At 34.0% G+C, this 57,671-nt stretch carries 43 protein-coding genes, 1 other RNA gene and 1 other annotated feature (1 of these 45 running past the window's edge); of the genes, 35 read left to right on the plus strand and 9 right to left on the minus strand.

Going from position 1 to position 57,671, the window contains the following annotated elements; genetic code table 11:
• Nucleotides 1-179: 179 nt before the first annotated feature.
• Nucleotides 180-381 (plus strand) — a binding site (T-box leader).
• 472 nt (nt 382-853) lie between these two features.
• The 3 genes from hisS to trxA all read left to right on the plus strand — a co-directional run bounded on the left by hisS (nt 854) and on the right by trxA (nt 4,380).
• Entirely contained in the window at nt 854-2,170 is a 1,317-nt protein-coding gene (gene hisS / locus GMA06_RS01585; protein WP_163561469.1) for a histidine--tRNA ligase, read from the plus strand.
• Between the two features lie 9 nt (nt 2,171-2,179).
• On the plus strand, nt 2,180-3,937 hold the full coding sequence (aspS, locus tag GMA06_RS01590; RefSeq protein ID WP_163561470.1) for an aspartate--tRNA ligase: 1,758 nt from the start codon (nt 2,180-2,182) through the stop codon (nt 3,935-3,937).
• A gap of 131 nt (nt 3,938-4,068) precedes the next feature.
• Complete coding sequence (trxA, locus tag GMA06_RS01595) at nt 4,069-4,380, plus strand: thioredoxin (RefSeq protein WP_163561471.1); 312 nt, start codon at nt 4,069-4,071, stop codon at nt 4,378-4,380.
• 114 nt (nt 4,381-4,494) lie between these two features.
• Here trxA and GMA06_RS01600 read toward each other — a convergent pair whose 3' ends face one another.
• Nucleotides 4,495-5,994: a carboxypeptidase M32 gene (locus GMA06_RS01600; protein WP_163561472.1), complete on the minus strand. Its 1,500-nt coding sequence runs from the start codon at nt 5,992-5,994 to the stop codon at nt 4,495-4,497.
• A gap of 136 nt (nt 5,995-6,130) precedes the next feature.
• Between GMA06_RS01600 and GMA06_RS01605 the strand changes: the two genes are divergently transcribed.
• Nucleotides 6,131-6,661 (plus strand): thermonuclease family protein, encoded by a 531-nt coding sequence (locus GMA06_RS01605; RefSeq protein ID WP_163545612.1) that lies wholly within the window; start codon nt 6,131-6,133, stop codon nt 6,659-6,661.
• 20 nt (nt 6,662-6,681) lie between these two features.
• Entirely contained in the window at nt 6,682-6,969 is a 288-nt protein-coding gene (locus GMA06_RS01610; RefSeq protein ID WP_163545613.1) for a heavy metal-binding domain-containing protein, read from the plus strand.
• 26 nt (nt 6,970-6,995) lie between these two features.
• On the opposite strand, the gene GMA06_RS01615 is transcribed toward GMA06_RS01610, so the two are convergent.
• The 3 genes from GMA06_RS01615 to gpsB form a co-directional block, all read right to left on the minus strand.
• A complete protein-coding gene (locus tag GMA06_RS01615; protein WP_163561473.1) occupies nt 6,996-8,141 on the minus strand; it encodes a class I SAM-dependent RNA methyltransferase in 1,146 nt (381 codons plus the stop codon).
• Nucleotides 8,142-8,220: 79 nt separating this feature from the next.
• Nucleotides 8,221-8,588: RNase P RNA component class B (gene rnpB, locus GMA06_RS01620), an RNA gene on the minus strand.
• A 12-nt stretch (nt 8,589-8,600) separates the two neighbouring features.
• Nucleotides 8,601-8,921, minus strand: coding sequence for a cell division regulator GpsB (gpsB, locus tag GMA06_RS01625; RefSeq protein ID WP_163545615.1), 321 nt, complete (start codon nt 8,919-8,921; stop codon nt 8,601-8,603).
• A 359-nt stretch (nt 8,922-9,280) separates the two neighbouring features.
• Here gpsB and ruvB point away from each other — a divergent pair, with 359 nt between their 5' ends.
• Together ruvB and queA are read left to right on the plus strand one after the other, a co-directional pair.
• Entirely contained in the window at nt 9,281-10,297 is a 1,017-nt protein-coding gene (ruvB, locus tag GMA06_RS01630) for a Holliday junction branch migration DNA helicase RuvB (RefSeq protein WP_163545616.1), read from the plus strand.
• 9 nt (nt 10,298-10,306) lie between these two features.
• Nucleotides 10,307-11,347 (plus strand): tRNA preQ1(34) S-adenosylmethionine ribosyltransferase-isomerase QueA, encoded by a 1,041-nt coding sequence (queA, locus tag GMA06_RS01635; RefSeq protein WP_163561474.1) that lies wholly within the window; start codon nt 10,307-10,309, stop codon nt 11,345-11,347.
• Between the two features lie 110 nt (nt 11,348-11,457).
• Here queA and yaaA read toward each other — a convergent pair whose 3' ends face one another.
• Nucleotides 11,458-12,171 (minus strand): peroxide stress protein YaaA, encoded by a 714-nt coding sequence (gene yaaA, locus GMA06_RS01640; protein ID WP_163561475.1) that lies wholly within the window; start codon nt 12,169-12,171, stop codon nt 11,458-11,460.
• Nucleotides 12,172-12,311: 140 nt separating this feature from the next.
• On the opposite strand from yaaA, the gene gndA reads away from it, so the two are divergent.
• The 4 genes from gndA (at nt 12,312) to pulA (ending at nt 17,834) form a co-directional block, all read left to right on the plus strand.
• Entirely contained in the window at nt 12,312-13,745 is a 1,434-nt protein-coding gene (gene gndA / locus GMA06_RS01645) for an NADP-dependent phosphogluconate dehydrogenase (RefSeq protein ID WP_163546103.1), read from the plus strand.
• Between the two features lie 311 nt (nt 13,746-14,056).
• On the plus strand, nt 14,057-14,668 hold the full coding sequence (locus tag GMA06_RS01650; RefSeq protein ID WP_163561476.1) for a class I SAM-dependent methyltransferase: 612 nt from the start codon (nt 14,057-14,059) through the stop codon (nt 14,666-14,668).
• Between the two features lie 113 nt (nt 14,669-14,781).
• Nucleotides 14,782-15,735 (plus strand): class 1b ribonucleoside-diphosphate reductase subunit beta, encoded by a 954-nt coding sequence (gene nrdF / locus GMA06_RS01655; RefSeq protein ID WP_163546101.1) that lies wholly within the window; start codon nt 14,782-14,784, stop codon nt 15,733-15,735.
• 95 nt (nt 15,736-15,830) lie between these two features.
• A complete protein-coding gene (gene pulA / locus GMA06_RS01660; protein WP_163561477.1) occupies nt 15,831-17,834 on the plus strand; it encodes a type I pullulanase in 2,004 nt (667 codons plus the stop codon).
• Between the two features lie 38 nt (nt 17,835-17,872).
• Here pulA and GMA06_RS01665 read toward each other — a convergent pair whose 3' ends face one another.
• Nucleotides 17,873-18,454 (minus strand): hypothetical protein, encoded by a 582-nt coding sequence (locus tag GMA06_RS01665; RefSeq protein ID WP_163546099.1) that lies wholly within the window; start codon nt 18,452-18,454, stop codon nt 17,873-17,875.
• Nucleotides 18,455-18,795: 341 nt separating this feature from the next.
• Here GMA06_RS01665 and glgB point away from each other — a divergent pair, with 341 nt between their 5' ends.
• Genes glgB through GMA06_RS01690 form a run of 5 tightly spaced genes read left to right on the plus strand, consistent with a single transcriptional unit; the run spans nt 18,796 to nt 26,762 of the window.
• A complete protein-coding gene (gene glgB, locus GMA06_RS01670; RefSeq protein ID WP_240328822.1) occupies nt 18,796-20,736 on the plus strand; it encodes a 1,4-alpha-glucan branching protein GlgB in 1,941 nt (646 codons plus the stop codon).
• Nucleotides 20,733-21,863, plus strand: coding sequence for a glucose-1-phosphate adenylyltransferase (locus tag GMA06_RS01675; protein ID WP_163561478.1), 1,131 nt, complete (start codon nt 20,733-20,735; stop codon nt 21,861-21,863). Before glgB ends, GMA06_RS01675 begins: the two co-directional genes overlap by 4 nt.
• Nucleotides 21,863-22,912, plus strand: coding sequence for a glucose-1-phosphate adenylyltransferase subunit GlgD (locus GMA06_RS01680; protein ID WP_163561479.1), 1,050 nt, complete (start codon nt 21,863-21,865; stop codon nt 22,910-22,912). The genes GMA06_RS01675 and GMA06_RS01680 overlap by 1 nt, the downstream gene beginning before the upstream one ends.
• Nucleotides 22,913-22,921: 9 nt before the next feature.
• Nucleotides 22,922-24,349, plus strand: coding sequence for a glycogen synthase GlgA (gene glgA / locus GMA06_RS01685; RefSeq protein ID WP_163561480.1), 1,428 nt, complete (start codon nt 22,922-22,924; stop codon nt 24,347-24,349).
• A gap of 13 nt (nt 24,350-24,362) precedes the next feature.
• Nucleotides 24,363-26,762 (plus strand): glycogen/starch/alpha-glucan phosphorylase, encoded by a 2,400-nt coding sequence (locus tag GMA06_RS01690; protein WP_163561481.1) that lies wholly within the window; start codon nt 24,363-24,365, stop codon nt 26,760-26,762.
• A gap of 192 nt (nt 26,763-26,954) precedes the next feature.
• Here the strand turns inward: GMA06_RS01690 and def are convergent, their stop codons facing one another.
• Nucleotides 26,955-27,515 (minus strand): peptide deformylase, encoded by a 561-nt coding sequence (def, locus tag GMA06_RS01695; RefSeq protein WP_163561482.1) that lies wholly within the window; start codon nt 27,513-27,515, stop codon nt 26,955-26,957.
• A gap of 148 nt (nt 27,516-27,663) precedes the next feature.
• On the opposite strand from def, the gene uvrB reads away from it, so the two are divergent.
• The 16 genes from uvrB to GMA06_RS01775 all read left to right on the plus strand — a co-directional run bounded on the left by uvrB (nt 27,664) and on the right by GMA06_RS01775 (nt 55,776).
• Complete coding sequence (uvrB, locus tag GMA06_RS01700) at nt 27,664-29,646, plus strand: excinuclease ABC subunit UvrB (RefSeq protein WP_163561483.1); 1,983 nt, start codon at nt 27,664-27,666, stop codon at nt 29,644-29,646.
• Nucleotides 29,643-30,290: a YitT family protein gene (locus tag GMA06_RS01705; RefSeq protein WP_163561484.1), complete on the plus strand. Its 648-nt coding sequence runs from the start codon at nt 29,643-29,645 to the stop codon at nt 30,288-30,290. The genes uvrB and GMA06_RS01705 overlap by 4 nt, the downstream gene beginning before the upstream one ends.
• 95 nt (nt 30,291-30,385) lie before the next feature.
• The gene (gene nrdH / locus GMA06_RS01710; RefSeq protein WP_163546091.1) at nt 30,386-30,616 is read left to right on the plus strand and encodes a glutaredoxin-like protein NrdH; all 231 of its coding nucleotides are present in this window, start codon (nt 30,386-30,388) and stop codon (nt 30,614-30,616) included.
• Nucleotides 30,617-30,810: 194 nt separating this feature from the next.
• Nucleotides 30,811-36,483: an endo-alpha-N-acetylgalactosaminidase family protein gene (locus GMA06_RS01715; RefSeq protein WP_163561485.1), complete on the plus strand. Its 5,673-nt coding sequence runs from the start codon at nt 30,811-30,813 to the stop codon at nt 36,481-36,483.
• 518 nt (nt 36,484-37,001) lie between these two features.
• On the plus strand, nt 37,002-41,429 hold the full coding sequence (locus tag GMA06_RS01720; protein ID WP_163561486.1) for a beta-N-acetylglucosaminidase domain-containing protein: 4,428 nt from the start codon (nt 37,002-37,004) through the stop codon (nt 41,427-41,429).
• A 13-nt stretch (nt 41,430-41,442) separates the two neighbouring features.
• Nucleotides 41,443-46,266 (plus strand): discoidin domain-containing protein, encoded by a 4,824-nt coding sequence (locus tag GMA06_RS01725; protein WP_163561487.1) that lies wholly within the window; start codon nt 41,443-41,445, stop codon nt 46,264-46,266.
• A gap of 145 nt (nt 46,267-46,411) precedes the next feature.
• Nucleotides 46,412-46,822, plus strand: a complete 411-nt coding sequence (locus tag GMA06_RS01730) for an OsmC family protein (RefSeq protein WP_163561488.1) — start codon at nt 46,412-46,414, stop codon at nt 46,820-46,822.
• 124 nt (nt 46,823-46,946) lie between these two features.
• Nucleotides 46,947-47,273: a hypothetical protein gene (locus GMA06_RS01735; protein WP_163546086.1), complete on the plus strand. Its 327-nt coding sequence runs from the start codon at nt 46,947-46,949 to the stop codon at nt 47,271-47,273.
• Nucleotides 47,260-49,176 carry a V-type ATP synthase subunit I gene (locus GMA06_RS01740; RefSeq protein ID WP_163561489.1) on the plus strand — a complete coding sequence of 639 codons (1,917 nt, stop codon included), beginning with the start codon at nt 47,260-47,262 and terminating at the stop codon, nt 49,174-49,176. Before GMA06_RS01735 ends, GMA06_RS01740 begins: the two co-directional genes overlap by 14 nt.
• Nucleotide 49,177: 1 nt before the next feature.
• A complete protein-coding gene (locus GMA06_RS01745; RefSeq protein WP_163546084.1) occupies nt 49,178-49,648 on the plus strand; it encodes a V-type ATP synthase subunit K in 471 nt (156 codons plus the stop codon).
• A gap of 14 nt (nt 49,649-49,662) precedes the next feature.
• Nucleotides 49,663-50,223, plus strand: a complete 561-nt coding sequence (locus GMA06_RS01750; RefSeq protein ID WP_163561490.1) for a hypothetical protein — start codon at nt 49,663-49,665, stop codon at nt 50,221-50,223.
• A gap of 16 nt (nt 50,224-50,239) precedes the next feature.
• Nucleotides 50,240-51,226 (plus strand): V-type ATPase subunit, encoded by a 987-nt coding sequence (locus GMA06_RS01755; RefSeq protein WP_163546082.1) that lies wholly within the window; start codon nt 50,240-50,242, stop codon nt 51,224-51,226.
• Entirely contained in the window at nt 51,216-51,527 is a 312-nt protein-coding gene (locus tag GMA06_RS01760) for a V-type ATP synthase subunit F (protein WP_163546081.1), read from the plus strand. The genes GMA06_RS01755 and GMA06_RS01760 overlap by 11 nt, the downstream gene beginning before the upstream one ends.
• A gap of 467 nt (nt 51,528-51,994) precedes the next feature.
• Entirely contained in the window at nt 51,995-53,779 is a 1,785-nt protein-coding gene (locus GMA06_RS01765) for a V-type ATP synthase subunit A (protein ID WP_163546080.1), read from the plus strand.
• Nucleotides 53,772-55,145 carry a V-type ATP synthase subunit B gene (locus tag GMA06_RS01770; protein WP_163561491.1) on the plus strand — a complete coding sequence of 458 codons (1,374 nt, stop codon included), beginning with the start codon at nt 53,772-53,774 and terminating at the stop codon, nt 55,143-55,145. Before GMA06_RS01765 ends, GMA06_RS01770 begins: the two co-directional genes overlap by 8 nt.
• Nucleotides 55,146-55,149: 4 nt before the next feature.
• A complete protein-coding gene (locus GMA06_RS01775) occupies nt 55,150-55,776 on the plus strand; it encodes a V-type ATP synthase subunit D (protein WP_163546078.1) in 627 nt (208 codons plus the stop codon).
• A 54-nt stretch (nt 55,777-55,830) separates the two neighbouring features.
• Here GMA06_RS01775 and GMA06_RS01780 read toward each other — a convergent pair whose 3' ends face one another.
• Together GMA06_RS01780 and GMA06_RS01785 are read right to left on the minus strand one after the other, a co-directional pair.
• On the minus strand, nt 55,831-56,106 hold the full coding sequence (locus GMA06_RS01780; protein ID WP_163561492.1) for a type II toxin-antitoxin system RelE/ParE family toxin: 276 nt from the start codon (nt 56,104-56,106) through the stop codon (nt 55,831-55,833).
• A complete protein-coding gene (locus GMA06_RS01785) occupies nt 56,106-56,330 on the minus strand; it encodes a DUF6290 family protein (protein ID WP_163561493.1) in 225 nt (74 codons plus the stop codon). Before GMA06_RS01785 ends, GMA06_RS01780 begins: the two co-directional genes overlap by 1 nt.
• 180 nt (nt 56,331-56,510) lie before the next feature.
• On the opposite strand from GMA06_RS01785, the gene gmk reads away from it, so the two are divergent.
• The 3 genes from gmk to obgE all read left to right on the plus strand — a co-directional run.
• Complete coding sequence (gmk, locus tag GMA06_RS01790) at nt 56,511-57,116, plus strand: guanylate kinase (RefSeq protein ID WP_163546075.1); 606 nt, start codon at nt 56,511-56,513, stop codon at nt 57,114-57,116.
• 17 nt (nt 57,117-57,133) lie between these two features.
• Nucleotides 57,134-57,349, plus strand: coding sequence for a DNA-directed RNA polymerase subunit omega (gene rpoZ, locus GMA06_RS01795; RefSeq protein ID WP_163561494.1), 216 nt, complete (start codon nt 57,134-57,136; stop codon nt 57,347-57,349).
• 111 nt (nt 57,350-57,460) lie between these two features.
• On the plus strand, nt 57,461-57,671 hold the 5' portion of the coding sequence (gene obgE, locus GMA06_RS01800) for a GTPase ObgE (RefSeq protein WP_163561495.1). It continues 1,097 nt past the right edge of the window; the window shows 211 of its 1,308 coding nt (coding positions 1-211); the start codon lies at nt 57,461-57,463; its stop codon lies beyond the right edge, outside the window.

The raw sequence follows: 57,671 nt of genomic DNA on the forward strand, positions 1-57,671 counted from the left end.
GTTTCCCGTCAAGGCACACTTTGTTTTTCGCCTTGACTAGAAAACCTTTGTTTTTATTGTTTGGTTATTAACCCCGCAAAAGAGAAAGTAATTATCTGTTTTTTTGCACTTTACTTTACAATTGGAGAAGAAATAATTTGACAAGAATAGCCAATATGCTATATACTTTTGTCATACATTAAAAATTTATGAAAGAAACAAGTAGTTTTATAGTTTATATTTTAAGAGATGCTTTGGTTGGTGCAAAAAGCAAGTGGCTATAAAATCAAGACATTCTGGAAATTGGTAATGCAAAGTTACTACGGATAGCGTCCGTTATACGCTCGAGAAAAGCACATGCTTTTAAATAAAGGTGGTACCACGTTTTCTAACGTCCTTACTAGTTCAACTAGTAAGGACGTTTTTATTACAGCCGTAGGAGCAAAGCGACGTACAGATGTAATATGGGACGGAACGAGGCATTAATGTATTTCGATAGAAATACGCCCGCCGAGAGAGTACCAATCCTTGAAAAAGCCGTAGGAGCAAAGCGACGTACGTTGAGTAAGGAAACTACGGAGCGAAGCTCCCTAGTACGACATTCGTAGCCAGCAAGCTGTAACGACTGTCGCATATGGGACGGAACGAGGCAACAATGTATTTCGATAGAAATACGCCCGCCGAGAGAGTACCAATCCTTGAAAAAGCCGTAGGAGCAAAGCGACGTACGTTAAGTAAGGAAACTACGGAGCGAAGCTCCCTAGTACGACATTCGTAGCCAGCAAGCTATAACGACTGGCACAATAGACAATCTATTGTAAGTCAGTACACTATTTATATTTGTAAAGTAGAAAAGAAAGGAAGTAGATAAAATATGATACAAAAACCAAAAGGAACGGCAGATTTATTACCAGTTAATAATCCTTTGTGGCACTATTTAGAAGAAACAACACGTATTTTAATGTCTGATTATCAATTTTCTGAAATGAGAACACCATTATTTGAAAATTATGAGTTATTTGCTAGAAGTTCTGGAGAAACGAGTGATATTGTATCAAAAGAAATGTATGATTTTTACGATAAGGGAGATAGACACATCGCACTACGTCCAGAGGGGACAGCACCGGTTGTGCGTGCTTATATTGAAAATAAATTATATGGGAATGAGCATGCAAAACCATTAAAAGTGTTCTATATGGCACCGATGTTTCGATATGAACGTCCACAGGGTGGACGTATGCGTCAATTTCATCAAATTGGGACTGAAGTTTTTGGAAGTACCAATCCAGCAACAGATGTCGAAACGATTGCATTGGCGTGGGATTTATTTAAAGAATTGGGTATTCAAGATGTGAAATTGGTTATCAATTCTTTAGGTAAAACGGAGGATAGACAACGCTATCGTCAAGCGTTAATTGATTATTTAACACCGTTAAAAGATCAATTAAGTCATGATTCACAAACTCGCTTAGAAAAAAATCCATTACGTATTTTAGATAGCAAAGACGAAAAAGATAAAGCTATTGTAGCAAATGCTCCAAGTATTTTAGACTTTTTATCTCCAGAAGCACAAGAGCATTTTGATAAAGTACAAGCTCTACTCAATGGTCTAAATATTCCGTTTGAAATTGATGCAAATATGGTACGTGGATTGGACTACTATCAAGATACAATTTTTGAAATGATGACAAATTCAGCTGTTTTTGGAGCACAAACAACCATTTGTGGAGGCGGTCGTTATGACGGATTAGTAGAAGCTCTAGGTGGTCCACAAACATCAAGTTTTGGCTTTGGTATTGGCATGGAGCGTCTTGTATTGTTGATGGAAAGTCAAAAAGTTGAGGTACCCAACTTACAAGAATTAGATATTTTTGTGATTGGTATGGGAGAAGAAACATCTGTTGAAACATTGAAATTAACACAAGCGGCAAGACAAGCAGGATATTCAGCAGATAGAGATTATTTAGATAGAAAATTTAAAGCACAGTTTAAACTTGCAGATAAATTAGGTGCAAAAGTTGTTCTTATTGTTGGAGAAGAAGAATTACAAAAAGGAACAGCAAAACTTAAAGTGTTTAAAACAGGTAAAGAAGTAGAAGTACCATTGACTGATTTATACGATAATTTTGAAACAGTGTATCGTATGAATACAATGGATACGTCGGTTTTAGATGAATATTTTAATCAATAGGAGAGGTATATGAGAACAAATTATTGTGGCATGATAACAGAAAAGTACGTCAACCAAACAGTAACCGTACAAGGTTGGGTTGCTAGACGTAGAGATTTTGGTGGTCTATTATTTATCCATTTACGTGATAGAGAGGGGATTGTACAAGTTGTGTTTAATGCTGAAACACAACCAGAGATATTTAAACTTGCAGAAAAATTACGTTCAGAATATGTTGTGGAAATTACAGGAGAAGTTGTTTTACGTGAAGAACAACAAATCAACGATAAAATGAATACCGGTAAAATTGATATACATGCACATGCTCTAACAATTTTATCAACAGCAACAACACCGGCTATTCCAGTAGAGGACGGCTATAACACATCAGATGAATTACGAATGCAATATCGTTATTTAGATTTACGCCGTACAAGTATGTTGCATAATTTACGTTTACGTCATCAAGTGACAAAATCTATTCGTGAGTCATTGGATAATGCAGGATTTATTGATGTTGAAACACCGTATTTAACAAAATCAACACCAGAAGGAGCAAGAGATTATCTTGTACCATCTCGTGTGAATAGCGGTTCATTTTATGCGTTACCGCAATCTCCTCAGTTGTTTAAACAGCTATTGATGGGTGCAGGATTAGATAAATATTATCAAATTGCACGTTGTTTCCGTGATGAAGATTTAAGGGGAGATAGACAACCAGAGTTTACACAAGTCGACTTAGAAACAAGCTTTTTATCAGCAGAGGAGATTCAACAAACTGTTGAAAATATGTTGCAAAAAGTGATGAAAGATACATTGAATATTGATGTAACAACATCATTTCCACGTATGTCGTATGCAGAGGCAATGAACAGATACGGAAATGACAAACCGGATACACGCTTTGCATTAGAATTGATTGATATTGCTTCAGTTGCTCAAAAAGTTGAGTTTGGTGTTTTCCAAAATGCCCTAGCAAATGGAGGACAAGTAAAAGCATTGAACTTAAAAGGTCAAGCAAGTGCCTATTCACGTAAAGACGTTGATAAATTGGGTGAGTTTGTTGCAAGATATGGAGCAAAAGGCTTGGCATGGACAAAAGTTGAAAATGGTGAATTTACAGGTGGTATTGCCAAATTTATCAATGATGTAAAAGAGGAATTATTATCTGTTGTGAATGGAGAAGACGGTGACATTTTATTCTTCTGTGCTGATAAACCGAGTGTGGTGGCACAATCATTAAGTGAATTACGTTTGAAATTAGGACGTGACCATGATTTGATTGATACATCAGCGTTTCATTTCTTGTGGATCGTGGATTGGCCTTTATTGGAATACGATGAAGATAATCAACGTTATGTTGCGATGCATCATCCATTTACAAGACCAAAAGCAAGTGATATGGATAAATTGATAACAAATCCTGCAGATGTGATGGCAGAGGCGTATGATATTGTTTTGAATGGATACGAAATTGGCGGTGGCTCATTGCGTATTTATACACGGGAAATGCAAGAAAAAATGTTTGATGTATTAGGATTTACAAAAGAAGAAGCAGAACAACAATTTGGTTTCTTATTGGGAGCTTTAGATTCAGGATTTCCTCCTCATGGTGGATTGGCACTTGGCTTGGACAGATTGGTTATGTTATTGGCAAAAGAGAATAATATTCGTGAAGTAATTGCTTTCCCTAAAAATGGTAAAGCGATTGATCCAATGACAGAGGCACCAAGTGAAGTAAGTACAGCTCAATTACAAGAATTATCGCTATCTATTTTAGAAAAATAATATTGTGAAAATCATGTTGATAAACGTATTTGTCAACATGATTTTTTTATTTTTGACGTAAGCATTTTTATTTACCAACTATTTTGATTGTGGTATGCTAATAAAAAATAAGAAAAGAAAGAGTGAAAAAAATGGTTTTATCATTAACAGATGCAACATTTGAAAAAGAAACAGAAAAAGGTCTTGTTTTAGTTGATTTTTGGGCAACATGGTGTGGTCCTTGTCGTATGCAAGCACCAATTATTGATGCTTTAGATGAAGAATTGGGTGATAAAGTAACATTTGCAAAAATGGATATTGACGAAAATCCAGAAACAGCAAAAGAATTACGTATTATGAGTATTCCAACACTTCTCATCAAAAAAGACGGTGTGATTGTTGACCAACTTGTTGGTTTACATCAAAAAGGACACTTAGAAGAAATTTTAGAAAAATATATGTAAGATATATAACCCCCCGTTAAGCACCTTATGTGCTTAGCGGGGGGTTAATAAATTGATAAAATAAGAAATACCGATATAAATACGGTTAACTGGATTTCTAATATAAAATCTTATTTAAATATCATATACATCAAAATAAATCTCACGTTGTCTATCCAATAAATATTTTGATGATAGTGGTTCACCAGTTGCATTTAAAATCAATTCATTTGGTTTTTTAGATGAACCGTATTGATGAATGTGATGCGTTAACCATTCTCGAATTGGTAAATAAACATCTTGTTTAAAGACGTCTTTCATACATAAATCTTTTTCCATTGCATGACGTAATTGTGCAGCGTACATGTATCCTAAAGCATAGGACGGGAAGTAACCGAATAGTCCACCGCTCCAATGAACGTCCTGTAAGACACCTTCTAAATCATCTTTTGGTATAATACCTAGATACTCTTCGTATTTTTCATTCCATACACGTGGCAATTCACTCACAGGAAGATTGTCATTAAACAACATTTTTTCAATTTCATAGCGAATAATAATGTGTAGAGGATAAGTTAATGTATCGGCTTCAATGCGAATAAAGGAAGATTGTGAATGATGTAGTCCTTTATAGAAAGTATCAAAGTCAATATCATCAAAAGTTCCCTCTGTAATGCTTTGGAATAGAGAATAGTTTTCTCTCCAAAAATCTTTGTCGCTACCAATCATCATTTCATAAAAGAGAGATTGTGATTCGTGTATTCCTGTACTCGTTCCATTAGTTAGTGGTGTATAGTCGAATTTAGCATCAATATTTTGTTCATAAATGCCATGTCCAGCTTCGTGGATAACACCAAATACAGCCATTTTAAAATCATGTTCGTTCCAACGTGTTGTGATGCGAACATCATTTCTGTTTAATTCTTGCATAAATGGGTGCGTTGTATCATCTAAACGTCCTTTGTTGAAATCATATCCAATTTTACGAGCAATTTCTCGAACAAATTTATCTTGTTGGTATTTTGGTACATGACGTGTTAAAAAGTCTGTTCTAGGTGGTGTTCCTTTTTCTTCTAATGTTTTACGAATATCAATTAAACCATTTCTTAATTCTGAAAATAAAATGTCTAATTTTTCAGTTGTCATACCTGGCTCGTGTTTATTTAATAAAACGTCATAAGGTGTTTTTTCATCTTTTTGCCATAGTGGAATAAATGAACGAATCATAGAGATACATTGTTCTAATACTGGTTCAAAGCGTTTAAAATCTTTGGCAAGACGTCCTTGATGCCAAGCATCTTCTGCTTTTGTGATGAGTTTTGCATATTCTGTATATTGTTCAACAGGAATCTTGTTGTTCAATTCATAATTTTCTTTGACTTTTTCAAAGAGTAACAAACCGTCTTTAGATAATTCATCTGTATGTTCTTCAAAATAAGTTAAGAATGACACTAGTTTTTCTGATATACTCATTTCAAAGGCTTTACCCGATATATAACCTTTAACCTCTGATCGAAATGATGTTGCTTCTTTTGGCATACCAGTGGATGTATCCCAGCCAAGTAATGATAATACTTCATTTAATAGGGCAATTTCCTTTAAATAATCACGAAATTCTTTTTCTTTTTGGTGCATACGTTATCTCCTTTTCTTTTTATGTTTATTATAGCGTAATTTAGACAGTGAATAAAGTCATTGATAATGATGTTCAAAATAAGAAGAGTAGTTTATAATAAGAGTGTCTTTATTGTAAACAAAGGAGAATATAATCATGAAATTAAAACAATTATGGTTTATCATGCTCGCATTTTTTTGTGTTGGTTGCCAAGTACAAACAAGCACACCAATACAAAACCAAGAACAAGTAACCTTAAAACGAGTGGTAGACGGAGATACTGTTATTTTCAATATTGATGGAAAAGAAACAAAAGTGCGTGTATTATTAGTCGATACGCCTGAAAGTGTAAAGCCAGATACACCGATTTATCCTTTTGGGAAAGAGGCGAGTGAACGAACAAAAGAATTGTTAAAAAAAGCCAAAATTATTTCTTTGGAATATGAAGAAACAGGCAAAAAAGAAGATAAGTACGACAGAGCGTTAGCGTATGTCTTTGTCGACGGGAAATTATTAGAAGAAATTCTTGTTGAAGAGGGTTTAGCACGAGTTGCTTTTTATAAAGGACAAGAAAAATATTTATCATTATTGAAAACAAAGCAAGAAGCGGCTAAGAAAAAGAAAATAGGAATATGGTCTATTGAGGGTTATGTAACAGAAAGAGGATATGTGTTAGATACAAAATAAAAAGAAAAGGGGGCGTATATATGATGTTGCTGACGACAACCGAACACGTAGTAGGATATACCATTCAAAAGTATTGTGATGTTGTATTTGGAGAAATGATGGGATTTGTTGAAGGCTTAGTCGATGTGGCAATGGACGAAACAGAATTATCAGATATTCGAGAAGCCGCGTATTTGGAAATGTGTATGAAAGCTAGTGATCTTGATGCGAATGGTATTATTGGTATTCGTGTCCATTATCAATTATTAGCGTGTGGAAAAGTGTTTGTGTCGTGCTGTGGCACGGCTGTGAAAATCGAAAAGGCTTAAAATCCTCGGATTTTAAGCCTTTTAAGCTATTGTTCCGTATTTTTTTTTGGTCTTAAACCCCAAAATTGAAAATAGTCTGTACGAATAGCTCCATTATATAATTTACGTTTTTTAGTTGCTTGTTGACCATAGTAAGTTTCGAAAGCTAAATCACTTGTTAAAATATACTTACTCCAAGTTGGTATGTGTGCATACGTTTGTCCCATTTGTTGATACAAGTGATGTACTTTATCTTCATCTAACAATCTATCACCATAAGGAGGATTTGAAATTAAAATACCGAACTCTTTTTTTGTTTTGAAATCTGATAATTGCATTTGTTTAAACTGAATATGCTCTGACACACCTGCTTTTTCAGCATTTCGTTTGGCAATCTCAATCATTGAGCCGTCAATATCAGTACCTGTAATATCAAGTGTGACATCTTTTTTGATTTGATTTTTGGCATCTTGTCGAACTTGTTCAAAAATATCATTATCAAAAATATCCCATGTTTCACACGCAAAATGACGATTTAATCCAGGAGCAATATTCAATCCTATTAGGGCTGCTTCAATCGGAATAGTACCTGATCCACATGTTGGGTCGTATAAAGGTCTGTCAGGGAACCATGTTGTTAATTGGATTAGTGCAGCTGCCATGTTTTCTTTTAAAGGGGCACCACCTTTTTCAGTACGATACCCACGTTTAAATAAACTAGATCCGGTTGTGTCTAATGTTAATGTGACGACATCTTTTAAAACAGATACTTCAATAGGGTAGACAGCACCTGTTTCGGCTAGTTTTGTTTTGCGATGATAGTAGTTAGAAAGTCTTGTAACAATCGCTTTTTTTGTAATAGATTGACAGCTAGGTACATGATGAAGTGTTGATTTAACAGATTTTCCAGAAACAGGAAAATTAGCGTCTAAAGGTAACATATCTTCCCAAGGAAGTGCTTTTGTTTTTTCAAATAATTCATCAAATGTACGTGCTTTAAATGTTCCAAAAATAATTTTAATACGGTCAGCCGTACGTAGCCATAGATTTGTTTTGGCAATATCATAAGCTGTTCCTTCAAATAGCACTTTACCATTTTCAACTTGGCAAGTGTATCCCATATCTTTTAATTCTTTACCAACGAGTGCTTCAATACCAGCCGCACACGTCGCCATCAATTTGAATGTTTTCATGACATATTATCTCCATAATAATACAGTGCTAAAAAGATTTAGCACTGTGCGTAATGTTTATATAACCTGAATTGTAAACTTCTATAAGCCATGTTCTGTACTATTTATCTGTCAGGAGCAGAGTAAATAGCGATTATTATCTGTCTGTGTATCATTGATACACCTCTTTTTTCGTTGTTATTCCTATAAAGAGTGCCCCTACCATACGTTTGGGTTGCTCGCTCGAGGGGTTTACCGCGTTCCACCAATCTGTTTCCAGTATTGCTTCGTCACTGTGGCACTTTCAAGAATACTTTGACATAGCCTAAGCCTTAGCCATTTTTTCTGCCGTCAACTAATAGTTGCCTTAGCTTATTGTTTCGCTAAGCACGAACACTACAAGCATTTCAGCTTGTGCGAGCATGGACTTTCCTCAGCTTAGATACTAAACCGCAATAATCCGAAGTCTACAAAGACATCTTATTGAACATTGTCCAATTTTGAACCAAAAACGTGTTTTTCTAAGTTTGATATACGTCTTAAAATATCGTAGTTTGTTGTGCCGGCACTTGATGTTTGAGGTTTTGCATCAGAACCACCATTTTTTTCTGATAATTCGCCAATTTTGTTGATTAAGCGAATATTTTCTTGTTTTAATTTTGCTAGTTCTGTTTCAAACATGTCGTAATCTTGCATGATTAAATCTAAAAATTCATCTACTTCAACAGTGTTGTATCCTCTCATGCTTGTTTTAAATGCTTGATCATAAATATCTTGTGGGGTTAAGTTTCTTTTTGCCATATCGTTCATCCTTTCAGTATCGTACCTTTCTATTTTACAATGAATATGTTTTTTTTTAAAGTCAAAAACAACAATTCATTAAAAAAATTGTGTTTTATAATGAAACATTTGTTTCAATAGTGTGTATCAAGGAAAAAATGTATTTAAAATAGAATAATATCAATAGTTTACTGATTTACGGTTTATCATTTGATAATGACGATGAAAAAAGATAAATTCAAAGAAATACTCGTTAAATCATGAATTGCAAAAAAGTCAGCATATAGATTTGTTATCTATATTATTTTAGACAACAATACTTTACTACAAGTCCAAAAAATGATACTTTAGTGTAGAGTAAAAATGAAAAGGAGATTGCTATGTCATTTGATGAAGAACGTTTTATGTCTAGTCATGTTAGAACAGAACAAGAAGAACAAGCAGAGATGTCTTTACGTCCAAAAACATTAGCACAGTATATTGGGCAAGACCGTGTAAAGCATGAGCTAGCAATTTATATAAAAGCTGCAAAAGAACGTCAAGAAGCATTAGACCACGTTTTATTATATGGTCCTCCAGGATTAGGAAAAACAACAATGGCAATGGTCATTGCGAATGAAATCGGTGTAGGCATTCGTACAACGAGTGGTCCGGCAATCGAAAGACCGGGTGATTTAGTTGCTTTATTAAGTGATTTAAATCCGGGTGATATTTTGTTTATTGATGAAATTCATCGTTTGCCACGACAAGTGGAAGAAATGTTATATTCTGCTATGGAAGATTTTTATATTGATATTATTTCTGGTCAAGGAGCTACGGCACAGCCCATTCATTTTCCATTGCCACCGTTCACACTCGTTGGTGCAACAACAAAAGCAGGTTCTTTATCAGCACCATTAAGAGATAGATTTGGTATCGTTTCTCACATGGAATATTATGATGTAGAAGCTCTTTCTGAAATTGTCAAACGTTCGGCATCTATTTTTGATATGGAGATTGATGAGGCAGGAGCGTATGAAATTGGGTTACGTTCACGTGGGACACCGCGTATTGCCAATCGTTTATTAAAACGTGTTCGAGATTACACACAAGTTTTTGGACAAGGTGTGATAACAAAGGAATTATCGGATAAAGCATTATCCTTATTACGTGTTGATGAAAAAGGTTTAGATCATGTGGATAGAAATTTATTAGAAACGATGATACAACTTTACAATGGTGGCCCAGTCGGACTAAGTACAATCGCCGCAAACATTAGTGAAGATACCGATACAATAGAAGATATGTATGAACCGTACTTACTTCAAATGGGCTTTTTACAAAGAACCCCAAGAGGTAGGGTTGTGACTGAATATGCCTATAAGCATTTAGGTATTGCATATAAAAAAGATGAATAGGAGAGTAAAATGTTAACGACAAAAGACTTTGATTTTGATTTGCCGGAGGAGCTGATTGCACAGACACCTTTAAAAGAACGGAGTAAATCAAGATTACTTGCCTTAAATGCCACAAGTGGTGCGTATCAAGATGAAACATTTATCAATGTTGTCAATCATCTGCATGAGGGAGATGTATTAGTTTTAAATGATACACGTGTTTTACCCGCAAGATTGCATGGAGAAAAAGAAGATACGGGTGCTCATGTTGAATTGTTATTATTGACGAATATAGAGGGAGATAAATGGGAAGCTCTTGTGAAACCTGCTAAGCGTGTTAAAGTAGGAACAGTTATTTCATTTGGAGATGGACGCTTAAAAGCAAAAGTTATCGAAGAACAAGAGCACGGAGGACGCATTGTTGAATTTATGTATCAAGGTGTCTTTTTAGAAGTCTTAGATTCTTTAGGGGAAATGCCTTTACCACCATATATTAAAGAGCATTTGGATGATAAAGAACGCTATCAAACCGTTTATGCAAAAGAAGTTGGTTCTGCGGCTGCCCCAACAGCAGGTTTGCATTTCACACCAGAATTATTAGAACAAATTGAAGCAAAGGGTGTAGACATTGCTTATTTGACATTGCATGTCGGATTAGGCACATTTAGACCGGTTTCTGTTGAAAATTTAAGTGAGCATAAAATGCATTCAGAATTTTATCAGTTAAATCAAGAAACAGCTAATAAAATCAATGCAGCGAAAAAAAGAGGAAATCGTGTCATAGCTGTTGGAACAACGTCTATTCGTACACTAGAAACTATTGCCACAGCGAACCAAGGTACGATGATAGCATCAAGTGGGTGGACAGATATATTTATTTCCCCTGGGTATACGTTTAAAATTGTCGACGGTTTTATTACGAATTTTCATTTACCAAAATCTACTTTAGTTATGCTTGTATCAGCATTTGCAGGACGAGAAAATGTGTTAAATGCTTATCAACATGCCATTTCTAAAAAATATCGTTTCTTTAGTTTTGGCGATGCAATGATTGTTGAAAAATTTGTATAATAAAAAGACTTGACATCAACATTTTTAATGAGTTGATGTCAAGTCTTTTTGAGTAGATTTTCTTAGATAAAAAAGCATTTTAACATGATTAATATGTAAGTAATGTATTTTTATGGCTGAGAAACAAAGCAAAAATGTGTGTCGCTTGATTTTTCAGCGCAGTAAGAAAAACCATTAAACTGTAATAATTTTATATCTTGAATATCCGTAATATGCTTAGTTATCAAGGTATTGACTAAGCCTCCACGTCCTTTTTTAGATGTTGTAGAATGTGTTTTATGTTTATGATTTAAAAAAGAGCATGTATAAAATTGTTGTGATATCTCTTTAGAAAAAATCTGTTCAAATTCACTGGATAATAGCGATAAAATAGGTTGATGTGATGATGCAAATCCGTCAAAATGTTCTTTCCATAGTTGTTTTAGCGTTTTACCATTGACTTGTAAGGCGTGTGCAAAATCAAAACGATGCTCAACAATAGGTGCTGTAGCAGGAATGATACCATATAAAGCGGATGTTATATACACATGTTTATCAAGATACGCTATTTCTTTTTCTGATAAGTTCTGACGATTGATTTGGCGATACATCAATCCGTTAAATAAGGTAATAGCACGATAACAAGGTGCTGTATGAAATGATTGAATTCGATTATGCTCAACAACGGCACGATCATAGGATATGTGAAAAAATGTTGCCAGTTCTTCCACTGTTTTTTCTTGTAAGACAGATAAAATGTCTTGTGTTTGATTAGAAAGTGGAGGTCTTTGTGTACTTGGTAAAGTAGGTAATAATTCTTTAGCCGTTGGAATAAGTATTTTCATAAAAACTCCTTTAACATCTTAGTATAAAAAGTATAGTGTTTTTTTCATTTTATTGCAATCTTTATAAGCGATTTACTTGAATGACACATCAAGATTTGTTACTATTTGTCTATATATTTTCATGAAAAGAGGAATGAATTTTGACTAAGCAACAAATCGGTGTTGTCGGCATGGCCGTCATGGGAAAAAATTTAGCATTAAACATTGAAAGTAGAGGATATACGGTATCTATTTTTAACCGTACAACGTCCAAAACAGACGCTGTTATTGCTGAACATCCAGATAAAAAATTAGTACCAACTTATTCGATTGAAGAATTTGTTGATTCATTGGAAAAGCCAAGACGTATTTTGTTAATGGTACAAGCAGGAAAACCAACAGATTTAACCATTCAATCATTATTACCACATTTAGATAAAGGCGATATTTTAATTGACGGAGGAAATACATTCTTTAAAGATACAATGCGTCGCAATGAAGAATTGGCAAGCTCTGGTATTAACTTTATCGGAACAGGTGTTTCTGGAGGAGAAGAAGGTGCTTTGAAAGGACCTGCGATTATGCCAGGAGGACAAAAAGAAGCATATGATTTAGTAGCACCTATTTTACGAGAAATTGCAGCAAAAGCCAAAGACGGAGAGCCTTGTGTCACATATATTGGCGAAAATGGAGCAGGTCATTATGTGAAAATGGTTCATAATGGTATCGAATATGGCGATATGCAGTTAATTGCTGAATCCTATGATTTATTACGTCATTTATTAGGTTTATCTATCGAAGAGATTGCCTCTATTTTTAAAGAATGGAATCAAGGCGAGTTAGATAGTTATTTAATGGAAATTACAGCCGATATTTTAACAAAATACGATGCTCAAACAGGAAAACCAATGGTTGATGTGATTGTAGATAGTGCCGGTAATAAAGGAACAGGTAAATGGACATCACAAAATGCATTAGATTTAGGTGTGCCATTATCCTTAATCACAGAATCTGTTTTTGCTAGATATATTTCAACATTTAAAGAAGAACGTGAAACAGCATCAACTCTTTTACCGACTGTTGAAAAAGAAAGTATTTCTAAAGAAGATAAAGAAAAATGGATTGAAAGCATTCGCCGTGCCTTATACTTTAGTAAAATTATGAGCTATGCACAAGGATTTGCCCAAATGCGTATTGCCAGTGATGAGTTTGGCTGGAGCTTACAATATGGTGATATTGCCAAAATCTTTAGAGCAGGTTGTATCATTCGTGCACAATTTTTACAAAAAATTACAGATGCCTACACAAAAAATCCTGATTTAACGAACTTATTATTAGATGATTATTTCTTAAACATTACAAAAGAATATCATCAATCTGTTCGTGATGTTGTTTCTTTAGCTGTTAGAAACGGTATACCAGTACCAACATTCTCAGCAGCGATTACATATTTTGATGCATATCGTACACCAGTATTACCTGCTAATTTAATTCAAGCACAACGTGACTACTTCGGTGCACATACATATAAACGTGTTGATAAAGACGGCACATTCCACTATGAGTGGTTAAAAGATAATGAATTAGAAGTATAATCCAAAAACAACCGACTTCTCTGTCGGTTGTTTTTGATTATATAAAACGACATCTTGTCTTAAAATATTGTAGTTCTATAACGTTCGTAAAATTGATAGAGTAAGTCAACGAGTACTTGCGTATCTTGATTGACTAAAGGTTCTATGGTATAAAATATATTTTTCTTTAGAGAAAATAATCGTTCTTTTCATTATTTCTTTAAGCATTAGTATATGTTACTATATTCTACAAAAGAAGATGATTTCAATTGTTTAATCACGTGTTTTTCTATATAATAAGCAAGATGATAAGACGAGAAAGGATGTATCACATGTCAGAACATTATTATAGCCACACACCTACAAGTAAGACCGATGAACAAAAACATACGATTGTTGTGGCAAATCAAACATTATCTATATGGACAGATCACGGTGTGTTTTCAAAAACAGGTTTAGACTTTGGTTCTCGTACACTACTTGAAACCATTAAACAAGATATGATACTGCCTAAAAATCCCGCTATTTTAGATGTTGGTTGTGGATATGGTCCCATTGGATTAACACTAGCAAAAGCCTATTCAGATGCTTTTGTGACAATGGTGGACATAAACGAACGTGCGGTTCATCTAACAGAAAAAAATATACATGAAAATAAAGTCAATCATGCAAAAGTACTACAATCTAATGTGTACGAAGCGATAACAGAGCAATTTGATATGATTGTTTCTAATCCACCTATTCGTGCAGGAAAAAAAGTTGTGCATCATATTCTTGAAGAAAGTATATCGTATTTAAAACCTAATGGTTATATTGTAATTGTCATTCAAAAAAAACAAGGAGCACCTAGTGCACAGAAAAAAATGGAAGATGTTTTTGGCAATGTGACATTATTAAACCGTGATAAAGGGTATTGGATTTTGTGTAGTCAATTAAAGGGATAACTACTATATATGGTATGTATTCTTTTTAGCATGTTGATATGTTGTTTATTTTCCTTGCAAAAAAGAACCAATCATAGTAGAGTATTAGCATAGGTATTTAGGAGGAAGTATGAATGAATCCATATATTGCAATTAACTGGAATAGTATTGAAGATATGATTGATAAATTAACGTGGGAGAAATTAACCGAGCAATTTTGGTTAGATACACGTATTCCATTATCAAATGATTTAGACGATTGGCGTACGTTAACTGACGCAGAAAGAGATATGGTTGCGAAAGTGTTTGGTGGATTGACTTTATTAGATACGCTACAATCACAAGACGGTGTGGAATCTTTGAAAAAAGATGTTCGTACACAACACGAAGAAGCCGTTTATAACAATATTCAATTTATGGAGTCTGTTCATGCGAAAAGTTATTCGTCAATCTTTAGTACGTTGAATACAAAAGCAGAAATTGAAGAAATTTTTGCTTGGACAAACTCAAATGAATTTTTACAAAAGAAAGCAGAAATTATTAACGGTATTTATCAAAATGGTTCTCCGTTAGAGAGAAAAGTAGCGAGTGTGTTACTAGAATCTTTCTTATTTTATTCAGGTTTCTTTGCACCATTATATTATTTAGGAAACAATAAACTAGCGAATGTCGCAGAAATCATTAAGCTGATTATTCGTGATGAATCTGTTCATGGAACATATATTGGCTATAAATTCCAATTAGCGTATAATGAATTAAGTGAAGAAGAACAAGAAACATTGAAAAATTGGGTATTCCAATTAACATATCAGTTGTATTCAAATGAAATTAAATACACACAAATGTTATACGATCAAATTGGTTGGACAGAAAAAGTAAAAGTCTTTATTCGTTATAATGCCAACAAAGCATTACAAAATCTAGGATTTGATCCACTGTTTCCAGATACAGCAGAAGATGTTGATCCGATTGTCATGAATGGTATCTCAACAGGAACAAGTAATCACGACTTCTTCTCACAAGTTGGAAATGGCTATTTATTAGGTGAAGTAGAAGCGATGGAAGATGAAGATTATATAAATTGGTAATCCAAATATTAAAACGGTAAGTTGACAGGTATTGTCGACTTACCGTTTTGTTTATGTTATAGTGAACGTATCACAAGATTAAAGGAAAGAATAGAATGACAAATCAATATTTACAAGCCTTTATGGACGATATTGATAGGATAACAGTGGTATGTGATACACCCCAAGTCGATATTTTGGAAATAAGTTTATCATGTGATGTGATGATAACACTCGTATCACAAACATCAACTTCTTATACCTATCAAACAAATCTTCCTCTACCATTGGATACACCTATTTTTGCTATCGTAAATGGAGAAAAAATACCTGTTTTATTTCGTCATATTGCACGTTTACCTTTATTTGATGACTATTTTTATTATGACGGAATATTAGGATATACGTATACACCCGAGCAAACAGAATTTAAACTATGGGCACCTGGAGCAACACAAGTATATTTATTATTAGATGATGTCCCGTATGAGATGATAAACCAAGAAAGAGGAGTATACACATACACATTCCTTGGAAATTGTTTACATCAAACGTATATGTATGGTATTTATCGACACACAGATTATCATGAAGTAGTTGACCCCTATACAAAAGCCGTAACTGTGAATGGCGAACGAGGTGTTATTGTAACAGTACCAACAGCAAGCAAGTTGCCTTTACCACCTGTTGATGTACCTATCATTTATGAAATGCACGTAAGAGATATGAGCAGCCATATAGATAGTGGTATACAGCATAAAGGCATGTTTCTTGGACTGACAGAGCACAATACGCATACAAGTCATTTACAAAAAACAGGTATTGATTACATGACATCATTAGGTGTCACACATGTTCAAATGATGCCTATGGCTGATTATAGTGCACAATCCGTTGATGAAACACAACCGTGGCGTTCATATAATTGGGGATATGACCCGCTGCATTTTAATGTACCCGAGGGAAGTTATAGTACTAATCCGTATGATCCTATGACACGAATTTTAGAGTGTCAAGCGTTTATTGATAAGTGTCATCAAGAGGGGTTACGTGTCATTATGGATGTGGTTTATAATCATGTGTATCACATCAAAGAACATAGTTTTGAAAAAATCGTACCATTTTATTTTTTTAGACGTGATGAATATGGTGTGTTAACCGACGGGACAGGTGTTGGCAATGATTTTGCCAGTGAGAGAAAAATGGCTAGAAAGTATATCGTTGATAGTGTATCTTATTGGGCACAAACTTATCAAATAGATGGGTTTAGGTTTGACTTAATGGGGATGTTAGATATTCAAACGATGCAAGACGTATCAAGACGGTTAAAAGCAATCAATCCTCATATCATCATTTTAGGTGAAGGGTGGGATATGGGTACTTTGCCTACCCCTCAAAAAGCAATGCAAGCTAATGCACATTTGATTTCAGATATTGCTTTTTTTAACGATAAATTTCGAGATAATGTAAAATCTTTTGTATCAGGGCAACTGGGATTTGAGGGGATTATCTTCAATCAGATTTTGGGAACAGCACCTTATACACACATGAAGCAAATGGTACAATACGTCGAAGTACATGATAATTACACGCTGTGGGATTATTTAACGTTGCACAATACATCAGAAAACGATACCATTCGCCTCAAGCGACATCGTCTTGCGACAAGCATGGTTTTATTAACATTTGGGATACCATTTTTACATGCAGGACAAGAGTTTATGCGTACCAAATCGGGCATTGAAAATTCGTATTGTTCGCCAGATATTATTAATCAAATGGATTGGGATAGAGCGTTTGTTTATCAAGATAATATCGAGTATGTAACCTCCTTAGTACACTTTAGAAAAGAGCATCCTTTTTTTGCCACAACAGACTTTGATACAATAAAAGAAATGGTTAAGGTGATTAAAAGTGATGAGCAAATCATTGCGTATTGTGTCAAAGATTTATTTATTATTCATAGTGCTAATTTTTATGGAAAAGACTTATATTTACCACATGGAACATATACATTGTTGATAAGCAGTGAATCCATTTCTGTGAGAAAATGGATTGTTGGCTCTAAAGGCATTACAGTGCCACCATTGAGCACGCTTGTGTTAAAAAAAGAAAGATAGAGCGATATGATGGCGTCATCATATCGCTCCATTTTACATTATTTTTTATAAATAGTTCCTGTATTGTCTTTAAATGATGTATCATCAATGCGTTCTATAATCAAAATCTGACGTTCATCGTTTTCTTCTACATGCAATTGCACAACCCAGTCGGTATCATTTCCATGTGCTTTTGTAACAGTTGGATGTGAAAATTCAAGATACATATTTCCATATTTTGCTTGATAATTTGGTAAATCTTGTTCGTAGTAAGCACGTAGTGTAGGTGCTTTTGGTTCTTGTTTTAAATCATCTGTTATCGTTGCTTTTTTATTTAGTTTTCCATTTTTATCAAGTATTTGACTAAATTGATTACGAATATTTGTTGAAATATTGCTTCTAATCACATCGTTTTTAGAAGCATGATTGTTCATATCAAGTGATAGAATCATTTTGTCATTTTCAAAATGAATAGCCGATAGGGTACTTTTTGATGTTGTTGCTTTATAGGTTCCAGTATAAGGAAATCCTTCTGCAAGAGGTTTGATGTTTGTACTATCTTGTTTTGGTGAACAAGCAGTGATGATACAAATGACGATAAATGTGAAGAAGATTGATGTGATATATTTATATTTTTTCATAATAATACTCCTTTTTTATGATATGAAATAACTTTCTTTAAAATACAATGGAATCACCTTCTTAAAAATTTATAATTGTATTATAACAGAATTTTAAGAAGAGATAAAGTTTTATCTATTTATAAAAATAAAAGTTTTAGTTAGCTGTTTTATGGAGCTATTATAGTCTGTATTATAACAATTCATAATAGGCAAAAATATTGAAAAAACATCAAAAAAAATCACCAGATGAAGTAAAAATATGGTATAATAATATCAAACATAAAGCGTTTTCTTTCTTTGGTTTAAACAAATTTATCTCGAAGATAGAAACTTTATTAAATTGATGAATATGCACTCTAATGATGAAGGAGGGAAATATTACGAAAAATTTATATCAAGAATGGAAAGATGATATTTATTTATTTAATATTGGACAACAATATGCAAGTTATCGTTTTTTAGGGAATCATTTTGTGAAAAGAAATGAAACCGTTTACGTTTCTTTTGCTGTATGGGCTCCACATGCCAAACATGTTTATTTAGTAGGGGATTTTAATGATTGGACTTATGAGCGTATGACGTGTTTAGAAGAAACGGGTATATGGTTATCTTTATCTGAAAAAGCAAAATCGGGAGATTGTTATAAATATGTGATTGAAGATGAGCAAGGAAATACTATTTACAAAATTGATCCATTTGCTAAAAAATTTGAAAGACCACCAAAAGATGCGTCTATTGTATATGATGTTGCACCTAAAAAATGGAAAGATGGTCTATGGCAGGCAAATAAAAAAAGGAAAGATATTTTAGAAAAACCTTTGAATATATATGAGATACATGCAGGTTCTTGGAAACGGCATTTAGACGGTACTTTATATTCATTTGATGACTTCAAAAAATATCTTGTGCCTTACGTCAAAGACATGGGATATACGCATATTGAGTTTATGCCACTTATGGAGCATCCGCTTGAAGAAAGTTGGGGATATCAAGTTACGGGGTATTATGCTGTGGCATCAATCTTTGGAGATTTAGATGCATTTAGAGATTTTGTAGAATATGCACATCAACAAGGTATTGGTATTATTATGGATTGGGTTCCGGGACATTTTTGTCGAAATGCTTATGCACTTGCCTATTATGACGGGACACCAACGTATGAATATAGTGATGAAGATAGGGCAAATAATCAAGGGTGGGGAACGCTTAATTTTGATTTAGGTAAACCACAAGTACAAAGTTTTTTAATTTCTAATGCGCTATTTTGGTTAGATGTGTGCCACGTCGATGGTATTCGTGTAGATGCTGTATCAAATATTCTTTATTTAGATTTTGATAATTTAAGTTGGAAACCAAATAAATATGGAGATAATCGTAATTTAGAAGGCATTGACTTTTTAAAACAACTAAATACGATTATTTATCGTTATTATCCAACAACATTGATGATTGCCGAAGAAAGTACATCATTTGATGGAGTAACACGACCTGTATATCACGGAGGTCTAGGATTTTTATTTAAGTGGAATATGGGTTGGATGAATGATACATTAGCCTATATTGAAACAGATACGTATGTTAGAAAAGATTATTATCGCTTGATGACTTTTTCATTTATGTATATGTTTCATGATCAGTTTATATTGCCATTATCACATGACGAAGTCGTCCATGGAAAAAATTCAATGTTAGGTAAAATAAAAGGCGATAGGTACAAACAATTTGCGACATTAAGACTTTTACAAGCCTATATGATAGCTCATCCAGGTAAAAAATTGAATTTTATGGGATATGAACTAGGTCAATTTTTAGAATGGCGTTTCTATTCTCAATTAGAATGGATTGATTTACAACGTCCGTTTAATCAAGAGTATCAATATTTTATTAAAACAATTAATCATTTGTATCAATCACAAAAGGCATTGTATGAAGTAGATACTAAATCGGACGGTATAACGGTTTTAGATGCAGATAATATAGACGAGTCCATTATTAGTTTTATTAGACATGGAAAACAAAAACGAGATTTTCTAATTATGATTGCTAACTTCTTGCCAATAGAACGATTAACATATCGTGTAGGTGTTCCTTATGAGGGACAGTATGAAATATTATTGAATACAGAAGCAAAAGAGTATGGTGGTACTTGGACGCATACAAAATCCATTTATCAAACAGAAAAAATCCCTTATCAAAATCAACCGTATTCTTTTGAATGTGTCGTACCGAGTTTAGCGGCACTATATATTAAACCTAAAAGAGTATATATAAAAAAAGAAATGAAGGAGTTAACTGTATGAAAAAAGAAATGATTGCGATGATATTAGCCGGAGGACAAGGTACAAGACTTGGTAAACTAACGGCACATATTGCTAAACCAGCTGTACCATTTGGAGGGCGTTATCGTATTATTGACTTTGCGATGAGTAATTGTGCTAATTCAGATATTGATAATGTTGGTGTCATTACCCAATATCAACCTTTATCACTAAATGAACATATCGGTAGCGGAAAAGCTTGGGGAATGGAAGGACGTTACGGTGGAGCAACCATTTTACAACCGTATTCTAGCTCAAAAGGAACACAATTTTTCGCTGGAACGGCACATGCGATTGTTCAAAATATTGACTATATTGACCAACTCAATCCAGAGTATATTTTGATTTTATCCGGTGATCATATTTATAAAATGAATTATCAAAAAATGCTTGAATTTCATAAAGCCAATAATGCTAGCTTAACAGTTGCCGTTATTCCAGTACCATTAGAAGAAGCCTCACGTTTTGGGATTATGAATACCGATTCAGATAGTCGTATTATCGAATTTGAAGAAAAACCAAAAGAACCAAAAAGCAATTTAGCATCTATGGGTATTTATATTTTCGATTGGAAAAAACTTCGTCAATTATTGCTAAATGATGAACAAGGAGAAATGGAAGATTTTGGAAAAAATGTTATTCCTCAATATTTAATCAATCATGAGAATGTATTTGCTTATCGCTTTAATGGTTATTGGAAAGACGTTGGTACCATTGAATCATTATGGGAAGCCAATATGGAATTTTTAGAAGAAAATCATGAATTAAATATTCGAGATAGAGAATGGCGTATCTTTTCAAATAATATCAATGCTCTGCCACATTTTATTGGAGAGCACGCTAAAGTAAAAAATGCCATGATTTCTGACGGTTGTATTATAGAGGGAAATGTGAATCATTCGATTTTATCGAATAATGTCACTATTAGTGAGGGGGCAACGGTCAATAATAGTTTAATTATGGGAAATGTAAAAATCGGTAAAAATGTTGTGATTGACTATGCGATTATTGGAGAAAATGCGGTTATTTCAGATAATGCAAGAGTTGTTGGAACACAATCAAATATTGCCGTTATTGGATATGATGAAAAAATTGGAGGATTAAACTAATGAGAAAAAATGATATTTGTGCCGTTCTATCATTAACCGAACAGTCTGATTCACTACGTGCGTTGACCTTAAAAAGACCGATTGCAGCATTACCTTTTGCCAGCCGTTTTCGTATTATTGATTTTCCTTTATCTTCTGTAAGTGAAGCTGGTGTTAAATCTGTTGCTTTATTTATCGGAAAATCTGGTCGTTCTATTTATGACCATGTGAGAAGCGGTAGTTCATGGGGATTCGATTCACATGTTAATGGTGGTATTTTTACTTTTTCACAACAATTTTATAAATATTCACTAGGAGAAGAAGTTGGATACGAAGATTTTTATGAAGATTTAATTGAATTTGTGAAACGTTCACATGTAGGATATGTGTTTATTTCAGGAAGTAAAGTGATTGCCAATGTAAATTTAGAAGATGTGAAACAAGAGCATATCGAATCTGGCTGCGATATTACACAAATTTTTGATGAAGGACACCGTAATTTAAATAAATATTTGTTATCAACACCAAAATTATATGAAATGATTAGTCTGGCGGTGAAAGAAAAATTATTTGTAGAAGTAGATGAGCTAATTCGTCATTATTCAGCAAAAGAAACTGTCAATACATACATTCATTTAGGCTATACAGCCATTATCAATGACTTGTCAGATTATTTCTATGCCAATATGGATATGCTGGATAGCCAAAAATTTAAATCACTATTTTATGCATCTAATCCAGTTGTCACAAAAACAAGAAATGGAGCACCGTCATTTTTTACAGACGATGCCATTGTATTAAATAGTTTGATTGCCACAGATTGTGTGGTACGTGGACATGTTGAACGTAGTTTACTGTCTAGACGTGTTGAAGTTGAAAAAGATGCTCATGTGAAAAACACAATTATTTTACAAGGATGTCATATTGGAAAAGGTGCCTCTATTGAATATGCTATTTTAGATAAAGGTGTTCAAGTTGGGAAAGGCGCAGTGATTAAAGGGACACCGGACAATATTTTATTGATTACTAAAAATGATATTATTGGTGAAAATGAAGAACGTCGTGTATAGGAGGAGAATATGAAGATATTATTTGCCAGTTCAGAAGTTGTGCCATTTTCAAAATCAGGTGGATTAGCAGATGTTGCGTATGCTTTGCCAAAAGAGCTTGCAAAACAAGGAATTGACATTCGTGTTGTCACACCATTTTATACACATATAAAACAAGTTTATAAAGATAAGATAAAAGACTTATTATGGTTTACAATAAAAGTTGGGCAAAAAGATTGCTATGTTGGTGTTAAAACCTTATACATGGATGGCGTTACCTATTATTTTATTGATAATTTAGATTATTTTGATCGTGGTATACTATATGGAGAGTGGGATGACGGAGAGCGCTTTGGTTATTTTTCACTAGCTGTTATTGAAATGATGCAAAAAATTGATTTTATACCTGATGTTTTACATGTTAATGATTGGCATACAGCTATGATACCTGCTTTATTAGTGGATAAATACCATTGGGTAGATGCATTTAAAGACATCAAAAAAGTATTAACCATTCATAATTTAAGATTCCAAGGTATTTATGATCCGATTGTGTTAGAAAGTATCTTTGATACATACTATACAATGTTGACAGATGATGGTGGAAAATACTATGATAATCTCAACTATTTAAAAGCAGGCATTAACTTTTCTGATGTTGTCACAACAGTTAGTCCAACTTATGCTAAAGAAATCATGACAAGTGAATTTGGCGAAGGGCTAGATGATGTGTTACGCCATAATTCTTGGAAAGTTACCGGTATTTTAAATGGGATTGACTATGAACTAAACAATCCTGAAACGGATACACATATTCCGTATCATTTTTCAAGTCAATCATTGGAAAATAAAACAAAAAATAAAACGAGTTTACAACAAGAACTAGGCTTACCTATTCGAGAAGATGCTCCTTTATTGAGTGCTGTTTCACGTTTAACCGATCAAAAAGGATTTCAACTTGTTGCACAAACATTAGAAGAAGTCTTACAACAAGATGTACAAGTCGTCATTTTAGGTACTGGAGATGCCGTTTTTGAAGAGGCGTTTATTCATCTTGCAAATAAATATCCACACAAATGTAGAGCATTGATTACATTTGATGTAAGTTTAGCACAGCGTATTTATGCAGGAAGCGATATATTTTTAATGCCGTCTGCTTTTGAGCCTTGTGGCTTATCTCAACTGATTGCATTAAGATATGGTACATTACCTCTTGTACATGAAACCGGTGGATTAAAAGATACAGTGATACCATATAATCAATTTACAGGTGAAGGTACTGGATTTAGTTTTTATGATTTTTCCGAGTACGTTTTATTAGATGTCATTTATCAAGCACTTTCTCTTTATTTTAATGAACCAGATAAATGGCAACAGTTAGTCAAACAAGCTATGTCACAAACATTTGATTGGGTCTTTCCTGCAAAAGCCTATATTGAGTTGTATCAAAAACATTAAAAAGGAGTAGAGAATGAATATCGAACAATTTGTTACTTTATACAAAAAAAGGTTCATTGATGTGTATGCCTATGATTACACACAAGGATCTAATGTAGAGCAATTATATATTTTATCGGATATTGTAAAGTCTATTATTAATGAAAATTGGGTGAAAACAAATCAACGTTATGAAAAAAATAAACAAAAACAAGTTTATTATTTTTCTATGGAATTTTTACCAGGACGTATGCTAAAAAATAATTTATTGAATTTAGGTTTATTAAAAACGGTAGAAAAAGGATTGCAAGATTTAAACTTAAATTTAGATGATTTAGCAAAAGCAGAAGTAGACCCAGCTTTAGGAAATGGAGGCTTAGGAAGACTAGCATCTTGTTTTATGGATTCGATTGCCTCAACAGGTTCGCCAGGACACGGCTGTGGTATTCGCTATCGTTATGGCTTGTTTAAACAAAAATTTGTTGACGGATATCAAGTAGAATTACCTGAAAACTGGTTACGTAATGGGAATTTATGGGAAGTTAGAAAAGAAAATAAATCGGTTATTGTTCGATTTGGTGGACGAGTAAATCTTGTACCAAATCATCAAGGACAATTAGAACCTCAGTATGAAGATACGTTAAATATTTTAGCTGTACCGTATGATGTTGCACAAGTCGGGTATCAAAATGGTGTGGTGAATAATTTACGTTTGTGGTCTGCTGAAATTCCTTATGGCGAAGAAGAGCATTTTAACTTAGAAAAAGAACGAGAAGAAATTAAGAAAATTACTGAAGTATTGTACCCAGATGATTCGAATTATGACGGTCAATTATTGCGTTTAAAACAAGAATATTTCTTCTCAAGTGCTGGTGTACAAAGCATTGTACGTTATTTTAAACACTTGAATTTACCATGGCGTGCTTTTCCAGATAAAATTGCCATTCATATCAATGATACACATCCAACGTTATGTATTCCAGAATTGATGCGTATTTTATTAGATGAAGAGCATTTATCCTGGGAACAAGCGTGGGAAATTACGAAAAATACAATTAGTTACACGAACCATACAATTTTACAAGAAGCCATGGAACGTTGGTCTTGTGATATGGTTGAAACATTATTGCCACGTATTTATCAAATTATTTTAGAAATTAATCGTCGTCATTTTGAAAAGAAAACAGCTATTTATGGCATTGAATTAACAACACGCACAGCTATTGTTTTAGACGGCCAAATTAAAATGGCAAATTTAGCTATTATTGGTAGCCATAGTGTCAATGGTGTAGCAAAACTACATACGGATATTTTAAAAAATGCTACATTAAAAGATTTTTATGAAATGTACCCATGGAAGTTTAACAATAAAACAAATGGTATTACACAAAGACGTTGGTTGCAACTTGCCAATCCAGATTTGACAGAATTACTTGATAAAACCATTGGTACCCAGTGGCATTTTAATCATACCGAATTAAAATTATTAAAAGCATACCAAGATGATAATGATGTATTGTATGCCTTACAAGATGTTAAACGTTTAAATAAAGAACGTTTTGCTAAATATGTTCTTGAGGAAAAAGGTATTGAATTACCAATAGATGCTATTTTTGATGTACAAATTAAACGTCTACATGCGTACAAACGTCAATTATTAAATGCTCTGCATATTTTATTACGTTATTTAACGATTAAAGAAAATCCAAATATTGATTATGTACCTAGAGTCTTTATTTTTGGGGCAAAAGCAGCACCAAGTTATACGTATGCTAAATCTATTATTAAATTTATCAATGCTCTGGCAGATCTTGTTAATAATGACATAGATGTGAATCATTTATTAAAAATTGTCTTTGTTGAAAATTATGGTGTTTCACTAGCAGAATTGATTATTCCAGCGGCAGATTTATCTGAGCAAATTTCATTAGCCGGAAAAGAAGCATCTGGAACAAGTAATATGAAATTGATGTTAAATGGTGCCGTAACGATTGGTACATTGGATGGAGCCAATGTCGAAATTCGTGACTATGTAGGTGCGGAAAACTTCTTTACATTTGGTATGTCTAATCGTGAAGTTGAAGCCTTTTATGAAAATGGCTCGTATAATGCACGTCATATTTATGAAACCAATCCAAAAGTTCACCGTGTCCTAAACGCCTTATTGGACGGTACAGTGCCACATACAGCACATGAAGGTCAAGAGATTTTTGACTCGCTTGTCACTTACAATGATGAGTATTTTGTCCTACAAGACTTTGAAAGTTATGTCATGACACAAGAAGAAGTGGATAGAGCCTACAAAGATAAAGAACGTTGGACAAGAATGTCCTTGCAAAATGTTGCTAATGCGGGGCCATTCTCATCTGACTATACGATTTTACGTTATGTTGATGAAATTTGGAATTTAAAGCCATACAAACGCCAACGTTAAACATATAGTGTTAGTGAAAAGAAATAAGTAATATTTTTGGAACTAGCCTAAAAGTCAATATCTATTTAAATGAACAGATTTGATTATACTCAAAAAGGCATGAAATCAACTCTTTAAACAGATTGATTTCATGCCTTTTTAGAAAAACAACCCTGACACAACTCTTTAAAAGTGTTGTGTCAGGGTTGTTCATTAGTCAATAATTGTCATATTTTCTAATTCTTTAAATGGTTCTGTTTCATTGATACGGTCATAAAACATAATCCCATTTAAGTGGTCGATTTCGTGTTGTACGACAATGGCAGGAAATCCTTTTAGTACCATGCTTTGCTTATTACCGTCTATATCAAAATACTCTAGTGTGATTTTTGAAAAGCGAGGGACATAACCGGGTACTTCACGGTCAACAGATAGGCAACCTTCTCCAGTTTTTAAACATGTTTGTTGGACAGAGTGTTTTATAATTTTAGGGTTAATCATAACCATATCTAAAATAAACGGATCATCTTCGTATTCTCCTGGAACAAGAAGTGCAATCATTTGTTTAGATACATTGATTTGTGGTGCTGCTAGTCCAACACCTGCACGTAATTCATATTTTTCAGCAATTTCTTCATTTTGGCTATTGTGTAAAAACTCAAGCATTTCTTTTGCGATGTCTTTTTCTTCTTGTGTTAGTGGAAAAGAAAGAGGTGCTGCTTTTTCTCTTAACGTTGGATGTCCTTCACGGATAATATCTTTCATTAGTAACATTCTATTCGCTCATTTCTAATTTATATTGATAGTATTATCATATTAAAAAATAAAAAATTTGTCTATTATTTTGCCATACAAGAAAATAGTCATTCTATGGATTGTATGATAAGATGTTACTGAATAAAGATAAGTTAGGAGAGAAGAAATGAGTGAGCATGTTTTTGAAGTAGTTTCTCCCTACCAACCAAGTGGCGATCAGCCACAAGCGATTAAAGAATTAGTCGCAGGTATCCAACAAGGGAAAATGGCACAAACACTATTAGGTGCCACAGGAACAGGAAAAACATTTACGATTGCTAATGTTATTAAAGAAGTAAATAAGCCAACTTTAGTATTGGCACATAATAAAACATTAGCGGGACAGTTATATAGTGAATTAAAAGAATTTTTTCCAAATAATGCAGTTGAATATTTTGTGAGTTATTATGATTATTATCAACCAGAAGCGTATGTTCCTTCTAGTGATACATATATTGAAAAAGAATCGAGCGTCAATGATGAAATCAATAAACTACGTCATTCGGCAACAAGTGCTTTAGTTGAGCGGAAAGACGTTATTATTGTTGCGTCTGTATCGTGTATTTATGGATTGGTTAATCCAGAAGAATATAAAAAATTCGTATTGTCGTTGCGTGAGGGACAAATTATTGAACGCGATGACGTATTACATCGTTTGATTGACATGCAATTTACACGTAATGATTTTGACTTTAGGCCCGGAACATTTCGTGTAAGAGGTGACAGTGTCGATATTTTTATGGCATCAAGAGATTCTCAAGCCATTCGTGTGTCCTTTTTTGGAGATGAAATTGATCGTATTCAAGAAATAGACGTGCTAACAGGAGATGTCAAAGCGACACGTTCTCATGTTGCCATTTTTCCAGCGGCGCATTTTGTTTCAAGTGAAGAACAAACCTTAAAAGCGATTGACTCTATTCGAGAAGAGTTAGAGGAACGCTTGAGTGAACTTCGTGCCGACAATAAATTATTAGAAGCACAACGATTGGAACAACGTACAAACTATGATATTGAAATGTTGCTTGAAATGGGTTATTGCAATGGTATTGAAAATTATTCCAGACATATGGATGGTCGTCAACCGGGAGAACCTCCTTATACATTATTAGACTTTTTCCCAGATGATTATTTGATTGTTATTGATGAATCACACATTACAATGTCGCAAGTTCGAGGTATGTATAATGGTGATAGAGCCAGAAAAGAACGCTTAGTTGAATATGGATTCCGATTGCCAAGTGCAGTTGATAATCGTCCACTGCGATTAGAGGAATTTGAAGACAGAGTAAATCAAATTATCTATATTTCAGCAACACCAGGGCCGTATGAATTGGCACAAACACCGACTGTTACCGAACAGATTATTCGTCCAACAGGATTACTAGATCCACCAGTCGAAGTGAGAAAAATCAAAGGACAAATTGATGATTTAGTGAGTGAAATTAACGAACAAATCGAAAAAGGTGGACGTGTTTTTATTACGACATTAACAAAAAAAATGTCAGAAGATTTAACGGATTATTTAAAAGATATTGGTATTAAAGTGAAATATTTGCATAGTGATATTCATACACTAGAACGAACAGAAATTATTCGAGATTTGCGTGTTGGAACATTTGATGTTTTAGTTGGTATTAACTTGTTGCGTGAGGGATTAGATGTACCCGAAGTGACCTTAGTAGCGATTTTAGATGCCGATAAAGAAGGATTTTTAAGAAGTGAACGTTCCCTTGTGCAAACGATTGGACGTGCTGCACGTAACGCTGAAGGAAAGGTGATTATGTATGCAGATAAAATAACGGATTCGATGCAACGTGCCATTGATGAAACGAATCGTCGACGAAGCATTCAACAAGCTTACAATCAAGAGCACGGTATTGTGCCAAAAACGATTAAAAAAGACATCCGCGACTTAATTGCGATTACGCAAGTGGCTGAAAAAGAAGTGGAGCATACGAAGTCTTACAAAGAAATGACTAAAGCAGAAAGAAAAGAGAGCATTCATCACTTAGAATTAGAAATGAAACAAGCTGCAAAAGAATTGAACTTTGAAAAAGCAGCAACATTGAGAGATATTATTTTAGAATTGCAAGCGGAGTATAAAATATGAGGGAAAACATCGTTAATTTTTTACTAACGATTCTATCAGTTGTGTTTTTAGGAATAGGAGTTAGTTTCAGCGTTAAAGCAGATATTGGATTAGGGAGTATTGATGCTTTTAATTTATCATGGTCGTATTTGACTGGTTATGATATAGGAACAATGACAACGGTGACAAATATGATGTGTGTTTTTTTACAAATTCTCATTTTAAGAAAAAATTTTAGGGTACGTCAGTTTTTACAAATTCCGGTATCTTTTGTATTAGGCATATCTATTTCCATGATATTAACCTATGTGCTGTCCCATATAACGATAACACATTATCCTTTTCAACTAATACTGGCAGTTATTGGTTACATCATTGCTGCAATTTCTGTTGGATGTATGATTGCTTTAAATTGTGTGAGTTCACCGATTGAAGCATTAGGATTAGTGTTGTGTGAGAAAGGGAATTTTAATTTTCGTCGTTTTAGACAGTGGTATGACGTCTGTTTAGTTGGTTTTGCTATTATTGTGTGTTCTATATTACAAGAGGCATTACCCATTCGAGAAGGCACAATTATCTCGATTTTGATGTATGCAAAAATTGCAAGTTGGGTAAGATATAAACTTGAACAAACTCATTTTATAAAACGTATTAGAATACAGTAAACACAATATTTAGTATATGTGAATATCATTTAGTTGCATATTTTGATAATTTCATGTATGATGTAACAGTATCGAAGAAAGATTGGAGAATTATAATGGGTAAATCTATTATTGTTTATTCAAAACCAAATTGCATGCAATGTCAATTTACAAAACAGTTTTTAGAAGAACATCAAGTTGATTTTATCGTGAAAGATGTTATGGAAAGTGACGAAGCAATGGCAGAAGTAAAAGATCTTGGATTTTCGTCATTACCAGTTGTCGTAATTGACGGAGAAGAGCCTTTTTCAGGATTTAGACCAGACCGATTAGAACAGGTTGTGTAAATAGTTATAAAAAGAGTTTAATCATTTATTTTTTGATTAAACTCTTTTTATTTGTTCAAAAAATATTTGACAAATTTACTATATTATATAATATAATAATATAGAGAATAAAAATTGTGTTTTTTAACATAAAAGGAGGGGGTTTATGAATTATTGTTTTTGAAAGTGTAAACGTTTAAAAAGGAGGGAAAAATATGGTGAACACTTTAAAAACTAAAAAGTATACTCGAACACTTTTTACTCTTAGTTTATGTTCTATGGTTTTAGCATCGGTAACGCTAATACAAAATTATCAAGCAGTGGGAGTTGAAATGACACAACCAACTACAACCTCTAATGAGGAGAATCACTATTTAGAATGGGTTTCTACATCTGCAATTAAAGGAAAAGCAACTGTAAAAGAACAGGAAGGTATTCGTTACAATGTATTGGAAGCGGTTAATGGGAACGATAACGGTACGAATATGGCTGTTTTTGAAAAACAAGGGTTGCAAGTTGATGAAGAGGGAAACGTTACAGTGGGGCTAACTTTTGTTGAAGAATCAGAAACAGGTCATGGTCGTTTTGGTGTGTTATTACGCCATAAAGATGCTAATAATCATATTTTTGTTGGATATGATAAAGAAGGATGGTTTTGGCAGTATAAAGCACCTGGCGTTGATAGATGGTATCAAGGTTCAAGGATTGCAGCACCTGCTAAAAATTCAAGAAATGAATTAGTTGTCAGCTTAAAACATGATGGACAATTAAATGCAACTGTAAATGGAAACGCTGTTATTAACACAGAAGTTGTGCCACAGAATGTGTTAGATGCTTTACAAGATAGTCGAAAAGTGGCGTTAAAAGTCGGTAAATTTGGTGATCAAGTGACTAAGGTAGCCATTGTAACAGACAATCAAGAAAATGTATCTACACAATCAGATAATGGAAATGTCCCAGTAGGAACATCTATTACTGAAGTGGATAATCAAGCAAATTATGATACATTAACATCTGGTACGCTTGATGTAAAAGTAGATCAAGCATTTCCACGTATTCGTGAATATAAATTGGGAGATGAGCGATTACAAGGACAAGTAACAGCAACAAATACAGTACGTATCAACGGGCATGACATAACACCACAAGTAGCTTATTCTAAAGTGGATAATGACAAAGCTATTTATACGATGACACTGAAATCAGAAGCAGATTTGATTGATGCTGTTATTAAAGTTCAAATAAAAGTAGAGAATAATATTGTTCACTATGATGTGATTGATATTGAGAATCATTATGAAGTTGTTCCAGAGCAACAAATAGATGATGTTAGAAAACTTATTCAAACGATTGATATACCGGGGTACTTTGTTTCTGTATCAAGTGAGAATGCACAATCTAGTTTCTCAGGAGCTAGAATGTCTGTCAATACACATGAAAAAGGTGATGTGTACTATCGTCCATCAGAATTAAAAACAGCAGAAGATTTTGAAAGAGGATTTATGTATGGTTTTGTATCAGACAATCATTTAGCTGCTGGTGTATGGAGTAATTCACAATATAGTTCTGGTGGTGGCGGTAATGATTATACACGTTTGCGTGTTTCAAAACATAATGCTGACTCACAAGCATATATCGGTATTGGTAGTTCACCATTCATTTATCAAAAAGCACATGATAACAAAGTATATCATGAACGTACTTTTGTGTTGCCAAGTGCAAAAATAGTTGTCACAAAAGATAGAAATAACGACCAAGTTGTTGATTGGCAAGATGGAGCCATTGCTTATCGTGATATTATGAATAATCCAGTAGGATATGAAAGTGTGCCAGATTTGGTAGCATATCGTATCGCTATGAACTTTGGATCTCAAGCACAAAATCCATTTTTAATGACACTGGATGGTATTAAAAAAATTGCTTTACATACAGACGGTTTAGGACAATCTATTTTATTAAAAGGATATGGTAGTGAAGGTCATGACTCAGGTCATTTGAATTATGCAGATATTGGAAAACGTATTGGTGGAGCAGAAGATTTTAAAACATTGATTGCCGAAGCAAAACCATTTGGTGCGAAATTAGGGATACACGTCAATGCATCAGAAACATATCCAGAATCTCTTTACTTTTCAGAAGATAGATTGATGAAAACAGCTAGCGGTGAATATAGTTATGGCTGGAACTGGCTAGATCAAGGTATCAATATCAACGCTGCTTATGATATGGCAAATGGACGTGCTAATCGTTTCAAAGATTTGAAAAATGTTCTTGGAGAAGGTCTAGATTTTATTTATGTGGATGTTTGGGGTAATGGACAATCTGGAGATAATAATGCATGGGCAACACATATGTTGGCAAAAGAAATCAATGAATTAGGTTGGAGAGCTAGTTTTGAATGGGGTTATGCAGGTGAATATGACTCAACATTTCAACATTGGGCAGCCGACTTAACGTATGGTGGATATCGCTTGAAAGGTATCAATAGTGATATTGTAAGATTTATTCGTAATCATCAAAAAGATTCATGGGTAGGAGATTATCCTTCTTATGGTGGTGCTGCCAACTATCCATTACTTGGTGGATACAGCATGAAAGATTTTGAAGGTTGGCAAGGAAGAAGTGATTATAGAGGATATATTACAAACTTATTTGCCAATGATGTCATGACAAAATATTTCCAACATTTTACTGTATCGAATATGACTTTAGGACAACCTGTGTCCATGACTGATAATGGCTCTACCTATTCTTATACACCAGAAATGTCTGTAACATTAACGGATCCACAAAATAATCAGCTCGTTATTAACAGAAAATCAAATAATGTTTCTAGTGCTGAGTATAGACAACGTACCGTTTCATTAAATGGACGTATGATTCAAGATGGTTCTGCATATTTGGTACCTTGGAATTGGGACGCAAATGGGCAACCATTGCCACAAGAAAAACAAAAAATGTACTACTTCAATACACAATCAGGTGCAACACAGTGGCAATTACCAGATGATTGGCAAGTAAGTCATGTTTATTTATATAAACTAACAGACTTAGGAAAAGTAGAAGAAAAACAAATTCCTGTACAAAATGGTGCTATTCAATTAGATGAATTATCAAATCAACCGTATGTACTATATCGTACGCCACAACAAAATATAGACGTTTCTTGGAGTAGTGGCATGCATCTTGTCGATCAAGGGTTTAATAGTGGTTCATTAAGTCAATGGACAATTTCTGGAGATACAGCATCTGCTGAAATTGTACGTTCTCAAGGAGATAATCCAATGTTACGCTTGTCAGGAAATCAAGAATCAGTTTCTTTAACACAACGTTTAACAGGACTAAAACCAAATACAACTTATGCGGCATATGTAGGCGTAGACAATAGAAGTGATGCTAAAGCCTTTATTCGTGTGAATACAGGAGAAAAAGAAATTGAAAATTATACGAAACATTCTATTGCTTCTAACTATGTTAAAGCTTACGCACACAATACATTGTCACAAAATGCAACAATAGATAATAAAAGTTTATTCCAAAATATGTATGTTTACTTTACAACTGGAGATAATGTCGATAATGTGACATTAACATTATCAAAAGAAACTGGAGATGGGGCAACTTATTTTGATGATATTCGTATTTTTGAAAATCAATCCGCTATGTATAATGAATCACATGATTCAACATCAAAAACCGTCTTTAAACAAGATTTTGAAAATGTTGCACAAGGTATTTTCCCATTTGTCATTGGCGGTGTCGAAAATGTTGAAGATAATCGTACACACTTATCTGAAAAACATGAACCATATACACAAAGAGGTTGGAATGATAAAAAAATCTCTGATGTTATTGAGGGAAATTGGTCATTAAAAACAAATGGGTTGAGTGGACGGAATAAATTGGTATATCAAACCATTCCACAAAACTTTAGATTTGAAGCTGGTAAAACATATCGTGTGTCATTTGACTATGAAAGTGGTAGCGATAATACGTATGCCTTTGTTGTAGGAAATAGAGCTTATGAAAATCCAAATACGTTAGAAAAACAAACACCACTGGAGAATACATGGGTAAATAGTGATACCGCAAAACATGCATCATTCCTTGTAACAGGAGATGAATCTGAAAACACATGGATTGGTATTTTATCAACAAGTACAGCAGGAGATACAAGAGGCGACGCAGGAAAAGCTGTTAACTTTAAAGGATATAATGACTTTATGTTAGATAATTTGATGATTGAAGAAATCGAATTAACTGGAAAAATGCTCATTGATAATTATCTGAAAGAACATTTACCAATTCCAGAAGGTTATACAGTAGAAACATTAAATGCTTATAAAGAAGCGTTATTTGCATTGAATTTAGTGCCTGAAACAATTACGCTTGATGAGGCACGTGCTGTTATTGCAAAAGTGGATGATGTGTACAATGCTCTTGAACCGGAAGAAACAGTGATTACACCAGAAGATATTGAAAGTGCAGATGCTCCTTCACAAAGTGGCGAAGACATTATGCGTGCATTTGACGGAGATTTATCAACAATATGGCATACGCCATGGAGTGAAGTGGCGATCAATAGACCTGTGACGATTGTATTAAAAGAACCTAAAGATATTACAGGTTTTGTTTATACTCCACGTCAATCAGGAAGTAATGGTAATTTAAGAAATGCGACACTTGTTGTGACAGATGATAAAGGTCAAGAGCATACTTACTCAGCAGAGAATTGGGCGAATAATGCTGAAGAAAAATGGTTAGAATTTGGTGAAACCATTAAAGCGAAAAAAATTGTTTTAACGGGGACATCATCTTATGGAGATTCTGAAAATACATTCCAATCAGCAGCAGAACTGTACTTCTTACTTCCTGAAAAAGAAAAACCAATACTTGATGAAACACCTTATACAGAAGCACTTGAAAAAGCGGGAACCTTATATGGTGTAGAAGATAAAGTGAATCGTATTAAAGAAGTATTTGCTTATGCGAAAGAACATCAGTTATTAACACCAGCAACATTGAATTACTTAGTTGAAGCATTAACGAAATTAGAATCTATTCCTGATTTTGTGACGAATGGTATGCATGTGACAGTAAAAGAAGATACCGACGGAAAAAAAGTCGCCATATTTGAAGATGATGACAAAGATACAGAGGCAACTGTTCGTATTCCTGTATCTGGTTTAGCAAATGATGTATATGCATTTGTTGTGAAACATTTGGCAAGTGAAGTCGTTGACTTAAAACCAGAAGATCATGATCTTTATGACATGTATTTTGTCGATAAAAATGGAGAGAAAAAACAAATTAAAGAATCAGCAGATGTAACTATTCCAGTAACAAGAGAAGTTGAGCATGTGTATCATGTTTCAGAAACCGATAAACGCACACTTGAAGAAGTACCGTTTACGATGAATGAAGAAAAAACAAGTGTTACTTTCCATGTTGAACACTTTAGTCATTATGCAATTGCATATAAACCAATACCAAAAGATGAAAGTTCAACAACGACAACGACAATGACGAGCACGTCATCCACAACTGAGACGACTACGGAAACAACAACACAAACAAATACAGAAACAACAAGTTCTCAGGTATCAGCAACACAAACAGAAAAAGTGACGACAACAACACAAAAACGTCCAAGTGAAAATGCTGATGCTGAATCTAGTGTTAGACAAGAAAAACCTCGTATTTCTATTTCTATTCGTCACACAACAGCATCTGATAAAGAATCACCAAGTCAACAAGGGGAAAAACCAGTAGGGAAACATTTACCGAATACAGGGGATGCGTCTACTTCAATGATTACTATTGGACTTATTGGCACTATTGTCGGTACAGTAATGAGTATCGTATCTAAAAAACGAAAAGCAGAATAGTAGTAAAGAATATCAATCACACAAGATAGCGTCTTGTGTGATTGGTTATCTCTTTTGATATAGAGCGCATATGAAAGAAACATTATATAGAATTAGAAATGGTATTGTTCATAGTGTTACCTCATGTATTATCTCATATCGGATACATTATAAAAACAACGATAAAAATACAAACAAATTCTTTAGCGATTTAAATCAAAATAAACAATATAACAAAAATATGTAACCGTATACAATTAAAGCGATTAGTATTTTATTAAGGAATATAGCTAATATATAAATCAATCAATAAAATTTAAATATCTTTTATTGACTAAAGAAATCATTCACTTAGAACGAATAATATCATTCATACAGAATAACCGTTAGTATTACAGTCTTTAAATAGGACACGTCAATGATACACATGTAATAACCATTTACCAAATACGTTTCAACGCAACACTTTTTATGTGTTTGTCGGAATGCGTTTTATCATATTTGGATTGGGAGCATGGTGGTATAAAAGGGAGGAAAAAATGAATAAAATCATAAAATGGATAAGTGCCATGTGTGTGATGTTCCTTTGCATCATTGGAGCAACAACAATACATGCAACAGAAAACGCATATCAATTCTATCCAACAGTACAAGACATCACTTATCAAGAAGAAAATTTATCATTAAGTAATCAGACGATTTCGCTTTATTTTGGGAATGGAATTGATGAAGAAACGAAAGCTTATGCACGTCAGTTATTGACAGCACATCATATTGTTTTTCAAGAAGTAACTCAAAAAGTAGACAATGGTATATCATTAAATGTTGAAATAACGGATACACAAGAAAACTTGTTTAGTCATTGGGATGCTTATTCATTAAACATTAACGCAACAGGTGTTCATATTATTGGAAAACATAAAGATGCAGCGTATTTTGGTTTGACAACATTACATCAAATATTAACACAAGCAACAAACCAAACGCTTCGTTATCTTACAATTTCCGATTATGCAGATGTGAAATATCGTGGGTTTATTGAGGGGTATTACGGTATTCCATGGTCTCATGAAAATCGTCAATCTTTAATGCAATTTGCAGGTCAATTTAAGGCTAATACATATATTTTTGCACCAAAAGATGATATTTATCATAGTCAACAATGGAAAACTCTATATCCAGAAGAAAAATTAGCACAAATACGTGAATTAGTAGAAGTGGGTAAATTAACAAAAACACGGTTTGTTTGGACAATTCATCCATTTATGAGTGGGGCTCGCTTTAATTTTTCACAGTATGAAGAGAATTATGGTTATTTAATCAATAAATTTGAACAACTGTATACAACGGGGGTACGTCAATTTGGTATTTTAGCCGATGATGTTGGTTCTATTGATCGCAATCAATTATTACGTTTATTAAATGATATTAGTCAATGGGCAAAAGATAAAGGAGATGTAGAAGATATTCTATTTTGTCCGGCTGGCTATAATACATCTTTCCAAGGAAATTTTTCAGAAATGAAAAAACTGAATGAAGCACCGGATAATATTCAATTTTTCTGGACAGGTGAAACAGTTGTTAATAGAGTAACGAATCAAACAATCAATCGTTTTAAAACATCTTCTACAACAGATGGACACCCAGGTAGAGCACCGTATTTTTGGTTGAACTGGCCTGTAAATGATTATAAAAAAAGTCGTTTACTAATGGGCCCAGCTGGCACATTATTAGAAACAGGTGTTACTGATTTAGCTGGTTTAGTGACCAATCCAATGCAACAAGCACAAGCAAGTAAAGTTGGAATTTTTGCTACAATTAACTACGGTTGGAATACACACCATTTTTCTTCTGATGATGTGTGGCATGACGGTATGGCATATATTGAGAAAAACCAAACAGATGCTTTATTAGAAATTACAAGACATTTACAAGATGTATCTCCAAGTGGACATGGTTTAGTCATGGAGGAATCAGAAGCATTTAAAGATTTGATTGCATCTTATCAACAAGCAGTAGAAAATGGAACATCTATCAAAGAAGTAGGTACATCTTTGATACAAAAATATCAAGTATTGTATCAAGCAACACAAGATTTTTTAAATGGTGCTGAAAATGAAGGATTAAAAGAAGAAATGACACCATGGGTAAACACACTCGCCAATATTGCACAAGCAAGTCAGTCTTTTATTGAAAGTGCGATTGCTTTAGAAGATAACGATACAGAAAAAGCATGGTTGGCATATTCTAAAGCTGCAACACAAGAAGAATTATCAAAAACACATACTGTACAAAATATTAGTAGTGTAGATAAAGTAGAAGCAGGTGCAAAACGTTTAACGCCATTTATGCAGTTTTTAAAAGAGAAAATGGCAGATAAAGTGAAACGAATTGTATTGCCACAACATGATGACACACAATCTGCTCCAGAAACACCTACGCTAGTTAAATCATCTCATTTCAATAGTATTTATAGTGGTAGTGAAGCAAATATGCTTGATAATAATCCAAATACATTCGTTTGGTACAGTGTTGCGGGAGATTCATTACCTCGTGATGCCTATTTAGGCGTTGATTTACATGAGGTGTACCGTATTGGTGACATTGCCTTTTTACAAGGAACAACATCTAATGACGATATTTTTAAAAATGCGGTACTTGAATATTCAGTTGATGGTGTGACGTATCAACCTTTTACAGATACGCTTTACAATCAAAAAGATGTTCGATACGATGCTACACAACAAAATATAAAAGCACGTTATATTCGTTTGAGAAATGGTGATAGTACAGAAAAATGGGCTGCCATGAGAGAAATTAGTGTGACAACATTAGCCAATCAACAGCTTATTGAAACGAATGTTGATAGTTTAAAAGAATTACCGGCAAAACAAACACCACAAACATTTATATTAAATCCAACAACACAAGTGACATTACAACCAAATGAATACATTGGATTGGATTTACAACGTATTCGCTCTTTAAAACGAGTGTCTATTGAACACACTAGTCAATTACCAATTTATGCAGGAACAAATAGAGATGATTTAAAACCATATACATTGGAAACTGTTCCAAATGCACGTTATATTGTGATAAAAAATACAACAGATAATCCAGTAACATTTGATATTCAACAATTTAACGTCGAAACAAATGATGTTCTACCATTGAAAGTGAAAGATACAAACTTTACGGATATGGAAAATCCTTTAGCTGCATTTGACGGAGATTGGAATACTAAAGCATGGTTTAAAAATAGTCAATTAGCAGGGAAATACGTTGTGTACGATTTAGGTCAAACGATTACTTTAGACAAAATCAAACAAATTGTATCTGACTCAGAACATGACTATATTCGCCATGGTAAAATTTCAGTTTCTGAAAATGGTACAGATTTTACAGATGTTTTAACATTAGGAGATACTGAAAATGATTTAGAAATAGAAGGTGTTTATCCAGATAGAGAAGTCCAAGTTTTAGGTAAATCTGCTAATGTCAATCATTTACCTGTTCGTTACATTAAAGTGATGTTAACGAAAAATAAAAGTGGTGATGATAAATGGGTACGTTTTAATGAGATTGTGTTAAATGACCGTGAAGAATTAAAAGTATCCAATAATCCGACTTTTGACGTAACACCGGCTGTAAGAAATGCCGATAGACCAGAAAATATGGTAGACAATCGTTTAAATACAGCTTTTAGAGGTTCACAAGATGGAGGAGAGTTACTCTATCATTTATCAGAAACAGCTTTCCATAATGCTTTAACTGTTATTCAAAATGACGAAGTATCTCATGCGAAAGTAAGTGCTCAAAATCGTGCGGGTGACTGGCAAGAGATTGGCGAATTAACAGGTGGTATCAATACATTTAACTTAAAAGATAAAGGTGATATTGTTACTGTAAAACTAACATGGCAGGAAAATAATCGACCAGTCATTTATGAAATGTATACCACTAATGGCATCAATCGTTTACCATTACAAAACTTGTTAAAAGAAATTGCGACTTTAAACGAAAACGATTATGCAGAGGGGTTCCCTGCCTTAAAAGAAAAAGTGACAGAGGCAAATCGTGTGTTGCAAGATGATGAGGCAACAGCAGAACAAATTGCACAAATGGTACAAGCATTACAAGATAAAGTCAATCAATTAAAAAAATATCATCTATTTATCTCAGAAGATGTGACAGTGAAAATGGCAGATGCAGATACTATCAAAGACTTAGAGATGAAGGTTGTACCAACGACAAGTCCTACTTTAGATCAAACGAATAAAGAGTACGATTTATATGACATTTATTTCGTGAAAAAAGGAACGACTGAAAAAGTGGAAGTTACACAACCAGCTAAAGTCATATTAAATATAAACGAAAATAAAACAGTGGCAGAAATCGTATATATCAATGAGCAAGACGAAAAAGAAAGTTTATCATTTGACATAATGCGTGAAGAAAACAAAGTTGTATTCCTAGCAACACACTTTAGTAAATACGGTGTGGTGTATACATCATCTAAACCGGCTGAACCAGAAGAAAATAAACCGGACGAAAATAAACCAGATGAGAATAAACCGGACGAAGTACCTGTGGAACAACCAAAAGATGAAGCAACAACGACCACAACAACAAGTCAAACTGAAACAAGTCAGACAGAAACAACCACACTCACAACAACGACAAAACAAGAAAAAACAGAAAACACAAGCACATCTGTAAGTACAAGTGTTGTACCAAAAGAAATTGCAGATGCAACAATGACAAAACAAAGAGTACACTTTATTAGTGGCTCTTCACAACAAGTAACAGATAAAAACAGTACACAAAATAACCGTCAAAAAGAACAATCAAAAGGATTACCGAATACAGGGGAACAAAACCACTGGTTACAAGTAGGTTTAGGTGCTGGTTTATTATTACTAGGTATTGGACTATGGATACTTTATACACGTCGTAAAAAGTAAGGGGCGAAAAAATATGCAAATGAAAAAAGGTTTAAGCATTTTGTCTATGGTAGCATTTTTAGTCGGGATTAGTGGTTATCACGCTATGGCAACAGAAACAATCACACAAAAAGTTAATATTGCACTAAATGCACAGGCGACGACAAATGATTCAGAAACAAACTATTGGGGTGCTGATAAAGCTGTTGACGGTATTATCAATAGAGAAGAAAGCGTCAAGGCTAATCAATCTCGTTGGTCAACAAATAGAGGGACAACAGATAAAATATTAACAGTTGATTTAGGTCAAGAAAGAGCATTTCAAGAATGTCGTATCGCTTGGGAAAGACAAAATGTAAAAGGATTTCGTATCGAAGCATCTCATAACGGAACAGATTATACACCGGTTTATGAAAAAAATGATGATACTTATGTTGAATTAGACACAACTGTTCGATTAAATACAGAGCAAACAGCACGCTATGTACGATTGGTTGTGACCAATTATGACGGAGGAGAAATAAATTGGGCGTCTGTTTCTGCGTACGAATTTCAAGTGATTTCAGAAATGACATTGCCGAATTTAGCATTGCACAAAGAAGCTACATCAAATGGGAATGAAGCTAATAGTTTAGCAGCAAATAAAGCAACAGACGGTAATGTGGATACAAGATGGGCGAGTACCGTTGGACAAAACCAAAAATGGTTACAAGTCGATTTAGGTGACGTCAAAACAGTAGGTTCAGTCGTGTTAGAATGGGAGCGTAAAAATGCTCAAGATTACACAATACTTGTTTCTGAAAATGGACAAGATTGGACAGAAGCCAAACATATTACAACGGCACCAGACTCCTTTAGAGAAACGATAAATTTGGATCAAAAACATCAAGCACGCTATATTAAAGTTCAAATCAATCAATTCAATCCAAGTGCTCCAAATCGAACAAGTGATTCACCAATTAACTGGGCAACTGTTTCGATTATGGAACTAGAGGCATATAGTGAACGTATTATACCTGAAAAACAAGTAACACTCCAAGATGTTGCCAACGGCTTACAAATACCCGACATTACTTCAGACATGACAACGTGGACATTACCAGAAGTACCAAATGGATATACAGTTTCCTTTATTGGTGCAGATTTGGAACAAGTTATTGACAGAGATTTAACGATACACAAACCATTAGTTGATACACCTGTTGTGGTAAACTACAAAATCTCTAATGGTACAGACAGTATTGAAACAGCAGCTATTCCTGTTACGGTACCGGGACAATATACAGTTGAAGAAACAGATAATGCAAAACCAACTGTTGTTCCTGCGATTGCAGAATGGAAAGGTCACACAGGTGAGTTTTCTGCAACGGATAGCACGCGTATTGTTGTAAATCCTACTGATAGACAAGCCTTACAAGAGATTGTAAATAGTTTTAAAGAAAGTTATACAGAATTGACTGGCAAACCTATTGATATTGTGGAAGGGACAGATACCCAAGCAGGAGATATTTATTTCTCTTTAAATCCACAAAATAGTGGCTTAAAAGAAGAAGGCTATTTCATGAATATTGATGATGCTATTCGTGTAGAAGCTAGTCATGTCAAAGGTGCTTTTTGGTCTACACAAACGCTTTTACAACTTTTGAAACAATCTACACAAATACCAAAAGGACTTGCTAGAGATTATCCAAAATACGCTGTTCGTGGATTTGTATTAGATGTTGGTCGCAAAATGATTAGTATGGAGCATTTAAGAAATACATTAAAACTTATGGCTTGGTACAAAATGAATGACTTACACGTGCATTTAAATGATAATTTCATCAATGTCGAACGTTACCAAACAACAGATAACCCTTACGGTGCGTATTCAGCATTCCGTTTAGAGTCTAATATTAAAGAAGGCGGTAATAACGGGCTGAACAAACAAGACTTAACGAGTAAAGATTTATTCTATACAAAAGCAGAATTTAAAGCGTTTATCCAAGAAGCAAAACGCAAAGGTATACAAGTTGTTCCAGAATTTGATACACCTGCCCATGCCTTAGCTTTTACAAAAGTAAGACCTGATTTAACAATGACCAATCATGCCGTTAGACGTTGGGTAGACCACTTAGAAGTAAGCAATCCGGCTGCTTTACAATTCGTAAAAGATGTTTGGAATGAATATTTAGACGGAGATAATGCCACATTTGGAGATACAGACGTGATACATGTTGGGGTAGATGAATTTGAAGGAAATAACGAAAGTTTTAGAAAATTCACAGACGATTTACTTGCCTTTGCACATGAAAAACATAAAACACCAAGATTATGGGGTAGTTTAACAGCCAAATCAGGACAAACACCTGTTCGTTCTGAAAATGTTCAAATGAATATTTGGAATACAGGCTGGGCAAATCCTAGTGCGATGTATAAAGCAGGCTATCAACTTATCAACACATTAGACGGCCCTTTATATATTGTTCCGGGTGCAGGCTATTATAATGACTTCTTAAATACACAAAACTTATATCAAACATGGGAACCAAATAAAATGGGTTCTGTTACCATTCCAGCAGGATCTGAGCAAATGTTAGGTGGTGCCTTTGCGATTTGGAATGATAAAATTGACTTAGAAGCGAACGGTATTACAGAATACGATGTCTATAAACGTTTCCAAGCAGCTTTACCAACGCTTGCTACAAAATTGTGGGGAAACAGAGATATTGGCAACTACAATACTTTTACACAAGCACTTACACAAATAGGCGAGCCTGCAAACCATAATCCGTATTATGATGTTGCATCAAAAACAGATACGATTGAAAAATATACATTCAATAAACAAAATTTAAATGATACATCAGGAAATGCGTATCATGGAACAGATGCAGAAAATGTGGAGTACGCAGACGGCAAAAAAGGAAAAGCTTTAAAATTAAATGGTGGTACAAGTTACTTTAATACACCAATTCAACATATCGGTCCAAACAATGTTGTGTCATTTTGGGTAAAAGTAAACCCTGATGCAGAGGGTGAACAAATTGTATTAGAATCTGATAAAGTAGCCATAAAAGCAGTTCAAAAAGAAACTGGTAAAATGGGTATTTCACTTGAAGGATATGATCATTCATTCGAGTATACCTTACCAAAAAATGAATGGGTACATGTCATGATAAAAGGATACCAAAACAAAACGGAACTTTATGTAAATGATGTGCTAACAGATACTTTAGGAAGAGGACAAACTGGCAATAAATTTACGACACTTGTTGTTCCTGCTTCAAGAGTAGGTAGTAAAACACATGCTTTAAACGGTTTATTAGATGATTTAATTATTTCAAAAGCAACACCTGAGGAAGATGATCCGATTGATCCAACGAACTTTACGGTGTCTTCTGATAATGAAAATGAAGACGGACGTATTCAAAATGCATTTGACAATGATTTAAATACCATTTGGCATACAAAATGGAGTCCAGCTAAACAAGACTTACCAGCAACTATTTTAATAGATATGCAAAAAGAAATAGAGATTGATAAACTTGGTTATGTAGCTAGACAAAATGGTACAAACGGTGATATTAAACACTTTAGATTATCTGTGAAAACAAATGAATCTGATGACTATACAACTATATACGAAGGTAGATTTAGTCCAGATAAAGCAAAACAATTTGCCTCATTTGCACCTTCTCTTGCACGATATATCAAACTTGAAGTATTAGAGGGTGAAGCTGGATTTGGTTCAGCAGCTGAATTTTCTTTATACGAGCATGATATGAAAAAAGTGCTACGTGACTTAGTTGCAGATGTTAATGATAGTTATGTACAAGAAGATTATACTGATTCATCTTGGCAAGACCTAGTGGCACGTAAACAAGAAGCACAAACTGTATTAGATGATGAGCAGGCAACAAGAGAACAAATTGATGCAGCAGTTGAGGCGTTAAACACGGCTGTTAATCATCTTATCTTAAAAGATGAAAGCCCAACAGAACAACCAACGCCACCTGCGACAACATCAACGACATCAACAACATCAACAACATCAGATAGTACAAGCACAGAAACGACAACGACTCAAAGTACTGAAAGTAGTCAAACGACAACTCAAACAACAACGACCCAAACGACTACTCAAACAACAACAGAAACAACAACGCAAAGCACAACCACTCAAACAACGACGACAACAGAAACAAGCCGTCCAAATGATGAAACGACAACGACCCGTCCAGCTGGTGAGGTGACCACAAGTACAACGACTCAAACAACACAAAGTGAAAGTCCTGTCACAACAACAATAACAAGTCAAGATGTCACAACATCACAATCTGGACAAAGTACGCAACCAACATCAACGACAACACGCCGTACGAGAGTAGTACGTCCGTTGCCAAGTGAGTTTGACAAAGGGAAACAAAATGAACATGTGTTGATTGATGAAAAAACAGGTATTCAAGCCATTAATCTTCAATATGATAGAGCAAAACATGTTTTAGTCGTAAAAGAAAGAGAAGCTATCTCTGCTTTAAGTTCTCAACCACATATTGCTTATGACATATATGTATTCAACAAAAAAACACAACAAATTGAACAGATTACTGGAGAAACAAAAGTCTTTGTCCCAACGCGTCATCACATTCAAAAAGTACATTATATTAAAGATAATCAAGTGAAAGAAGATGTACCTTTTGAAGATGTATCAGGCGGTATTGTTTTCTATACAACGCATTTCTCTGTTTATGCTCTTGTATACGATAAACACGATTTACCAAATACAGGAACAAGTCATGACTTTGTATGGCAAACAATTGGTTTGATGCTATGTTTAAGTGCTAGTGTTTATCTATTACGTAAAAAAACAAAATAGTTTAATGTCATAAAAAAGAGGCGAATCTACATTTTTGTAGGTTTGCCTTTTTTTATTCTCATAATAGAGAATTTCATAGTGTTTTCCTATGCTTTCACACTTTTTTAAAGTACAATAGAATAAGAACATAGAATAGGAGTAGAATATGTTATATACAACAACAGCAACGAATACGGACGGTATTAACGGATTAGTTTTTCTATCTGATTTCCCTGAAAAAATAAAAGTGTCACACCCACTTGACAATGACTTGGGGTTTAATCCAGAACAGTTGATAGCTCTGTCTTGGTCAACATGTTTAAATGCTACAATACAATCTTTATTGAAAGCACGAGGGTATGCACATATAAATTCTAAAGTAGATGTGACTGTTGATTTACAAAGAGAATCAAATGGTGTTGGTTTTTTCTTTGATATAAAAGCCGTTGCAACGATTTGGACATTACCACTTGATATAGCTACTGATATTGTTGAATCGGCACATCAACGATGTCCTGTATCCAAGTTAATCAAAGATGCAAAAACCGTTCAATTAAGTGTTCAAATTGCTGAATGAACATTAAAAAATTCTCATTTTAACTCTGTTTCTTCCTATTTATAACACATCATATACATAGGGGATAACAGTCTAGGAAATGTAAAAAGAGAATGTTATAATGCACGTAATGGAGGTGTAGGATATGAGTAATCTTTCAGAACAAGCAATTCAAAGTGTCGAAAATGACGTTGCAAGTTTAGTGTCTGAATACAAAGTGAAAATGGAAGATATATCTCGTGATATTGATGCTAAGATTTTTGATTTTAAAGAAAGCATTGAACAAGAGATTTCTGATTATCAGCAACATGTTTCAGCACACTATCAAGAAAAACTAACACAAAAACGCATTGAAACAGAAAAAGAAATAGAACAAGAGATACATGAGTTGCAAGAAAAAATTCATCATCATAAAGACATGTTCGTACAACGTATTTTAGAGGAGGTTCAAACACGCTATGGCAGTATCTAAAATGCAAAAATGGACCATTTTAGTTGAAGATGAATATCGGTCTTTACTGTTAAAAACAGTACAAGAATTACAACATTTTGAACCTATTGATACAAATTTTGTCACAAAAACAGTAAATGATGACGAACATCAATACGAACAACTTTTAACACATATTCGTCATGCTCAATCAGTATTAGGACCATTTGTGCCTAAAAAAATAAAAAAGACACGTTTTTCACTTACATTATCTGAACTTGAACAACAAATGGTTGATGTAGACAAACGAGATATTTTGACACAAATACTAAACATTGATGAAAAAGAAAAATTGTTACAAAAGCAAATGGGGGATAACAAAGATAAGCATGACTTATTAAAAAAATGGCAATCTTTGCCATTATTGCCTAAGGACATGAGAAAATTAACGTATATACATACATTTGTTGGTGTTATTCCACAAACAAAAACAAATGATTTTTTAGACACATTATTACATCATGAGCATTTATTTGTTGATGTGTTGTATCGTGATACGCATGATATTGGTCTGATTGCCTATATTGATAAAACGTTGGTGAATGAAGCGAATGATGTGCTATCAAGTGTCCAATTTGAAAAATTTGATTATCCATTTGAACAATTACCAAAAGATATGTTGATAGAAACAGAACTTTTGCAAGAAGCAATAAATGAAAAACGGTATCGACTGATTGCGGAAAAAGAAGCATTAAGTCAATTTTATGCTGATTTATTACTGTTAGAAGAATATACCTATACAAAATATTTATGCCAAAAAGCATCTGCTTATTTTTCGACAAGTCAACATATTAGTGGATTAACTGGCTGGATTTCAGAAGAAAAAAGTTCTCTACTTCAATCTCTTATAGCCAAAACATTGCCACAAGGAGCGTATGTCTTTTTAGAAAATACAGAAAGTGTAGACGAAAAAGAGATTCCTATTGTGTTAAAAAATCATCCTTTAGTCGAACCATTTGAATTATTGACAGAAATGTACAGTGTTCCAAAATATTCAGAAATTGACCCTACACCATTACTAGCACCATTTTACGCTGTCTTTTTTGGTATGATGGTGGCAGATATTGGCTATGGATTAGTGATGTTTTTAGGCACACTATATGCTTTAATAAAACTTTCTTTACCTAAATCAACGAAAAAAAATATTAAATTATTTCATATTTTGTCGTATCCAACGATGTTGTGGGGACTGATTTTTGGGTCATTTTTCGGACTAGAATTACCATTTCATCTTTTATCGGCGTCATCAGATCCTATTACGATATTGATCATATCCGTTGTGTTTGGTGTCATTCAACTGATTTTTGGTCTTTTAGTAAACACACGCACCCAATTAAAAGCAAAACAATATAGTGCTGCTTTTTCTGATGGATTGTGTTGGGTAGGGTTACTCCTTGGTTTAGTGATGTATGCATTAAGTCAAACGACATCACTCACATGGTTAGCAACAATCGGACAGTATACTTTGTTAATAAATGCTATTGGGATTGTTTTGAGTACAGCTTTAGGAACAAAAAATAAAATTTTAGGTATCGGTTCAGGTGTTTATAAATTATATGGAGCAAGTAGCTATATTGGTGATTTATCAAGTTATACACGTTTAATGGCACTTTGTGCTGCCGGAGCAAGTATCGGTTCAGCGTTTAATTTAATTATTTCGTTACTACCAGTTCCTGCTCGTTTTACAATCGGCATTGTTTTGTTTGTTTTACTACATGCCCTTAACTTTGGGTTATCCTTATTAGGTGCTTATGTACATGGCATACGTTTACAGTTTGTCGAATTTTTTGGAAAATTTTATGAAGGTGGCGGTCGTGCCATTAAACCTTTAAAAACCTATGAAAAATATAATGATTTAAAAGAAAGATATTCGGAGGAAAAATAATATGGACGCATTTTTAACATTTATGCAATCACAAGCGGGAAGTTTTACATTAGCATGTTTAGGGATTGCTTTAGCTATCATTTTTAGTGGGACAGGATCTGCTAAAGGTGTTGGGATGACAGGTGAAGCTGCTGCAGCTTTATCAAAAGAACAACCAGAAAAATTCGGTAAATCAATGGTATTACAGTTATTACCCGGTACGCAAGGATTTTATGGATTTGTTATTGGTTTAATGATTTATTTCAGATTAGGAACACTTACTTACGATTCAGCATTTAAATTATTGATTGCAGGTGCTGTTGTTGGCTTTACCGGTTTAACATCTGCTATTGCTCAAGGACGTGTGGCAACTGCTGGTATTCAAATTTTAGCGAAAAATGAAGAACATTTCATGAAAGGTGCTATTTATGCCGGAATGGTTGAAATGTACGCTATTTTAGGATTTGTTATTGCTATGTTTTTAGTAATATAAATTGGTGCAATATGATGAATGATATAAAACAATTTACACAGCATATCTTACAGAGAAAAGAAAAAGAATTATTAAAACAGTTATCAGAGCATCAAGTATCAGAAAATAATCGCTTTGAGAAAGAACATGATATGTATGTATCAAAAAAAGACAAAGCAATGCAAGAGATTGATGCAAAAGAAACACTTACTTATAGCATAGAGGAACAAAAAATCATCAATCATAAACGAAATATGATTTTAAAAGCAAAACAAGAGGCGTTACTATCTTTATTTGAAAAAGCCGAAAATGTTATGGCTAATTGGTCATCTACACACTATCAGCAATTTTTTGATAGCGTCATTCAAACACTTGATTCAACAAAACAATATCGATTATCTTTAGGAGAACGTGTAGCACATGATTTTGTATTACCTGATTTTATTAAAAAATCAGATGAAACAATTAAAAATGCATATGGTTTTGTATTAGAATCGGAAGGCATTGTCTATAATTATTTATCTCATCAACTATTATCTGATTTAAAACAAGATTATGTAGGACAGTTAGCTACATTACTAGATGATAAAAAATAGAGTAGGGGGAGATAGGATGAATGATACAGTATACGCAAGTTTAAATACTTTTGTTCGTATAAAAGAAAATCAATTATTGTCTAAGGAAACCTTCGATACTTTATTAAAAGCTCAATCGTTGAATCATGCATTCAATCAATTAAAATCAACGATTTATAGTGAATTAACAGAACAGTTTGAAGAACAGTTAATGTCAATTTTAACGGATACGTATGCTCAGTTAAAACAAGAAACACCTAAACAAGAAGTGCTTGACGTGTTTACATTGGTATATACGTACCACAATTTAAAAATTTTGTTAAAAACCCATATTGCCAATATGTCGTTAATGCCATTGTTAATACCTATTGGGCGTTATGAAAAAGATGCTTTAGAGCAATTGGCAAAAACAGGTACGTCAGATGTATTACCAAAAATAATGGTAGACGAAGTGTATCATGCGATTGCTCATTACAAAGAATACGGACAAATTCAAGCTTTGGATATTTTAATGGATAGAGCTTACTTTATTCATTTAAAACATATTGTTGATGATTTGGAACAACCTGAAGTCAAAAAAATTGTAACGGCTTGGGCGGATTTATACAATTTGAATTGTGTATTAAGAACACTTCATAAAAAAGTGAGCCGTAGTTTTTTGCTGTCGATTTTATCTCAAACAGGTAGTATGGATATAAACATCATTGTCGAGTTAGCGATGAGTAATCGATTAAGTGATTTATTTGCTATGTATCGTGAAAAAGATTTTTCGACTGTTTTACCAGATATTTTTTCAGTCGATACGTGTTCATCTATTGATGTCGAAAAAGCAAGAGATAGTATTGCACATTACTATTTATCAAATGCACCTTATCAAGCATTTGGTATGTTACCTGTTTTATCTTATATGTATTACAAAGAAATGGAAATTAAAAATTTACGTCTAATTCTAACAGGAAAAGATAATGACATGGACGAAGCCGTGTTAAAAGAAAGGATGCGACCAATCTATTATGGCTTATAAAATTGCAGTAGTTGGTGATAAAGATTCTATTATGCCGTTTAAAATGATTGGTTTTGATACATTCTTTTGCAGACAACCACAAGAAGCTAGAGAAACCATTCAAACATTGGCCAATCAACATTACGGCATTATCTATGTAACAGAACAAATTGCGCAAATAATTCCAGAAGTTATTGCTTATTACCGAAACAAATCTATCCCAGCGGTTATTTTAATACCGAATTACAAAGGCAGCTTAAACATCGGATTAAACAATATACAAGAAAACGTAGAAAAAGCTATCGGACAGAATATCTTGTAGCCGTAGGAAGCAACGCTGACGTACGGATACAAGATGGGACGGACGAGTGCAACAAAAAAATCTCGAAGAGATTTAACAAGCACTCGGAGTACCAAACCATAGAAAGCCGTAGGAAGCAACGCTAAGGAAGCTGCGGAGCAAAGCTCCCTAGTACGATATTCGTAACTAGCAAAGCTAGAACGACTATCGCAATGGGACGGACGAGTGTAACAAAAAAATCTCGAAGAGATTTAACAAGCACTCGGAGTACTAAACCATAGAAAGCCGTAGGAAGCAACGCTAAGGAAGCTACGGAGCAAAGCTCCCTAGTACGATATTCGTAACTAGCAAAGCTAGAACGACTATCGCAATGGGACGGAGCGAAACAAAAATGTAAGGAAATCACGGAGCGAAGCTCCCTGATACGACATTCGTAAAACAGCAAAGCTGTAACGACTGTCGCTATTAAGAAAGAAAGGACTAATGTTGTGAAATCAGGAACAATTATAAAAGTGTCAGGGCCATTAGTCATGGCGTCTGGTATGGAAGATGCAAATATCCAAGATATTTGTAAAGTAGGACATATTGGATTGATTGGCGAGATTATTGAAATGAGAAAAGACGTTGCTTCTATCCAAGTTTATGAAGAAACGTCAGGAATAGGTCCGGGTGAACCTGTTGAAACAACAGGAGAGGCATTATCTGTTGAATTAGGACCTGGAATATTGTCACAAATGTTTGACGGTATTCAACGTCCTTTAGATACATATCATGAAAAAACACAAAGTGATTTTTTACTTCGTGGTGTAGACATTAAACCATTAAGTCGTGAAAAGAAATGGGTCTTTTCACCTAGTGTATCTGTTGGAGATACTGTTGAATCAGGAGATATTATCGGAACGGTTCAAGAAACAGAAGTGATTGAACATCGTATTATGGTTCCATATGGGAAAAAGGGTGTTATCACATCTGTTGAATCAGGAGAAGTTACATTAAACGATACAGTGTACACATTACGAACAGAAAAAGGGATTGAAAGTTTTACAATGTTACAAAAATGGCCTGTTCGACGTGGTAGACCATTTAAACGTAAAATGAATCCAAATGAACCGATGTTAACTGGACAACGTGTCATAGATACATTTTTCCCTGTTACAAAAGGAGGAGGAGCAGCCGTTCCAGGACCTTTTGGAGCAGGAAAAACAGTTGTACAGCACCAAATCGCCAAATGGGCAAATGTTGATATTGTCGTTTATGTTGGATGTGGTGAACGTGGAAATGAAATGACAGACGTTTTGAATGAATTCCCAGAATTGATTGACCCAAATACAGAAAAGTCTATTATGAATCGTACTATTTTGATTGCCAATACATCTAATATGCCTGTGGCAGCACGTGAAGCATCCATTTATACAGGTATTACCATTGCAGAATATTTTAGAGATATGGGGTATAATGTAGCGATTATGGCAGACTCAACATCACGTTGGGCAGAAGCATTACGTGAAATGTCGGGACGATTAGAAGAAATGCCCGGAGATGAAGGGTATCCTGCTTATTTAGGTAGCCGTATTGCCGAATACTATGAACGTGCAGGGAAAGTCGTGACGTTAGGTGGAAAAGAACGTATAGGTTCCGTCACAGCGATTGGTGCCGTGTCACCTCCTGGAGGAGATATTTCTGAACCGGTCACCCAAAATACATTACGTATCGTGAAAGTCTTTTGGGGATTAGATGCCTTACTAGCACAAAAACGACATTTTCCGTCAATGAACTGGTTAACATCTTATTCACTATATTTGGATGAAGTTGGGCATTATTTAGACAGTGCATTATCATTAAATTGGTCAGAGCACGTTATACATGCCATGAAAGTATTGCAAGAAGAATCAGAGTTGGAAGAAATTGTAAGGTTGGTCGGATTAGATTCATTAGCAGACAAAGATAAAATTACTATGTTAATTGCTCGTATGATTAGAGAAGACTATCTACAACAAAATGCTTTTGATGAAGTAGACACATTTACTTCTTATAGAAAGCAAGCAACTATGCTAGATTTAATCATTACATTTGAAAAAGAAGCACGTAAAGCATTGTCATTAGGTGCCTACTACGATGAAATTGTAGATGGCACGGTACACGTTCGTGATAGAATTGCACGTGCAAAATATGTACCAGAAACTGAACTAAAGACACTACATGTATTAAAAGAAAATATTCCACAAACACTACAAGACGTAATGGCTAAAGGAGGTATGACAGAGCGTGATTAAAGAATATAAAACAGTTAGCGAAGTCGTAGGACCTTTAATGGCTGTTGAACACGTAGAAGGTGTTAAATTTGATGAATTAGTAGATATTCAGCTACAAGATGGCACCGTTAGACGTGGACAAGTCTTAGAAGTACACTATGACAAAGCGTTAGTCCAGTTATTCGACAGTCCAAGTGGTATTAACTTGCGAGATACAAAAGTTAGATTTAAAGGAAAACCATTAGAACTTGCTGTATCAGAAGATATGGTTGGCCGTATTTTTGATGGAATGGGTCAAGTGAAAGATGGTGGTCCAAATATTATTCCTGAAAAATTTTTAGATATTAACGGACAAGCAATTAATCCGATTTGCCGTGATTATCCGGATGAATTTATTCAAACAGGAATTTCGTCTATTGACCACTTAAATACACTAGTACGTGGACAAAAATTACCCGTCTTTTCCGGATCGGGTTTGCCTCATAAAGAACTTGCCGCACAAATCGCTCGTCAAGCGACTGTCCTAAATTCCGATGAAAAATTTGCGGTAGTTTTTGCTGCTATGGGTATTACTTTTGAAGAAGCAGAATACTTTATGGAAGATTTTAGAAAAACAGGTGCTATTGAGCGTTCTGTTATGTTTATCAATTTAGCCAATGACCCTGCTATTGAACGTATTGCAACACCAAAAATGGCATTAACAGCAGCAGAATATTTAGCTTTTGAAAAAGATATGCACGTATTAGTTATCATGACAGATATGACCAATTATTGTGAAGCATTACGTGAAGTGTCTGCTGCACGCCGTGAAGTACCTGGACGAAGAGGGTATCCTGGTTATTTGTATACTAATTTATCCACTTTATACGAAAGAGCAGGACGCCTTATTGGAAAAAAAGGTTCTGTTACCCAAATTCCAATTTTAACAATGCCTGAAGACGATATTACACACCCAATTCCAGACTTGACGGGATATATTACAGAGGGACAGATTATTTTATCCAGAGATTTATACAATGCAGGTATAAAACCTCCAATCAATGTTTTACCGTCTTTATCACGTTTAAAGGATAAAGGAACCGGAGAAGGAAAAACAAGAGAAGATCATGCCGCAACAATGAACCAATTATTTGCTGCCTATGCTCAAGGAAAACAAGTAAAAGAGTTAGCTGTTGTATTAGGTGAATCAGCTTTATCTAAAACGGATAAATTATACGTTGAATTTACAACACGTTTTGAGGAAGAATATGTCAATCAAGGATTTTATAAAAACCGTTCTATTTTTGATACATTATCACTTGGTTGGGAATTACTATCTATTTTACCTAGAACAGAGTTAAAACGTATTAAAGATAATATGTTAGATAAGTATCTTTCCGAGGAGTGATGACATGACACGTTTAAACGTTAAACCAACCCGTATGGAATTGTCTGTCTTGAAAAAAAGATTAAAAACATCTACTCGTGGACATAAATTATTAAAAGATAAACAAGATGAACTTATGCGTCGTTTTATCCTTCTCATCAAAGAAAATCATACATTAAGACAAGATGTTGAAATGCGTTTAACAAAGGGAATGCAATCTTTTGTTTTAGCTAAATCATTATTACACGAAGCTTTTATTGAAGAAGCGTTTGCTTTACCAACACAAGAAGTATCCTTACAAATAGATGAGCAAAATATTATGAGCGTTACAGTACCTAAGTTACATGTACAATTTCCTGAAGATGTTCATCAAAAAAATACATTTCAATATGGTTTATTAAACTCAAATAGTGATATGGATAAAGCGATTGATGAGTTAACAGATACAACAAAAGCATTATTACGTTTAACAGAAGTTGAAAAAACATGTCAGCTACTCGCAGATGAAATCGAAAAGACACGCCGTCGTGTAAATGCATTAGAACATTTAATTATTCCACAACTTGAAGAAACTATTGCATATATTCAAATGAAACTTGAAGAAAATGAACGTAGTAATATCATTCGTATGATGAAAGTAAAAGATAAATAAAAAATCATCAGGCACTTTTTAGTGTCTGATGACTTTTTATTTAATAAGTTGATACTAAACGGATAACTCATGATAAATATCTTTTCTATGTCCAAATTCAAGTGCTAAAATAATCAAAGTATTTTCTTGAATATCACAAATCAATCGATAATATCCAATACGATAGTGCCATTCCCGTGACTTATCTCCAGTTAAACCTTTCCCGTGTTGTCTAGGATTATTTGTACCTTCTAAATGCTTATCAATCCATGCAAATAAAAGTCGTTGAATCTGTCTATCTATTTTTTTGATTTGATTTTGTGCTTTTTTTGAATAGTGAATATGATACATTATTCAAATCCTAATTCTTTCTTGAAATCAGCATGTGATAATGTTTCAGAGTTTTCCAAATATTCTTGGAATGATTGTTTATATAATTTTAAATCATATTCATCTTCAATCACTGTTTCTAAAGCTCTCTTAAACAAGCTAGACAAACTTTGTCCTTGAATTTGTGCATAATTTTTAAAAAATGTTTCCTCTTCTTTATTTAATCGAACGGTAATTGTACTCATGTTATCTCCTCCGTATATGTGTTACATTGTAACACATTATTTTTAGGAATGTCATTTTTCTTATTCTAGTTACGCCGAACAAGAAATAAAATATCTTAATATTTTTATGAAAACAATAGATAACTTTGCTAATTTATGTTATATTAGAAAGAAGATTATAATATTAGGTGGAAATAAAATATGGCAGAACGTGGATTGTTGATTGTTCTTTCTGGACCGTCAGGTGTTGGAAAAGGAACTGTTCGACAAAAAATATTTGAACAAACTCAAAACGATGCACTGATTTACTCTATTTCAGCGACAACAAGACAGTGTCGTGAGGGAGAAGTAGACGGTGTTGATTATTTATTTAGAACAAAAGAAGAGTTTGAACAAATGATTAAAGATGGCAAAATGTTAGAATATGCCGAATACGTTGGGAACTATTATGGGACTCCCGTTGATTATGTAGAAGAAATGTTAGAAAAAGGCAAAGATGTCTTTTTAGAAATAGAAGTCAATGGTGCTATACAAGTAAGAAGTAAAATGCCAGAAGGTGTATTTATTTTTTTAACACCACCTGATTTAGAAGAGTTAGAACGACGTTTAATTGGTAGAGGAACAGATGATGCTCCTATTATTGAAAAACGTATTAAAAAAGCAAAAGAAGAACTTGCTTTAATGAAACATTATGATTATGCTGTTATCAACGATGATGTTCAATCAGCTGTTGATAAAGTGAAAGCAATTATTCAAAGTGAACATTTAAAAGTGACTCGTGTTTTTGACGAGTGGCATAGTAAATAAGTAGGAGGCAAATCATTATGATGTTATATCCATCTATTGATAAATTATTAGATAAAATTGATTCAAAATACTCACTAGTTATCGTTTCTAGTAAACGAGCTCATGAACTAGACCGTCATGAAGAAGGTGCTTTAGAAGATTACGATTCATATAAAAATGTAGGTCGTGCTTTAGAAGAAGTTGTAGCAGGTGAGTTAACGATTGACCCGCTGACAACACCAGAAGAAGTTTAATAGTCTTAAAAGTAGCGAGGAAACGATTCTGTTATACTCGCTTTCTTTTTGTGAATTTTTAAAAAATATGCTAGAGTAATAGTGCGTATTATGAGGTAGAGGAGGAATACAATGTCCATGTTTTTAGATTATGCAAAAGTCTTTGTAAAAGCTGGAAAAGGCGGAGATGGTATGGTGGCGTTTCGTCGTGAAAAATATGTTCCAGACGGTGGACCAGCTGGTGGAGATGGTGGAAATGGCGGTAGTGTTATTTTTCGTGTCGACGAAGGACTTAGAACATTGATGGATTTTAGATATAATCGTATTTTTAAAGGTAAAAATG

Origin of the sequence: Granulicatella sp. zg-84, from assembly GCF_010892375.1 — a bacterium.
Lineage (GTDB): Bacteria > Bacillota > Bacilli > Lactobacillales > Aerococcaceae > WM01.

Excerpts from the sequence above, each read along its gene's own strand:
- def (WP_163561482.1), bottom strand. The coding sequence starts at position 27,515 with ATGTTACTAATGAAAGATATTATCCGTGAAGGACATCCAACGTTAAGA.
- nrdH (WP_163546091.1), top strand. The coding sequence starts at position 30,386 with ATGGGTAAATCTATTATTGTTTATTCAAAACCAAATTGCATGCAATGT.
- GMA06_RS01735 (WP_163546086.1), top strand. The coding sequence starts at position 46,947 with ATGAGTAATCTTTCAGAACAAGCAATTCAAAGTGTCGAAAATGACGTT.
- hisS (WP_163561469.1), top strand. The coding sequence starts at position 854 with ATGATACAAAAACCAAAAGGAACGGCAGATTTATTACCAGTTAATAAT.
- gmk (WP_163546075.1), top strand. The coding sequence starts at position 56,511 with ATGGCAGAACGTGGATTGTTGATTGTTCTTTCTGGACCGTCAGGTGTT.
- gpsB (WP_163545615.1), bottom strand. The coding sequence starts at position 8,921 with ATGGCAAAAAGAAACTTAACCCCACAAGATATTTATGATCAAGCATTT.
- GMA06_RS01605 (WP_163545612.1), top strand. The coding sequence starts at position 6,131 with ATGAAATTAAAACAATTATGGTTTATCATGCTCGCATTTTTTTGTGTT.
- GMA06_RS01730 (WP_163561488.1), top strand. The coding sequence starts at position 46,412 with ATGTTATATACAACAACAGCAACGAATACGGACGGTATTAACGGATTA.
- GMA06_RS01720 (WP_163561486.1), top strand. The coding sequence starts at position 37,002 with ATGAATAAAATCATAAAATGGATAAGTGCCATGTGTGTGATGTTCCTT.
- GMA06_RS01745 (WP_163546084.1), top strand. The coding sequence starts at position 49,178 with ATGGACGCATTTTTAACATTTATGCAATCACAAGCGGGAAGTTTTACA.
- GMA06_RS01725 (WP_163561487.1), top strand. The coding sequence starts at position 41,443 with ATGCAAATGAAAAAAGGTTTAAGCATTTTGTCTATGGTAGCATTTTTA.
- GMA06_RS01785 (WP_163561493.1), bottom strand. The coding sequence starts at position 56,330 with ATGAGTACAATTACCGTTCGATTAAATAAAGAAGAGGAAACATTTTTT.
- GMA06_RS01740 (WP_163561489.1), top strand. The coding sequence starts at position 47,260 with ATGGCAGTATCTAAAATGCAAAAATGGACCATTTTAGTTGAAGATGAA.
- GMA06_RS01675 (WP_163561478.1), top strand. The coding sequence starts at position 20,733 with ATGAAAAAAGAAATGATTGCGATGATATTAGCCGGAGGACAAGGTACA.
- GMA06_RS01610 (WP_163545613.1), top strand. The coding sequence starts at position 6,682 with ATGATGTTGCTGACGACAACCGAACACGTAGTAGGATATACCATTCAA.
- GMA06_RS01760 (WP_163546081.1), top strand. The coding sequence starts at position 51,216 with ATGGCTTATAAAATTGCAGTAGTTGGTGATAAAGATTCTATTATGCCG.
- GMA06_RS01715 (WP_163561485.1), top strand. The coding sequence starts at position 30,811 with ATGGTGAACACTTTAAAAACTAAAAAGTATACTCGAACACTTTTTACT.
- GMA06_RS01680 (WP_163561479.1), top strand. The coding sequence starts at position 21,863 with ATGAGAAAAAATGATATTTGTGCCGTTCTATCATTAACCGAACAGTCT.
- ruvB (WP_163545616.1), top strand. The coding sequence starts at position 9,281 with ATGTCATTTGATGAAGAACGTTTTATGTCTAGTCATGTTAGAACAGAA.
- uvrB (WP_163561483.1), top strand. The coding sequence starts at position 27,664 with ATGAGTGAGCATGTTTTTGAAGTAGTTTCTCCCTACCAACCAAGTGGC.
- aspS (WP_163561470.1), top strand. The coding sequence starts at position 2,180 with ATGAGAACAAATTATTGTGGCATGATAACAGAAAAGTACGTCAACCAA.
- glgB (WP_240328822.1), top strand. The coding sequence starts at position 18,796 with ATGATGAAGGAGGGAAATATTACGAAAAATTTATATCAAGAATGGAAA.
- rpoZ (WP_163561494.1), top strand. The coding sequence starts at position 57,134 with ATGATGTTATATCCATCTATTGATAAATTATTAGATAAAATTGATTCA.
- pulA (WP_163561477.1), top strand. The coding sequence starts at position 15,831 with ATGACAAATCAATATTTACAAGCCTTTATGGACGATATTGATAGGATA.
- GMA06_RS01690 (WP_163561481.1), top strand. The coding sequence starts at position 24,363 with ATGAATATCGAACAATTTGTTACTTTATACAAAAAAAGGTTCATTGAT.
- GMA06_RS01780 (WP_163561492.1), bottom strand. The coding sequence starts at position 56,106 with ATGTATCATATTCACTATTCAAAAAAAGCACAAAATCAAATCAAAAAA.
- yaaA (WP_163561475.1), bottom strand. The coding sequence starts at position 12,171 with ATGAAAATACTTATTCCAACGGCTAAAGAATTATTACCTACTTTACCA.
- trxA (WP_163561471.1), top strand. The coding sequence starts at position 4,069 with ATGGTTTTATCATTAACAGATGCAACATTTGAAAAAGAAACAGAAAAA.
- GMA06_RS01650 (WP_163561476.1), top strand. The coding sequence starts at position 14,057 with ATGTCAGAACATTATTATAGCCACACACCTACAAGTAAGACCGATGAA.
- nrdF (WP_163546101.1), top strand. The coding sequence starts at position 14,782 with ATGAATCCATATATTGCAATTAACTGGAATAGTATTGAAGATATGATT.
- queA (WP_163561474.1), top strand. The coding sequence starts at position 10,307 with ATGTTAACGACAAAAGACTTTGATTTTGATTTGCCGGAGGAGCTGATT.
- GMA06_RS01750 (WP_163561490.1), top strand. The coding sequence starts at position 49,663 with ATGAATGATATAAAACAATTTACACAGCATATCTTACAGAGAAAAGAA.
- GMA06_RS01615 (WP_163561473.1), bottom strand. The coding sequence starts at position 8,141 with ATGAAAACATTCAAATTGATGGCGACGTGTGCGGCTGGTATTGAAGCA.
- GMA06_RS01755 (WP_163546082.1), top strand. The coding sequence starts at position 50,240 with ATGAATGATACAGTATACGCAAGTTTAAATACTTTTGTTCGTATAAAA.
- GMA06_RS01665 (WP_163546099.1), bottom strand. The coding sequence starts at position 18,454 with ATGAAAAAATATAAATATATCACATCAATCTTCTTCACATTTATCGTC.
- GMA06_RS01600 (WP_163561472.1), bottom strand. The coding sequence starts at position 5,994 with ATGCACCAAAAAGAAAAAGAATTTCGTGATTATTTAAAGGAAATTGCC.
- GMA06_RS01775 (WP_163546078.1), top strand. The coding sequence starts at position 55,150 with ATGACACGTTTAAACGTTAAACCAACCCGTATGGAATTGTCTGTCTTG.
- glgA (WP_163561480.1), top strand. The coding sequence starts at position 22,922 with ATGAAGATATTATTTGCCAGTTCAGAAGTTGTGCCATTTTCAAAATCA.
- GMA06_RS01705 (WP_163561484.1), top strand. The coding sequence starts at position 29,643 with ATGAGGGAAAACATCGTTAATTTTTTACTAACGATTCTATCAGTTGTG.